Source organism: Helcococcus sp. KG196 (assembly GCF_046035495.1).
GTDB lineage: Bacteria > Bacillota > Clostridia > Tissierellales > Peptoniphilaceae > Helcococcus > Helcococcus ovis.
In genome coordinates, this window is sequence record NZ_JBFNFI010000009.1 from 1 (window position 1) to 57,671 (window position 57,671).

Annotated in this window: 60 protein-coding genes (1 of these 60 running past the window's edge); 6 read left to right on the plus strand and 54 right to left on the minus strand. The window is 26.2% G+C overall.

Annotated features, from left to right (window positions below; genetic code table 11):
- Positions 1-341: 341 nt before the first annotated feature.
- The 20 genes from ABGF45_RS04965 to ABGF45_RS05060 form a co-directional block, all read right to left on the minus strand.
- On the minus strand, positions 342-581 hold the full coding sequence (locus ABGF45_RS04965; RefSeq protein WP_134744564.1) for a hypothetical protein: 240 nt from the start codon (positions 579-581) through the stop codon (positions 342-344).
- Positions 582-686: 105 nt separating this feature from the next.
- On the minus strand, positions 687-983 hold the full coding sequence (locus ABGF45_RS04970; protein WP_134711278.1) for a hypothetical protein: 297 nt from the start codon (positions 981-983) through the stop codon (positions 687-689).
- Positions 984-985: 2 nt separating this feature from the next.
- Positions 986-1,270: a hypothetical protein gene (locus tag ABGF45_RS04975; protein ID WP_134711279.1), complete on the minus strand. Its 285-nt coding sequence runs from the start codon at positions 1,268-1,270 to the stop codon at positions 986-988.
- A gap of 492 nt (positions 1,271-1,762) precedes the next feature.
- Positions 1,763-2,125 carry a hypothetical protein gene (locus ABGF45_RS04980; protein ID WP_134711280.1) on the minus strand — a complete coding sequence of 121 codons (363 nt, stop codon included), beginning with the start codon at positions 2,123-2,125 and terminating at the stop codon, positions 1,763-1,765.
- Between the two features lie 14 nt (positions 2,126-2,139).
- The gene (locus ABGF45_RS04985; RefSeq protein WP_134711281.1) at positions 2,140-3,594 is read right to left on the minus strand and encodes an HlyD family efflux transporter periplasmic adaptor subunit; all 1,455 of its coding nucleotides are present in this window, start codon (positions 3,592-3,594) and stop codon (positions 2,140-2,142) included.
- Positions 3,591-4,058, minus strand: coding sequence for an AraC family transcriptional regulator (locus ABGF45_RS04990; RefSeq protein ID WP_134744563.1), 468 nt, complete (start codon positions 4,056-4,058; stop codon positions 3,591-3,593). Before ABGF45_RS04990 ends, ABGF45_RS04985 begins: the two co-directional genes overlap by 4 nt.
- 300 nt (positions 4,059-4,358) lie before the next feature.
- A complete protein-coding gene (locus ABGF45_RS04995) occupies positions 4,359-4,673 on the minus strand; it encodes a hypothetical protein (protein WP_134711283.1) in 315 nt (104 codons plus the stop codon).
- Positions 4,674-4,901: 228 nt separating this feature from the next.
- Positions 4,902-5,072 carry a hypothetical protein gene (locus ABGF45_RS05000; RefSeq protein WP_167554082.1) on the minus strand — a complete coding sequence of 57 codons (171 nt, stop codon included), beginning with the start codon at positions 5,070-5,072 and terminating at the stop codon, positions 4,902-4,904.
- A gap of 263 nt (positions 5,073-5,335) precedes the next feature.
- Positions 5,336-5,716: an argininosuccinate lyase gene (locus ABGF45_RS05005; protein ID WP_134711284.1), complete on the minus strand. Its 381-nt coding sequence runs from the start codon at positions 5,714-5,716 to the stop codon at positions 5,336-5,338.
- Positions 5,717-5,796: 80 nt separating this feature from the next.
- The gene (locus ABGF45_RS05010) at positions 5,797-6,045 is read right to left on the minus strand and encodes a hypothetical protein (protein WP_134744562.1); all 249 of its coding nucleotides are present in this window, start codon (positions 6,043-6,045) and stop codon (positions 5,797-5,799) included.
- 58 nt (positions 6,046-6,103) lie between these two features.
- On the minus strand, positions 6,104-6,304 hold the full coding sequence (locus tag ABGF45_RS05015; protein ID WP_134711286.1) for a hypothetical protein: 201 nt from the start codon (positions 6,302-6,304) through the stop codon (positions 6,104-6,106).
- Positions 6,288-6,410, minus strand: a complete 123-nt coding sequence (locus ABGF45_RS05020) for a hypothetical protein (RefSeq protein ID WP_280633464.1) — start codon at positions 6,408-6,410, stop codon at positions 6,288-6,290. Before ABGF45_RS05020 ends, ABGF45_RS05015 begins: the two co-directional genes overlap by 17 nt.
- A 35-nt stretch (positions 6,411-6,445) precedes the next feature.
- Positions 6,446-6,997, minus strand: a complete 552-nt coding sequence (locus ABGF45_RS05025) for a hypothetical protein (protein ID WP_134768821.1) — start codon at positions 6,995-6,997, stop codon at positions 6,446-6,448.
- A gap of 9 nt (positions 6,998-7,006) precedes the next feature.
- Positions 7,007-7,339, minus strand: a complete 333-nt coding sequence (locus tag ABGF45_RS05030) for a hypothetical protein (RefSeq protein ID WP_134711288.1) — start codon at positions 7,337-7,339, stop codon at positions 7,007-7,009.
- Between the two features lie 111 nt (positions 7,340-7,450).
- Positions 7,451-7,876, minus strand: a complete 426-nt coding sequence (locus ABGF45_RS05035; protein ID WP_134711289.1) for a hypothetical protein — start codon at positions 7,874-7,876, stop codon at positions 7,451-7,453.
- Positions 7,877-8,125: 249 nt separating this feature from the next.
- Positions 8,126-8,476 (minus strand): hypothetical protein, encoded by a 351-nt coding sequence (locus tag ABGF45_RS05040; protein ID WP_134743877.1) that lies wholly within the window; start codon positions 8,474-8,476, stop codon positions 8,126-8,128.
- Between the two features lie 118 nt (positions 8,477-8,594).
- Complete coding sequence (locus tag ABGF45_RS05045) at positions 8,595-10,823, minus strand: peptidase domain-containing ABC transporter (RefSeq protein WP_209021572.1); 2,229 nt, start codon at positions 10,821-10,823, stop codon at positions 8,595-8,597.
- A gap of 90 nt (positions 10,824-10,913) precedes the next feature.
- The gene (locus tag ABGF45_RS05050) at positions 10,914-11,216 is read right to left on the minus strand and encodes a biotin/lipoyl-binding protein (RefSeq protein WP_167554081.1); all 303 of its coding nucleotides are present in this window, start codon (positions 11,214-11,216) and stop codon (positions 10,914-10,916) included.
- Between the two features lie 353 nt (positions 11,217-11,569).
- Positions 11,570-11,947, minus strand: coding sequence for a hypothetical protein (locus ABGF45_RS05055; RefSeq protein ID WP_134743879.1), 378 nt, complete (start codon positions 11,945-11,947; stop codon positions 11,570-11,572).
- Between the two features lie 59 nt (positions 11,948-12,006).
- The gene (locus tag ABGF45_RS05060) at positions 12,007-12,348 is read right to left on the minus strand and encodes a hypothetical protein (RefSeq protein ID WP_209021573.1); all 342 of its coding nucleotides are present in this window, start codon (positions 12,346-12,348) and stop codon (positions 12,007-12,009) included.
- A 129-nt stretch (positions 12,349-12,477) separates the two neighbouring features.
- Here ABGF45_RS05060 and ABGF45_RS05065 point away from each other — a divergent pair, with 129 nt between their 5' ends.
- On the plus strand, positions 12,478-13,353 hold the full coding sequence (locus ABGF45_RS05065; RefSeq protein WP_134711293.1) for a helix-turn-helix domain-containing protein: 876 nt from the start codon (positions 12,478-12,480) through the stop codon (positions 13,351-13,353).
- Between the two features lie 67 nt (positions 13,354-13,420).
- Here the strand turns inward: ABGF45_RS05065 and ABGF45_RS05070 are convergent, their stop codons facing one another.
- The 7 genes from ABGF45_RS05070 to ABGF45_RS05100 form a co-directional block, all read right to left on the minus strand.
- Positions 13,421-14,059, minus strand: a complete 639-nt coding sequence (locus ABGF45_RS05070; protein WP_134711294.1) for a redox-sensing transcriptional repressor Rex — start codon at positions 14,057-14,059, stop codon at positions 13,421-13,423.
- 130 nt (positions 14,060-14,189) lie between these two features.
- Positions 14,190-14,987, minus strand: coding sequence for a bifunctional 2-polyprenyl-6-hydroxyphenol methylase/3-demethylubiquinol 3-O-methyltransferase UbiG (locus tag ABGF45_RS05075; protein ID WP_134711295.1), 798 nt, complete (start codon positions 14,985-14,987; stop codon positions 14,190-14,192).
- Positions 14,980-16,107: an ABC transporter substrate-binding protein gene (locus tag ABGF45_RS05080; protein ID WP_134743880.1), complete on the minus strand. Its 1,128-nt coding sequence runs from the start codon at positions 16,105-16,107 to the stop codon at positions 14,980-14,982. Before ABGF45_RS05080 ends, ABGF45_RS05075 begins: the two co-directional genes overlap by 8 nt.
- 9 nt (positions 16,108-16,116) lie before the next feature.
- The gene (locus tag ABGF45_RS05085) at positions 16,117-16,869 is read right to left on the minus strand and encodes an ABC transporter ATP-binding protein (protein WP_134711297.1); all 753 of its coding nucleotides are present in this window, start codon (positions 16,867-16,869) and stop codon (positions 16,117-16,119) included.
- Entirely contained in the window at positions 16,870-17,889 is a 1,020-nt protein-coding gene (locus ABGF45_RS05090) for an iron ABC transporter permease (RefSeq protein ID WP_134743881.1), read from the minus strand.
- A 68-nt stretch (positions 17,890-17,957) separates the two neighbouring features.
- Positions 17,958-19,772: a translational GTPase TypA gene (gene typA / locus ABGF45_RS05095; protein WP_134711299.1), complete on the minus strand. Its 1,815-nt coding sequence runs from the start codon at positions 19,770-19,772 to the stop codon at positions 17,958-17,960.
- 117 nt (positions 19,773-19,889) lie between these two features.
- Entirely contained in the window at positions 19,890-20,270 is a 381-nt protein-coding gene (locus ABGF45_RS05100) for an ATP-binding protein (protein ID WP_167554080.1), read from the minus strand.
- A gap of 134 nt (positions 20,271-20,404) precedes the next feature.
- Here ABGF45_RS05100 and rd point away from each other — a divergent pair, with 134 nt between their 5' ends.
- On the plus strand, positions 20,405-20,563 hold the full coding sequence (gene rd, locus ABGF45_RS05105; protein WP_134711301.1) for a rubredoxin: 159 nt from the start codon (positions 20,405-20,407) through the stop codon (positions 20,561-20,563).
- 103 nt (positions 20,564-20,666) lie between these two features.
- Positions 20,667-21,320, plus strand: coding sequence for a TVP38/TMEM64 family protein (locus tag ABGF45_RS05110; RefSeq protein ID WP_167554079.1), 654 nt, complete (start codon positions 20,667-20,669; stop codon positions 21,318-21,320).
- A 142-nt stretch (positions 21,321-21,462) separates the two neighbouring features.
- On the opposite strand, the gene rsgA is transcribed toward ABGF45_RS05110, so the two are convergent.
- The 15 genes from rsgA to tmk all read right to left on the minus strand — a co-directional run bounded on the left by rsgA (position 21,463) and on the right by tmk (position 38,216).
- Positions 21,463-22,176 carry a ribosome small subunit-dependent GTPase A gene (gene rsgA / locus ABGF45_RS05115; RefSeq protein ID WP_134711303.1) on the minus strand — a complete coding sequence of 238 codons (714 nt, stop codon included), beginning with the start codon at positions 22,174-22,176 and terminating at the stop codon, positions 21,463-21,465.
- A 9-nt stretch (positions 22,177-22,185) separates the two neighbouring features.
- Positions 22,186-23,787, minus strand: a complete 1,602-nt coding sequence (locus tag ABGF45_RS05120; protein ID WP_134743883.1) for an ABC transporter ATP-binding protein — start codon at positions 23,785-23,787, stop codon at positions 22,186-22,188.
- A 404-nt stretch (positions 23,788-24,191) separates the two neighbouring features.
- Entirely contained in the window at positions 24,192-24,773 is a 582-nt protein-coding gene (yihA, locus tag ABGF45_RS05125) for a ribosome biogenesis GTP-binding protein YihA/YsxC (protein WP_134711306.1), read from the minus strand.
- The gene (gene lon, locus ABGF45_RS05130; protein ID WP_134743884.1) at positions 24,760-27,108 is read right to left on the minus strand and encodes an endopeptidase La; all 2,349 of its coding nucleotides are present in this window, start codon (positions 27,106-27,108) and stop codon (positions 24,760-24,762) included. The genes yihA and lon overlap by 14 nt, the downstream gene beginning before the upstream one ends.
- Before the next feature lie 33 nt (positions 27,109-27,141).
- A complete protein-coding gene (gene clpX, locus ABGF45_RS05135; protein ID WP_134711308.1) occupies positions 27,142-28,356 on the minus strand; it encodes an ATP-dependent Clp protease ATP-binding subunit ClpX in 1,215 nt (404 codons plus the stop codon).
- A complete protein-coding gene (gene clpP / locus ABGF45_RS05140; protein WP_134711309.1) occupies positions 28,356-28,946 on the minus strand; it encodes an ATP-dependent Clp endopeptidase proteolytic subunit ClpP in 591 nt (196 codons plus the stop codon). Before clpP ends, clpX begins: the two co-directional genes overlap by 1 nt.
- A 30-nt stretch (positions 28,947-28,976) precedes the next feature.
- Positions 28,977-30,299 carry a trigger factor gene (tig, locus tag ABGF45_RS05145; RefSeq protein ID WP_134711310.1) on the minus strand — a complete coding sequence of 441 codons (1,323 nt, stop codon included), beginning with the start codon at positions 30,297-30,299 and terminating at the stop codon, positions 28,977-28,979.
- A gap of 57 nt (positions 30,300-30,356) precedes the next feature.
- A complete protein-coding gene (locus ABGF45_RS05150; RefSeq protein ID WP_134743885.1) occupies positions 30,357-32,036 on the minus strand; it encodes an ABC transporter substrate-binding protein in 1,680 nt (559 codons plus the stop codon).
- A gap of 2 nt (positions 32,037-32,038) precedes the next feature.
- Positions 32,039-32,872: a DegV family protein gene (locus ABGF45_RS05155; RefSeq protein WP_167554078.1), complete on the minus strand. Its 834-nt coding sequence runs from the start codon at positions 32,870-32,872 to the stop codon at positions 32,039-32,041.
- 16 nt (positions 32,873-32,888) lie between these two features.
- Positions 32,889-34,232, minus strand: coding sequence for a phosphoglucosamine mutase (gene glmM, locus ABGF45_RS05160; protein ID WP_134711313.1), 1,344 nt, complete (start codon positions 34,230-34,232; stop codon positions 32,889-32,891).
- A 59-nt stretch (positions 34,233-34,291) separates the two neighbouring features.
- Positions 34,292-35,095 (minus strand): 16S rRNA (cytidine(1402)-2'-O)-methyltransferase, encoded by an 804-nt coding sequence (gene rsmI, locus ABGF45_RS05165; RefSeq protein WP_134743886.1) that lies wholly within the window; start codon positions 35,093-35,095, stop codon positions 34,292-34,294.
- A gap of 34 nt (positions 35,096-35,129) precedes the next feature.
- Positions 35,130-36,491 (minus strand): hypothetical protein, encoded by a 1,362-nt coding sequence (locus tag ABGF45_RS05170; protein WP_134711315.1) that lies wholly within the window; start codon positions 36,489-36,491, stop codon positions 35,130-35,132.
- 2 nt (positions 36,492-36,493) lie between these two features.
- Complete coding sequence (locus ABGF45_RS05175; RefSeq protein WP_134711316.1) at positions 36,494-37,276, minus strand: hypothetical protein; 783 nt, start codon at positions 37,274-37,276, stop codon at positions 36,494-36,496.
- The gene (locus ABGF45_RS05180) at positions 37,276-37,602 is read right to left on the minus strand and encodes a cyclic-di-AMP receptor (RefSeq protein ID WP_134711317.1); all 327 of its coding nucleotides are present in this window, start codon (positions 37,600-37,602) and stop codon (positions 37,276-37,278) included. Before ABGF45_RS05180 ends, ABGF45_RS05175 begins: the two co-directional genes overlap by 1 nt.
- A complete protein-coding gene (tmk, locus tag ABGF45_RS05185; protein ID WP_134711318.1) occupies positions 37,599-38,216 on the minus strand; it encodes a dTMP kinase in 618 nt (205 codons plus the stop codon). The genes ABGF45_RS05180 and tmk overlap by 4 nt, the downstream gene beginning before the upstream one ends.
- Positions 38,217-38,363: 147 nt before the next feature.
- Here tmk and ABGF45_RS05190 point away from each other — a divergent pair, with 147 nt between their 5' ends.
- The gene (locus ABGF45_RS05190; protein WP_134743887.1) at positions 38,364-40,379 is read left to right on the plus strand and encodes an alpha-amylase family glycosyl hydrolase; all 2,016 of its coding nucleotides are present in this window, start codon (positions 38,364-38,366) and stop codon (positions 40,377-40,379) included.
- A gap of 193 nt (positions 40,380-40,572) precedes the next feature.
- Here ABGF45_RS05190 and glmS read toward each other — a convergent pair whose 3' ends face one another.
- Both glmS and htpG read right to left on the minus strand, forming a co-directional pair.
- Positions 40,573-42,396 carry a glutamine--fructose-6-phosphate transaminase (isomerizing) gene (gene glmS / locus ABGF45_RS05195; RefSeq protein ID WP_134711320.1) on the minus strand — a complete coding sequence of 608 codons (1,824 nt, stop codon included), beginning with the start codon at positions 42,394-42,396 and terminating at the stop codon, positions 40,573-40,575.
- A 273-nt stretch (positions 42,397-42,669) separates the two neighbouring features.
- On the minus strand, positions 42,670-44,532 hold the full coding sequence (htpG, locus tag ABGF45_RS05200) for a molecular chaperone HtpG (protein WP_209021574.1): 1,863 nt from the start codon (positions 44,530-44,532) through the stop codon (positions 42,670-42,672).
- Positions 44,533-44,658: 126 nt separating this feature from the next.
- On the opposite strand from htpG, the gene cbpB reads away from it, so the two are divergent.
- Positions 44,659-45,117 (plus strand): cyclic-di-AMP-binding protein CbpB, encoded by a 459-nt coding sequence (gene cbpB / locus ABGF45_RS05205; RefSeq protein WP_134711322.1) that lies wholly within the window; start codon positions 44,659-44,661, stop codon positions 45,115-45,117.
- A 41-nt stretch (positions 45,118-45,158) separates the two neighbouring features.
- Here cbpB and ABGF45_RS05210 read toward each other — a convergent pair whose 3' ends face one another.
- A complete protein-coding gene (locus ABGF45_RS05210) occupies positions 45,159-46,208 on the minus strand; it encodes an FAD:protein FMN transferase (protein WP_134743889.1) in 1,050 nt (349 codons plus the stop codon).
- 216 nt (positions 46,209-46,424) lie between these two features.
- Here ABGF45_RS05210 and ABGF45_RS05215 point away from each other — a divergent pair, with 216 nt between their 5' ends.
- Positions 46,425-46,988, plus strand: coding sequence for a hypothetical protein (locus ABGF45_RS05215; RefSeq protein ID WP_134743890.1), 564 nt, complete (start codon positions 46,425-46,427; stop codon positions 46,986-46,988).
- Between the two features lie 129 nt (positions 46,989-47,117).
- Here the strand turns inward: ABGF45_RS05215 and ABGF45_RS05220 are convergent, their stop codons facing one another.
- The 9 genes from ABGF45_RS05220 to ABGF45_RS05260 all read right to left on the minus strand — a co-directional run.
- Positions 47,118-48,218, minus strand: a complete 1,101-nt coding sequence (locus tag ABGF45_RS05220) for a hypothetical protein (protein WP_134743891.1) — start codon at positions 48,216-48,218, stop codon at positions 47,118-47,120.
- Between the two features lie 81 nt (positions 48,219-48,299).
- A complete protein-coding gene (gene recR / locus ABGF45_RS05225) occupies positions 48,300-48,902 on the minus strand; it encodes a recombination mediator RecR (protein ID WP_134711326.1) in 603 nt (200 codons plus the stop codon).
- 67 nt (positions 48,903-48,969) lie between these two features.
- Positions 48,970-49,305: a YbaB/EbfC family nucleoid-associated protein gene (locus ABGF45_RS05230; protein WP_134711327.1), complete on the minus strand. Its 336-nt coding sequence runs from the start codon at positions 49,303-49,305 to the stop codon at positions 48,970-48,972.
- Between the two features lie 8 nt (positions 49,306-49,313).
- Positions 49,314-50,900, minus strand: a complete 1,587-nt coding sequence (gene dnaX, locus ABGF45_RS05235) for a DNA polymerase III subunit gamma/tau (RefSeq protein WP_134743892.1) — start codon at positions 50,898-50,900, stop codon at positions 49,314-49,316.
- A 1,126-nt stretch (positions 50,901-52,026) separates the two neighbouring features.
- Complete coding sequence (locus tag ABGF45_RS05240; RefSeq protein WP_408112690.1) at positions 52,027-52,995, minus strand: GH25 family lysozyme; 969 nt, start codon at positions 52,993-52,995, stop codon at positions 52,027-52,029.
- A gap of 136 nt (positions 52,996-53,131) precedes the next feature.
- Positions 53,132-53,509, minus strand: coding sequence for a phage holin family protein (locus ABGF45_RS05245; protein ID WP_408112689.1), 378 nt, complete (start codon positions 53,507-53,509; stop codon positions 53,132-53,134).
- Between the two features lie 9 nt (positions 53,510-53,518).
- On the minus strand, positions 53,519-54,154 hold the full coding sequence (locus ABGF45_RS05250; protein ID WP_408112688.1) for a hypothetical protein: 636 nt from the start codon (positions 54,152-54,154) through the stop codon (positions 53,519-53,521).
- A complete protein-coding gene (locus tag ABGF45_RS05255) occupies positions 54,132-56,024 on the minus strand; it encodes a tail fiber domain-containing protein (protein ID WP_408112687.1) in 1,893 nt (630 codons plus the stop codon). Before ABGF45_RS05255 ends, ABGF45_RS05250 begins: the two co-directional genes overlap by 23 nt.
- Positions 56,003-57,671 carry the 3' portion of a phage tail spike protein gene (locus tag ABGF45_RS05260; RefSeq protein ID WP_408112686.1) on the minus strand. The gene runs 236 nt beyond the window's last position, so 1,669 of the gene's 1,905 nt are visible here — the last part of the coding sequence; its start codon lies beyond the right edge, outside the window; it ends in the stop codon at positions 56,003-56,005. Before ABGF45_RS05260 ends, ABGF45_RS05255 begins: the two co-directional genes overlap by 22 nt.

The following is a 57,671-nucleotide window of genomic DNA, read 5'->3' on the forward strand; positions in this document are numbered from 1 at the left end:
ACCAGTATTTTGGTTCTATTTTCCATCAATACAAATATCGGACACATCTGAAAGGTCATTATAAATTAATAATTTATTATTTTTTCTACAAAAATTTCCAATTTGTGTCTAAATCTATTGATAGTAGAATGATCTGGATGTAAATGCTAATCTAAAAGTGGTTCATAAATCAATTAATAATAGCCGAAAAATGGTCCATTTAAATTTAAATGGACCATTTTTCGAATATTATCGTGAACCATTTTTCAATTGACATTTACACCGGAGATTTTGACCTTAAAGTAAATATAGAACTTTCAGATCATATTTGCACATTTTTCTATTTTTTTTAATTTAATACTCTATAAATAACAATAGATTAAAATCTGAAACATTGAAACTGCGTCTATTACTGATTTTATTACTTTTTGAGAGTAAGCATTTTTTATTATATCTAAATTTAATTTCTTTACTAAATTTTGCAAACTCCTTAATTTAACATTATTTTCAACCACAATATAAGTATTAAAATCCATTTTAACTTGAATGTGTCCATAATTTAAATTAAAATTTAAACATGGTATATTATTTTTGCTTTTCATATTAATATTATGCCAAAAACAAGCCCCAGATATTTAAATCTAGAGCTTGTTTTATGTTTTTACTAAATTTTTGATGAGTTTTTAACTATTTTACTTATCCATTTTTTATCTAAATCCATCAAAAGCTGAACACAAAATCATTCCAAAATAACTTCTCCATCTATATTTTAGAACAAGTTTTAAAAGTTCATCTAATTCGTCTGATTTATTATTATAACATTCATTTTTAATAAAAGGATAAAGATGATAAGATGCATAATTTATATTAGTTTTGCCATTCATTAACTCTGTATATTGTTTCAATATTTCACTTTTTGTGTTTTTAGATAAATTTAACTGCTTATTGTTATAAATATTATGTAATTTATCTAAAAAAACTTTTTTCTGTTCCCTTTTGTTCATTGTTATGGTCTACCTCCAAAGTAATTTCCAGCATTAGCTATAGAATCTGCCCATTTTTTTGTAACAACATTAATAAGATGTTGATTTATAGATGTAACCTGTACCATTTTTATTTCTCCTGTTTTAGAATTTTTATAAAAAGCATAAGGCTGAGCAGTATACATATATATCCATTTCTCTTTTGATAATTTTCCCGGTGCTTCCATATACTGCATTTCCCCACCATCCAAATACTCCATTTCCTCTTGTTCTATCTCTACGTAATTTTGTGGTAATACTAATTCCATATTTTCCTCCTATTTTTATTATTTTTTAATAAAACCCTACTTTATTTTACCTATTTTATTATTTCTTATTAATAATATTTTCATATTTTTTACTTATTTTATCATCTGAAAAATAATAAAAAATATTTTTTTTGAATTTAATGTAAATATTTGTAATTAAAATTTCTAACAGTAAATAAAAAATAAATATATAGATAATATAATTAGAATTTTCTACATTTAATCCTATCATAATTAAATAAAATGAAATTTTCAGTATTATTCTAAAATAATATAATACTTTTCCTATTGTTTTAGTAGGAATCACTTTATAATTATTTACGGTCATACTATACACTAAAGATAAACAGATAAAAATAAATAAAACAAAAATTATTACACTTTTTGTTTTTAGTTTATAATATAGTAATAAAAGTACTAAAATATAGTAAATAAAGTGAACAAATATATTATTATCTTTTTTAAAGTTATATAAATTTTTCATAAATAATTTTATCTAGCTGAAAATGATAAAACTGGTAATGCGTACCACCAGCTAGTTCCTATATCCATTCCCTTACCTCTTACCAATGCACTAACAAATGCTGGAGCTATATTTCCTGCGTTTGCTATTATATATGCAGCTCCTACAGCGGCAATTATATTTCCTCCCGGAATGACAGATAATTTTGCTACTATTGCCGCCGCTCCCAATTTTACAGATATAGCTACTGCAGCTATACTTGTAGATCCTGTTACTCCTAATGCATATCCTATTTGTTTAACTGTTTCATCATTAACATATATTCCCCCATCCAAATACTCCATTTCCTCTTGTTCTATCTCTACGTAATTTTGTGGTAATACTAATTCCATATTTTCCTCCTATTTTATTCCTTAAAACTTAATTTTTCTAAAATATAATCTAAATAAGTTTCTTTATCATAAATTATTCTTGCTTCTACAGGCATTGATAAAAATAATTTTATTTTATCTTTTTTGCTTACCAATTCTTTTATTTCCAATTCTACTTTAACTTTATAGAAGCTCTTATTTCCCTCTTGTGTTTGAATACTAGTTGTCCCATTTTCTATATATTTAATTTTTCCTTTTAATGTACCATATTTATATGTATTAACTCCAATAATTGAAATATCAACATCTTGATTTATTTTTATTTTAGATATGTCAATAATATTTACATATGCATCTACATAATAATTTTCTTTTTCTAATGTGGATATTTCTAATAACGGCTGATTTGCTTGTACATTTAATCCCTCTTTTATATTATTTAGAAAATGTATTTTCCCTGATTTTTTTGCTTTTAATTCATAATTTTTATCTCTTTTTGATAATACTGATATATTTAGATTTATATCTGCATTATTTTTTTCTATTGTTTTTATTTCTGCCCCGATTTCATTTATAAGTTGAAAATATATTTGATTTGATTGTTTCGGCGAAACTTCCTGTCTGTTCAATTGTTTTATTTCTTCACTTAACCCATCTATTTCTGATGTTAAAGATTCTATTTTTGATTTTGTTGTTTGATATTCATTTTCTGATTTTGCTCTATTTTCAACTATTTTTGAATTTTCTCTATACTTTTCTTTCTTAACTTTTAATTCTTTTTCTTTTATTTTAATTAAATTTGAATTTTCTTTTTCATTGCTTTTTAATTGTAAAATTTCTGCTTCTAAATCAGATATTTCATAATTTAATTTTTCATAATCAGAAGCTAATTTATCATAATATTTTTTATTTTCTTCTAAATTTTTTATAGAATTTCCTAACTCATTTTTTTCATTTATCTTTGATGCTAATTTATGTTGCTTTTTTCCTATATCTTCATTTAAGAAGGATTTGTTTAATCCATCTCCTTTTAATCCGGAAAGATAATATTCCACCTTACCATAATACTCTTGCTCTGCTCCCATATCCTTCAATAAATTTTGTTTTGTATCTAGTGAATTTCTATATTTATTTAATAATTCCAACTTTTCTTTATTTTCTTTTAAAATTTTTTCATATTCTTTTCTTTGTGTATTTTCTTCTCCATTTGAAATTATTAATATACTCTCATCTTCTTTGACATAATCTCCCTCATTTTTAATTAATTTAATTACAGTTCCATTTACATTAGATGAGTGATAAACTATATTTTTGTCTGCAATACTTCCTTGTGCTTTTACTATATAATTTTTATTAATTTTACCAGCACCTAATATAGACATTATCACTGAAAATATCAAAAAATAAACCAAAAAAATCATAAATTTAGGTGGTTTTTTATCAAAAAATATTCTTGAATTTCTTAAATCTTCTTTATTATATAATTTCATATCATCTTTACCGGTTTAAATATATCCATTTTTATACATTTCTCATTTTCTTCTAGTGATACCATGTATATATCACCCTTAGTTATTATCTCTTCTTCGTATTCATAAATTTCTAATTTGTTAAAAGCTAATTGTAAATATTCAGGTTTTCCTTCATATCTAATATATATACAATATTCTACAGAAATCTCATCTTTTACTATAAATTGATTTTTATATTGTAAATAATCATGTGCCTGTATGTATATTTCATAACTTGATGTTATAATCCCATTTTCGCTTATATCAGTACCTTTATTTCTAATTACTACAGGTCCAAAAACTTGAGCCTTTAATGCTTTTATAGAATTTAAAAAATTATTAATTTCAATATCAAATTTTTCTATTTCAATATTATTTAATTCTTTACAAATAACTTTTTGTAATTTTAATTTTTTGTTTTCTTTTACTTCTAATTTCGGCATCATACCTCCCTATATTAATGTTTAATTTAAGTCTATCCCGAAGTTTCAGGATAGACTTATTATTTATTTCTATTTTAAAATTAATTGTTAAATTTTACTGAAATAATCTCAAAAAAATAGTAGATAAATTAAATTTTCATATTAATTTATCATTTTTCTTTTAGAGATTTTATATCCTGTAACATTATCAAAAAGAATAGAATGTATTCTATAATACTTATTTTTGATATTCCTAGTCTATATATTATCAATATTATAATAGCTAATATTGATAATACACTTAATATTTTTTTTAACATTTTAAAAAATATCCCATGTTCCTAAAGCATAAATAACTGCTGCTCCAACACCAATTGTCCCAATTTTAGCCCAAAATGGTAATAAAACAAATGCCGCTTTAGCAGTAGATCCTGTTTTAGCTACTAAAGCCCAAAAACCAATCCCAGGATTATCTTTAATTACATTTCTTATATGATTTGCAACAGTTGCCATACCTGCAACAGCAGCCAAACCTGTTAAATTTTTTAATACTTGCTCAGGAGACCATCCCCCATCCAAATATTCCATCTCTTCTTGTTCTATCTCTACATAATTTTGTGGTAATACTAATTCCATATTTTCCTCCTATTTTTGTTATTTTTTATGAAACTTACCGTTCTTTATGATTTATCATAAAATTTGTAATATCTGCCTAAAATTTAATAAAATAATATGTCGAGCCTCACCTTCCTATATTAATGTTTAATTTAAATCTATCCTGAAGTTTCAGGATAGACTTATTATTTTTATAAATTTTTTACTAAAAAACTGTTTTATTATAAAATGAAAAAATAAATATACCTCTTATTTTTTATTATCTTCTTTTGTAAAATAAAGAACTATAAAAATACTAATAAATGTTATTATTGATTTTATAATGTAAGAAAATTTATACATATCAAATAAATAAAAATTAAGAATAAATACAACTAAAAATACTAGTATTGTTCGTATCAAAATACTATATTTTTTCATACATAATTCTCCTTTATATTTTTCAACCTTAATATAATTATTATATTTTGTTCATAAATATATTAATTTTAATAAAATATTATTATTTTATTAAAATAGCTATAATTCCTAAAATTAAAGCTATTATCATAATAAAGATAATAATATTAATATTTTTCAATAATTTACTAAAATTTTTATTTTTAAATCCCGTATATAAAAAATATAAATAAGTTAATAATCCTATTATTGAAATTAAAATAGCTGCATATAGAAACAAATTATTATGCCCAAAGATATCCATCATATCTTCCATCTATTCTGTCTAATACATTTGACATTATTTGTCCTAAAGATGTTCCTATAGCTGTCATTACTAAATTTGCTATTCCTGCAACAAATCCTCCTATAGTCATACCTGCATAACCTACTATTTTAGAATAAACCATTTTAACGGCTTTATTAGCATTTTGTCTTAAAAATTTTTTTAATGCATACGAATTATAAATCCCTACACCAAATCCTGCGGCTGAAAAGATTACATCCAAAGCAGTTCCTACATTTTTTGCATTATTCCACCAATTATAGCCAACTCCTCCCCCATCCAAATACTCCATCTCTTCTTGTTCTATCTCTACATAATTTTGTGGTAATACTAATTCCATATTTTCCTCCTATTTTTATTATTTTTTCTTTAAGTTAAATATAGTGCATTTGAAAATTAATTTATTTCAAATGAAACTTTTTATTTATTTTTTAATAACTCTTTTAATAGCAAAACACTACTACTTATCGAAATACTTAAAAGCATCATAATTATTCGATTTTTATATTCAACATATTGAAAAAATTCTTTTATTTTATTTTCATCCATATTTTCTATAATATTCTTACTGTCCATTTTTGTTGAAAGTATATATGAAAAAATAAATACTACTGATACAAGTACAAAATATATAATATATACCTTTTTTATTTTTTTTAGTCTTACCATCTTGCCCCCTCATATGAATGATAATTAAAAATATTATAAATAATCTTATAATTCTACGTTATTTATTTAATAAAATATTAATTATAGCTAAAATTCCTGTTACAAATACCCCCATAATGTAAAGACTTAAATACTTTTCTAGAATTTTGTAATTCTTAGTTTTAACTGCTTTTATTGATAAATATAATAATGTTGATATTAACATCATAAAAATTACTATTAAGAGTAAAGTTATTTTATTATTAATAAATATATCCATCTGATCTTCCTTTTCTTCTTGTTATATATCTAAATAATTTTGTGATAATACTAATTCCATATTTTCTCCTATTTTTATTATTTTTTATTAACTTACTTTTATTCATGCTTTCTCATAAAATTTGTAACATCTGCCTATTTTTTATCTAATCATCTTAATAAGTTTGAAATTTTTATAAAATAATATACTAAATATTATAAAAATAAATGTCAAAAGTACATATTTTAAAATACTATTTGTTTGGACTGACAATAAATTAATAAATAAATATATTAAAAGTATGAATATAGGTAAACAAAATATCAAAAAAAATGGTATATAATGTTTTTTATTTACATATTCTTCAAATTTGTATTCTACATTTTGTATTACTTCTATATTTTTAAAAATTTCAATATTTAGTTTATCTACAAATTTCAAATTATCAAAATTTATGCAAGTTGATTTTATATTATTAAATAAATTTTCATCACTCATTCCTGTTAAAAGAATTAGTAAAAAATTAAAATAATAAAAAATTTTATTTAATATACTCCCTTCATAATATGGCAAAATTTCAATAGAAAGTTGAGTTAGATTTTCGATTATAAAATTATTTTTTGATTTTAACTTTTCAAAAAATAGAATTTTTTTATCCGATTTTATTCTTACTAAATTTGGGAAATCTTCCTTATATTCTATAGACAATTTCATATTTTCATCCTAAAAGATCCAACCATTAAGATCTCCATCTAAATAATCAAGTGCATATGCTGCTACTCCTCCAATACTTGTAAAGTTTGAAGCCCCATCAACAATAAGATTTGCTATTCTATTTGCAGAAAATGAAATTGAAAAACCCAAAACTTTTGTTGCTACTGTTTTTACAGCTCCTGCAATTTTAGGTGCAAATTTTTTTATTAAACTTTGTGCAGCTTGTTTTCCTAAAAATTTTATCCCAGCAAGTGGAGCTAATGCAGGTATTGCAAGTAAAGCAATATCAAAACCTGCCGCTGCCAACCATCTTGGTACCCCACCCCCATCTAAATATTCCATCTCTTCTTGTTCTATCTCTCTTACCTATATTTCATCCTGAATTGTATTATTTTAATAAGTAATTAAGATAGAAATATTAAAATAATCTATCCTAATTACTTATTATTATCCTTACTTGGTTTTTCTAAATAAAAGCATAAAAATTAAGCCATAAATAGAATAATTTAATATGCCACTTATTCCATAATATTTTAATATAATCAAAGTTTGTATCAAGATGAAGATAAATTTAAAATTATTTATTCTTTTATGATACATAATAAAATAAAGAGTTATTAATGCTATGCTAATTAATACTTGAATTCTTGTAGATATATTGATAGTCAAAAATAAAAAACCTATAATCAAAATAGTAATCTCAAATGCATTTAACTTTACTGATCCGCCATCAAATTCCTTATCTATATCAATAAATTTAACACCCTTTTTCTTTGTGTATAGTAACAAAACTATATATCTTGAAAAATTTAGCAAAATAACTGCTAATGTTACTAATATTGCAATATTTATTTTGAAAAAATCAATTCCACCTAACATATACAGTAACACTACGATAAAAGATAATAAATTATATACCTTAATTGTATTCTGAATTTGATTTTTTTCATAATTATAAAATTCATATAATAAAAAGATAAAGTATATTAAGTATATTATTAACAAATATGAAACCTGTTCAATACCATTGATATAATAAAAATTAAAATATATTACACTTATTATTAATATTGTAAAATTCTGAACTAAATTACTGTAGAATATTTTCTTTAAAAAATCATTCATAAACTAAAACTGAACGCCAAAATTTAAAGGATTCCAGCTCCATGAAATATCTCTACCTCCATATAAAGCAGTATAAGCTAGAGCTCTACCAAATTCGATTACTTGTGAACCTAAAATGCCCAATACAGTTCCCGCAATCCATCCAAAAACACCTCCGAATCTCTTGGATACCCATTTAACTGCTGCAATAGCAGCCGTATAAGATGTAGCCGCTAAAATGTATGATCCTGGGCTAATAGCAACTGCTGCTAATACATCCCTAGCAGTTTTTTGAGAAACATATACCCCCCCATCCAAATATTCCATCTCTTCTTGTTCTATCTCTACATAATTTTGTGGTAATACTAATTCCATATTTTCCTCCTATTTTTGTTATTTTTTATGAAACTTACCGTTCTTTATGATTTATCATAAAATTTGTAATATCTGCCTAAAATTTAATAAAATAATATGTCGAACCTCCCCTCCTTTATTATTCATATGTTATTTCATCTTTTTCAGTTATGATTGAATTTCCCATATTTTCAGATTTTCCTATAAAATTATTTTGAATATTAACCATATCATGATATTCTCTTCCTTGAGAATAAAGTTCTTCATGTGTACCAAGTTCTTTTATCTGTCCACTTTTTATTAAACATATCCTATCACAATTCACTATTGTTGATATTCTATGTGCTATTATAATTACTGTCTTATTTTTTATCTTATTAAAGATTAAATCTTGTATAATCTTTTCACTAAATGAGTCTAAATTAGATGTTGCCTCATCAAATATATAAATATCTGAATCTGATAAAAGAGCTCTAGCTATTGCTAATCTTTGTTTTTCACCTCCTGATAGATTTCCACCTTTTTCTTCAATATATGACATATATTTATTTTGCAATCTGTCTATAGTATTATGTATCCCTACCATCTTACAAACCGAAATAATTTCCTCATATGATGCATTTTGATTACCTATTTTTAGATTTTCTATAATAGTTCCTGAAAATAGTTCTATTTCTTGTGGTATATATGCTATTTTATTTCTTAAAAAATAACTATCTATATCTGATAAATCGTATTCTCCAATTGATATTTTTCCTGCATTTGGCTCTATAAATTTTAATAACAGTTTAACTATTGTTGATTTACCGGCTCCACTATCTCCTACAAATGCAAATTTTTCTCCTTGTTTTATATTTAGATTAAAATTGTTTAATAAATTTGGTCTTGAACCATATGCAAATGATAAATCGTCAAAATTTATATCTTTCTTTAAATCTATATTTTTTATTTTATGTTCTATATTTTCATCTTCTCTTTTTAAATCCATTAATTCATTTAACCTATTAATAGCTATTGAAGACTCTTGAAATGTAAGTTGTAATCCTACCAAATTTTGAATGGGTTCTGTAAAATATTGACTTATACTTTGAAATACTAATAAATCTCCAATGCTCATTTTTCCATCAATTATAAATAATGCTCCTACTGCCATAAATATTATCCCACCTAGTGTATTTATAAGTGATGAGATAGATCCTTGTATATTTGATAAAACTCCTTCTTCATAAGCTATCTTTAATGTATTTACAAATTTATATTCTAATTTTTCAAGTTGATTTTCTTCATCATTTAATGCCTTTACTGTATTTACATTTTGTAAAGATTCTATTAATTGAGAATTTAATACTGCTCCTGCTTCCATTTGTTTTTTATTTATTTCTTTATATGGCTTTTTAAAAATATAAATTAATATTATATTAATTAAAACCATCACAAATAAAATTAAAAATAACTTCAAATTTATATTAATAAGTACGATTGTACTTATTAAAGATAAACCAATGTCTAAAATTAAAGATATTGATACAGAAGTAAAAATATCCTTGATAGTCATAGCATCTTGAAATCTGGTAATTATATCTCCTGTTTTTCTTGATGAAAAAAATATATATGGCAAATGTATAATATGATTGTAATATCCCATAAGTACTGGTATATCTACTTTTCTTGATAAAAATAGTAATATATGTTTTCTAAATGCAGATAACATTGTTTGTAAAATAGAAACTAATCCAAATACAAATAAGAATACAAATAATGTATTTTTTAATTTATAAGGTATTACTTCATCCATAAGTATTTTTGAAAATATACTGGATAATATACCGAATATACTTAAAAGTAGTGATGTAAATATTATAGTTATAAATAGCTTTTTCTGGGGTAATATCAGTTGCTTAAATATATTAAACATAGAGCCTGATTTGTCTTTTTTTACCTCAAAGTCTGATTTTGGAATCATAAAGATTGCAATTCCTAAAAATATTTTATCTAATTCTTCGTTGTTTATTTTTTTTAGTCCAATTGCTGGATCATCAATTAAAAATTTGTTATTTCTTAAAATTTTATGTAATACAATAAAATGATTTTCTCCACTTAATGTTTTAACTTGCAAAATAGCGGGTAGTGTTACTTTTTTATTTAAATCTGATAATTTAAATCTTACTGCTTTAACACTAAAATTAAGTTTTTCTAATCCATAAACTACACCTTTTACAGTAGTTCCATATATATCAGTACCGATTATTTCTCTAATTTTCATTATGCTTAATTCAAGACCGTAAGTTTTTATTATCGTTGAAACCACGGCTGCAGCACAATCAGATTGGTCATGTTGTAGTGTAGAATGGTATTTTTTTAATATCATATATACCTCTTGCAATCATTTTCTTTTTGTTATTAATAATTATATAATAATAAAAAAATATTTGTAAGGGACAAATTTGTCCCTTGTATTCTAATTATGTTTTTTATCTAAGGATAGTCTAAATTTTTCAAGTAATTCCTTCTTAGGCTTGTTATCTTGTAGGATTTTCCCGAATTCTTTTCTTTGGATATTTTCTTCTCCATTAGATACAAGAAAAATTACATCTCCTTTTTTTACATGTGTTCCTTCATTAACCATAATTTCTTTTATAGTTCCATTAACATTTAAAGAAATATATGATATTTTCTTATCTGCTATTTGTCCATTGGCTTTGACAATATAATTTTTCTTTATCTTACTTGATGCAAAAACAGATAATATCGATGTAAACAAAAAAAATATATAAGATTTGTATTTTTAATAAGTTTATTTCATTAGTAAATTTAGAAATCTCTGTTACAAGTATCTGTAAATTAAAGTTACAAGTTAGAAATATCTAACCTGTAACTTTATATTACTATTAAATTCACTAATAAAAATATTATTTATTAAATAAATCGAAAGTACTTATAAGTGTAGCTCCAAAAATAGATCCAAAAACCACTTGCATTGTTTCATTAAGATCTATTAGTAGAGAAATAACAATTAATAAAATAATAACGGACACGTTAATAATAATTTTATTCTTCTTAAATAGTTTTAATATAATATAACTAATTATTAAAGATATTAAGCCAATAATTAAGTTAAAATACCTTAACCCATCCATCATGTTTACCATCCCTTTTATCTAATTCTGTTGCTATATTACTTGCTAGTCCCGAAACTCCACCACTCACAATAGTTTTTAACCAAGTAGCAGCTAGTGAGTTTCCAATTTTTATTCCCACAACTCCTAACGCCTTAACAATTCCTGCTGCCAGTGCATTTCTCATTCCCATAGATCCAAGAACTACTTTCAATCCTCCTGATGCAACCGCCCCACCACTAGCGGCTAAAAATGCATAAACAGCTGCTGCTATAGTACCAGTTACTGACCATGTTGGAACACTAAGTCCTCCATCCAAATACATCATCTCTTCTTGTTCAATCTCCACATAATTTTGTGGTAATACTAATTCCATATTCTCCTCCTTGGTTAGTATTGTTCTTTATGATATTTATCATAAAATTTGTGACATTCTTACAAGTATGTTATTATTTCAGAATCATTTTCAACTATACTTTCTTTATGGGTTTCATTGATTTTATAATTCTGAATTCTAACCATTTTAAAATAATTTTTATGTATAGCCATTAATTCATTTAACCTATTAATAGCTATGGAAGATTCTTGAAATGTAAGTTGTAACCCAACTAAATTTTGTACAGGCTCTGTAAAATATTGACTTATACTTTGAAATACTAATAAATCACCAATGCTCATTTTTCCATCAATTATAAATAATGCTCCTATTGCCTTAAATATTTCATCTAAATCCTTAAATGTAATCTTTTTAATATCATATATACCTCTTGCAATCATTTTCTTTTTATTATTAATAATTATATAATAATAAAAAAATATTTATAAGGGACAAATTTGTCCATTTCGTTTTTATTAAAAATATGTTATAATAAACGAGTATATAGTGAGATAATATAAGGAGATTATATGTACAATAATTTTGGAAAAAAACTAAAAAATATACGAAAAAATCTTTCTTTAAGTCAAAAAGAGGTTTCCGAAAGAGCTTTTATAAATATAAAGACTCTGAGACGTATAGAAAATGGTAACAATAAAATTTTCTTAGATCATTTAGTCGCACTGTCAAATGTATATAAGTTAAACTTGATAAATATATTTAGTAAACATTTAACTTTTTATAGTGAAGAAGTAGAAGAGGCTATAAATTCAATAGAAGATAAATTAAGTGATATGAACTTTACCTCTTTAAATAAAGAAATACAAATTTTAGAAAAAAATTTAGATAAAACTCCCTACATATCTCAATATTTTTATCTAATTAAAGGTATATATTATTTAAGAAATATACCTAGAGATTTTGACAATGCTTACAAATTTTTTATTAAATCATTAAAAATAAATAATCCGGATTATAATATAGAAAATTATGATAAATATAAATACAATGTTTTAGAATTTAGATGCCTAAAAGAATTAGCAATATTGAAAAATTATACAGATGGGTATGCTAAATATACTGAAATAATTGATTTTTGTAATAAAAACATTTTAATAATATCCAGTACATATATTTCTATAAAAATAAATTATATAATAATACAAATGAGAAAAGCTAAATATCAAGAATGCTTAAAAATGATAAATAATTTATTTAATATAGATACATCTAATTTATCAAACTACTATCCTTATCTATACTTTTTAAAATATCAAATTTACGAAAAGTTGAATGAACAAGAAAAAGCAAACGAAAATTTAAATAATTCTCTTGAATTATGTGATAAATTAAATAAACTAAATACTAAAAAAAATATATTAAATATTATAAACAATAAAAAATAAAGTTCACGTAGGCACATCCACAGCTTCTTTAGAAGCGAGAACCATTGCCGTCAGTGAACTTTATTTCTTATTTTTCTATATATTGTTCTGGATTACCCATATAATAAATCAATGTATATAGCGATTCACTCAAGTGGATATTTTCTACCGGAATGTTATCATCAACTTTTACATTTGTTGGAGCAAAATTCCAAACACCTTTTACATTTTTTCCAACTAGCATATCTGAAACCTTTTGAGCTTCTTCTTTAGGAACTGTTAAAACAACTATATCTACTTGATTTTTTGTAAGGAAATCTTCAAATTTATCTATGGACTGAACTTTAACCTTTCCATCCAATGCTTCATAGTCCTCTAAGTCAAAGACTCCCAATACATTAAATTTCTTCGTATCAAATCCTCTATATCTGTATATAGCTTGTCCTATATGTCCAAATCCAACTATCGCAACATTATATTCTTGATTTAATCCAATAATCTTAATTATTGAATTTTTCAAATCTGTAACTCTGTATCCGTAACCTTGCTGTCCAAATCCACCAAAATGATTTAAGTCTTGTCTTATTTGAGATGCTGTAAATCCTGTGATTTCACTTAATTGTCTTGAAGAAATTTTTTCGACTCCTTCTTTTTCAAGATTTGTTAAGTATCTAAAATATTTTGGCAAACGTCTTACAACAGCAGGAGATATTTTGTTTTTATTCATCTATTTATCCTCCTATTGTTTATATTATTATTATATATTGTTTAACATTTTTTTGTCAATCATATTTTAATCATATTTGATAACTATCTCTTTTATTTTTAATATACCGACTAACATTAATATACCTTTTTTATTTATAGGCAAAAATCATAGACCTTTTGGAAGATTTATTAATTTGATATAATCCGTTTTCATCTTTTAATTTTGATATAATATCCAATATTTTAGAAATATCATTATCAGTATAATTTACACCATAGATCCAATTAGCATATCTTTCAATAAATAAATTTTCTTTTATCTTAATAATTTGTTCAGAATCAAGAGTTTCAAAACATACTTTCCTTGTATCCTCTAATAGTAAATTGAAAAAATAAATACTCGAGTTTCCACCATGACCTTTTATCTTTATATTAAGTTTTTTTGAAACATAGTCAAGCAATGAATCTCTACTTTCAAGCCAAGAACCTATGAATATTCCCTCTTTAGCTAAAGATAAAATCTTATCATAGTTTTCAAAATACGATATGACAGGGCTGTTTGATATAAAAACATAATCATACTGTTTTTTTATTTCAAAATCCTGAAGAGCAACATTATGAATTATTATTTTATCAGAATCATATCCTGAAGAATTTAGATATTCTTTTGATTTTTTTATCATATTTATGGATGGCTCTAATCCTTCTACAATAGCTCCTTGATCAAGTAAAAGCTTTAAGTACTTTCCACTTCCACAGCCAATATCTATTACAGTTTTATTTTTTATATCAGCATGACTTAAAAAATAATCAATATAATCATCTTTTTCCGATAAAACATTCTTTGAAAATTCTTCCGCTCTTTTATTCCACATTATATTTGATGTATCAATATCTTGTCTTTGAGTACTTAATTTTTCTATACATAAATCTCTCAAACTATTCATTAATCTTAAACTCCTTAAAACTTTCCGGATGCACCTTTATCATGCTTTCATAAACTTCTTTTCCAACAAATGTCTTATAAATACTATTGGATTTTTCCTTCAAATTTACATCTTTGTAATTTTCAGGATACATAAGCTTTCCTATGTAATACATATTAACTAAAGCTGTATCAAAGTTCATACCATATGTAAAATAAGGCATTATAGCATACACCTTATTATTTTTAAAGGCTTTTAATGAATTATAAAAATTAGGATCTCTCTTTATATCTTCATACAATGGCTTTTTACCACTCATATCTAAAATAATTTGATCCGGATTAATTTCTAATAATTTTTCTTTATCAATTATTATAGATCTTTTCTTAGTATATTTTTCCATTACATTTTTAACCTTAATAACATTTAATAAGTCTAAATTTGTTTTAGTAGATAAAATCCCTTGTGGTCCCCTAAAGCTTGTAGCACCAAAATAAGTTTCAGGACTCAACTCTTTATTTATATCTTTTGATCTTGATTTTAAATCTTTTTCAACTTCTTTTATTTTACTAATTATCTCTTCAGCCCTTTTTTCTTTTTTCATAGTTTTACCTATAATTTCAAAAGTTTTATAAGCATCGTCAGTAAAAATATTTCCACTCATTATTGTACTAATAGCAACTACAGGTATTTTTGATTTTTCTTGCAATTTATCAAAATCTTCTTTAGAACTTTCATATGCTGCAAAAATTACGTCGGCTTTAGTATAAGCTAATTTTTCATAATTAGGAGAAATCTTAGGTCCTCCATTTCCAACCGTTTCAACATTTCTTATATTTTCATATGCATGATGAATAGATTGTCCTTCAACAGCACGTACTGATTTATCAGCCTTTTCTATTCCTACCAATTCATCAGGGCCAGCCACATAAGTGTAATATTTTAAGGTTCCATGTCCAAGAGTTATAACCTTTTTTGGTACTTTTTCAAATTTTACTTGTCTACCTTTAATATCCTTTATAACATATGATTCAGAAACAGATTTATCTTTTTTTTGTCCTTGTTCCTTGTGTTTAATATTAGGAGAACAAGATACTAACAAAAAAACAAATGATAATAAAAACAATAGTGATTTTTTCATTTTTCCTCCTTAATCAATTATTATTACTTTTCTATTGTTATATTCTATAATATCTACATCTAGTCCATATATACTTTTAATATTTTCTGCTGAAATTATATTATTTCCTCCATACATAAATACTTCTCCATTTTTTAACATTATGTATTTATCAGAAAATTGAAGCGATAAATTTATATCATGAATACTTATTATTACAGAAATTCCCTTTTCAAGACAATATTCTTTAATTAAAGTCATAACTTCAACCTGATTTTTTATATCAAGATTGCTTGTAGGTTCATCCAATAAAATAATTTTAGGTTCTTGAGCCAATGCCCTAGCAATGACGACTTTTTGAAATTCTCCACCACTAAGAGAATTTGTATCCCTTAATGCATACTTTTCCAAATTTAACCTAGATATTAAATTTTCTACTTTTTCATAATCAATATCCCTTGCTTTTCCGTCTATGTAAGGAACTCTACCAATTAAAATAGTATCGAAAACTGTATTTTTAGTTGGTTTATTATACTGACTTACATATGAAATATTCTTCGCCAATTCTTGATTCCTTATTTTATCAATGTTTTTACCATTTAGATAAATACAGCCCTTTTGAGGTTTCAATAGCTTATTTATATTTTTCAATATAGTTGATTTTCCCGCACCATTTATTCCTAATAGTGAAATAAAATCTCCCTTTTTTATATCAAGGCATATATTTTTCAAAATATAATCAGAATATTTAAAAGATAAATTATCTATTTTTAATAAATCCATTTAATTCTCCTTGAATAATATATAAATAAAAAATGGTGCACCAAACAAAGATGTTATTGCTCCTATAGGTAATATATGTGGTTTAACGGCTACTCTTCCTATACAATCACTCACTAAAACTATAATCGACCCTAAAAGCATACTTGCCGGAATTAAAAATCTTTTATCTTCTCCTATTATCCTTTTAGAAATTTGAGGTGCCAACAATCCCACAAATCCAATCATTCCAACATAAGCAACTCCTATACCGGTGTTAAGAGAAGCTACAATTATAGATAAATTTCTCATAGTTTTAATATTTATTCCTAAAGAATGTGCTGTACTCTCTCCCATATCCATCGCATTATATTTCCATCTCAATTTATATATAATTAATGCAGATACAACTAATACAATCGCTACAAACTTTACTTCATTTATATTTATTCTACCAAGATCTCCAAAAGTCCAAGATACAGCAGAAGCTATTTCTTCATCAGTTGAAAAAAATTGTATCAAAATAGTCAATGCCGAAAATAAAAAGTTCAAAGCAATACCTGCTAATAAAACAGTAGCATTACTTGATTTTTTCATGGATGAAAACATTATAATTATAAAAGTACAGATAACCGCGGCAATAAAAGATGATAATCCGGTTAAAAACATACTGCTCTCAATCCCTATTTTTGCAAACAAAATCAAAGATATATTTGCCCCCAAAACTGAAGCATTTGAAATCCCTAATGTTGATGGTGAAGCCAAAGGATTGTTTAATACTGATTGTATTATCAATCCTGATAAAGCAATTGTCATACCAATAAATATTCCGCCTAAAATTCTGGGAAGTCTTATGTTAAAGATAATATGATTAAACTCATTTGAGCTTTTGCCCATCAAAGTTAAAATACTATCCATAATAGTCATATCAGAAGAACCAATATTTATAGAAACTATAGATAAAAAAACTAAAGATAAAATCAAAAAGATTATAAAAAATAATTTTTTTTCCAATACTTTTTTATATGATTTTACTACATTCATTTTAACTATAAGCCTTTCTCATTAAAATTAGGTTACCCTAAATAAAATTATAACATAATATAAAAAATTTAACTATTTTTCTTAGATTTATATCTCATTTCTGAATTTAATATTTTTTTTCTTATTCTCAAACTCTTTGGTGTAACTTCTACCAATTCATCATTTTCAATAAATTCTAGCATTTCCTCTAAACTTAATTTCTTTGATGGTGGCAAGTTTGGAGCATCATCTGATGCAGACGATCTGATATTTGTCTTTGCTTTCCTCTTAGCTACGTTAACTTCAATATCTAATCCCTTTGGATTTTCTCCAACAACCATTCCTTCATATACTTCATCTCCAGGTTCGATAAATATATTTCCTCTCTTCCAAGCCGAATCAAGAGCATAACCCGTTGCTTTACCAGTTTCATAAGCAATCAATGAACCAAATTGTCTTGAAGGGATATCCCCTTTATATGGTTCATAAGAATCAAATTCAGTATTTATAATTCCTGTACCCTTTGTATCAGAAATGAATTCCTGTCTATATCCTATCATACCTCTAGCAGGCATCTTAAATGTAAGTCTGACATATCCTGCTGATGTATTTTCCATGGTTGTCATTTCAGCTTTTCTAACACCTAGTTTATTTATAATTGTACCAACATATTGTTCTTCAACATCAATTGTTACAATTTCCATTGGCTCCATTTTTTTACCATTTTCTTCATGGAACAAAACTTCCGGTTTAGATACCTGGAATTCATATCCTTCTCTTCTCATATTTTCAATTAAAACGGATAAATGTAATTCCCCTCTACCACTTACCTTAAAAGCATCTGTTGATTCTGTATCCTCTACTTTTAAGCTAACATCTGTTTCTTTTTCCTTCATAAGTCTTGCCCTTAAATGTCTTGATGTTACAAAATCTCCCTCTAAACCGGCAAATGGAGAATTATTTACTAAAAATCTCATAGCCAATGTAGGCTCTGAAATTTTAACAAATTCAATTGGATCCATATCTTCATTTTGACATAATGTATCCCCAATATGGATACCTTCAACCCCTGAAATAGCAACGATTGAACCAGCTTTGGCACTTTGTACTTCAACTCTATTTAATCCTTCAAATTCATAAATTGTAGTAATCTTAATTCTCATTTTTTTTGATGAATCATTATAATTCAATATAAATGCAGGATCTCCAACTTTAATTTCACCTTGTTCAACTTTACCTATACCAATTCTTCCTAAATATTCACTGTAGTCTGTAGTAGAAATTAAAACTTCAAAAGGTCTATCCAATTCACCTTTTGGTTCAGGAATATGTTCAACAATAGTATCTAATAAATCAGTTAAATCATCTTTTTGGACACCTGCCTCTAAGCTAGCCCACCCGTTTTTACCTGATGCATAAATAATTGGTGCTTCTAAATATTCTTCTGGAGCTTCTAAGCTTATAAATAAATCTAAAATTTCATCAATTACCTCTTCAGGTCTTGCCTTATCTCTATCTATTTTATTCAAACAAATTAAAGCTGGCAACTTTAATTCGATTGCTTTCTTTATTACAAATTTTGTTTGAGGCATAACTCCTTCAAAAGCATCTACTAATAGTAATACTCCATCCGCCATCTTTAATACACGTTCTACTTCTCCACCAAAATCAGCATGTCCCGGCGTATCAATAATATTAATTTTGTAGTCATTATAATTTATGGCTGTATTTTTTGAAAGAATTGTGATTCCTCTCTCTTTTTCCAGGTCATTGTTATCCATAACCCTTTCTGAAACTTCTTGATTTTCTCTAAAAATTCCACTTTGTTTTAACATAGAATCAACTAAAGTCGTCTTTCCATGATCAACATGTGCTATAATTGCTATATTTCTTATCTTTTTCATCTGTACCCTCCCTGGGTCACTTCTTAATTAACTCGTATTTTTCACAAAATAGATTTTATCACAAAATTGAACATAATTAAATAAAAAAACTCCATCTTATCCAAAAAGATAATGGAGCTATAATTTTATAAAACACTTTACTTTATTTTTTTCAAACTTAATATCATCAACTAAAGATTCAACTAATATCAATCCTCTACCATGACATTTGCATTCACTATTTTCATAAGTTTTTCTATCTGTAATACCCTTTCCTTCATCTCTAACAGAAAAATAAATTGTTTTATCATTAATCATAAATTCTAATTCTATACATTTTTTTTCATCATACTTATTTCCGTGTTCATGGCAATTTATTAAAAGCTCATTTAATATAAGCCTTATATCAAAAAGCAAATCTTCATTTAAAATAGGAGTGACATCTTTCAATATTTTATCAACCAGTTTATTTATATTCTTTATTCCACCGCAAAATTCTTTATAAAAAAAATATTCCATCTGCCCTCCTTTATACATTGCACTATAATGTTACCCAAACTAAGTAAATTTTAATCATATTTATGAATAGTTTAAATTTTTAATAATATAATATATAATTGTAGATATAATATACAATTTAAGGGGGAAGTTTTATGACAAAGTGGGAATGTACAGCGTGTGGTTATATCTATGATCCGGAGGTGGGTGACCCAGATAGTGGTATAGAACCGGGTACATCTTTTGATGAAATTCCTGAAGATTGGACATGTCCAATATGTGGAGTTGATAAAAGCTTATTTGAAGAATTATAAAATAGATTATACATAAGAGGCAATCTTGCCTCTTTTTAATTTAAAAAATAGTAATATATTTGAATTTAAATTGATTTAAATGTACTATTATTTTGGAGGAAGAATGACTCAAGATAATTACAAACAAAAATTAGAAAAAATTAAAGAAGAACATTTAGATAATAAAATTAACAAAAAAAGAAAAATATTAAAATTTTTTGGATTAATAATTGCTCTAGTTATTATCGTTTTAACTATATTAGCATTTAGAGAAGGTTATTTTGTTGATAGAGAAAAATTTGCAAATCTACTTTCAAAATTTGGAATTTTTGCTCCATTATTTTTTATAGTGTTACAAGCGTTTTTCACAGTTTTTCCTGTAAATCCATCGGGTATAACTAATTTATCAGTTGTTATAGCATATGGTCCATTAATCGGCTTTATGCTGAATTATGTTGCAATAATGATAGGTTCAGTTATAAACTTTTATTTAGGTAGAAAATATGGTAAAAAATTCATCGGGTTACTATTTACCGAAAAAGCTATAAACAAACAAATTGATTGGCTAAATAAAGGCAATAAAATAGAGAAAATGTTTATAATAGTGCTTATCGTACCATTTATGCCTGATGATATTTCTTGCATGATATGTGGTATGACCGATTTTAAGTTTCATAGATTTTTTATAATAACAGCATTCTTAAAATTCTGGGCAATAGGAATTATTTTATATATTATGCAATATGGATATGAGGCTTTATATAGATTAATATTTTAAATTTGTTGAAAATAAAAATATAAAAATAAAAAAGAATTCCCTAATTTCATATATTTTGGGAATTCTTTTTAAAAAACCTTAAAAGGAATTCCATTGCTTCACATATAATACTAGACTTATAAAATCTAATAAGTTTTTAATATTATATCTTTTTTCTCTCTTTTTTTGCAAATTTCTTTTTTTCAAACTTTTTAAATCGAAGTTCCTTATCTTTATTTATAAGATATCTATCATATAACTCTCTTGATAAATCTCCATTTTCAATTGCTTTTTTTACAGCACATCCAGGTTCTGTATCATGTTTGCAATCATTAAATTTACAAAAATTACTCAATTTGCTTATCTCTTCAAATAAAATATCTTCATCTACTTCTCTTCTTGTGGAAATTGTCTTAAACCCTGGTGTATCTATCAAATACGAATTAGTTTCCGGCAAATAATAAAGAGAGCTTGATGTGGTTGTGTGTTTTCCTTTTCCATCACTTCTAACATCTTGTATTACTGCATTTTCTATCGATAGCAAATAATTAGTTAAGGTTGATTTGCCAGCCCCTGATGCTCCTACTAATATGGCTGTTTTATTTTCCTTAAAAAACATTTTTACGTTTATCATTGAATTTTTATTATATATTGAATAATAGATAACTTCTATATTCGGATAAACATCTTTAATCGTTTCAAAAATTTTTTTAGTATTTTCATCAAAATCACTTTTAGAAATTAAAACTATTATATCTTTATCACTTTTAGCTAACTTAAAATAAGTCCTACTTTTATTTATAATACGATAGATATTCCGATTTAAGGATAAAAAATTTCTGTTAATATATTCTTCTACTCCATAGCTTATACTCATTGTTTTCTCCTACATTTTTATAATATCATCTATCATATTTTTTATTTCTTCCCTTAATAAATGAGTAACCATAATTACTGTTAAATCATTATTTGAAAATATCATTTTTTCAATTTCAACTGCTGCTTCATTATGGAGTGATGATGTAGATTCGTCAAGTAAAATAATATCTTTATTTCTCAATAATCCTCTTGCAATTACTATTCTTTGCTTTTGTCCTCCTGAAATGTTTTTTCCATTCATTTTTATGATTGTATTTATACCATCTGGCAAAGTTTTAATCCAAGGTTCCAAACCTACATCTTTTATGACTTTATTTAATCTATCTATACTTATATTTTCTGATAAAAGAATATTTTCTTTTATACTAGCATTAAATATGTGAGGATTTTGATTCAAATATATAATTTTATTTCTTATTGAATCTTTGTTTATTTCCTTAATATTTTTATTATCCCACATTATATCTCCATCATAATTTTCCAATTTTCCTATTAAAATATTTAATAATGTAGTTTTACCTTTACCGGAATCTCCTATTATCACATATTTTTTCCCTTTTTCAAAGTTATAACTGAAATTATTTAATATTTTTGTATTATTACCATACCTAAAATTTATATTTTTAAAATCAATTGAATTATTTAATGATGAATTAATTTTTAATAATTCAATACTTTTACTTTCAATTATATTATCAAATTTCTTAAATATTGGATTTACAGCTTTCATTTCCAGTAAATTTGCAGATAATCCAGTTAAACCTGAAAATATAAGCGCTGAAAAATATTGAATACCACTTATTGCGCCTATTGGTAATAATCCATAAAAAAACAAATATGCTGTTTGAGAAAATAATATTACTTGACTTACTAAACTTGTTCCATTTACAACACTTGACATTTTTCCTGATATATCTGCATAAATATACCTTTGTCTAGCTAATTTTCGTGATGATCTTTCTACTCTATTAATCATATAATCTTCTAAGTTCAAAAATTTTAAATCTTCATATCCGTTAAAAATATCGGTTAAATCATTTGTTAAATTCTCATTTTCAATACTTACTTTTTCCATTTCAGATTGTACTTTTTTCTTAAATAACTTTGGTGCATTTATAACAAATATCGCTAAAATAATCATTGTAAATAATATAGAAAAATTAAAGTATACTGTTGCAATTACACTAAAAATAATTGAAATAACTTGTCCAATTACATAATTCAAAACATCAAAACCATAATCATTTATCATTGAAATATCATTTGTTAACCATGAAATATATGCTCCTGTGTCTTTTTTTACATATTCCTTGTAATCTGTATTTAATAATTTTTTTGTTATATCTTTCCTTATCTCTATATTAGTTTCTTGGACCCATTTTTGATAATATATTTTTTTTAAGTATATCTCAAATATCCAAATTGTTATGTCTGCTATCATTAATATAAGCCAAAACCTAAACTCATTAATATTTTTCCCAGATATATTAGTAATAAGTTTAGCTGTTGAAAATCCCCAAAATACTACACAAAATTGTTCTAATATATTTAATAATATTATAACTGAGGTTAACTTCCACTTTTTCCTTAAATAATATAAAAAATTCATTTTTTCTCCTTCACATAAAAAAATCAGAAAGAAAAATCTTTCTGATTTAAAATAATTATCAATTAAAATTATAAAATATGCTCGCTTCCTCAAGATTATATAAATTAAATAACTCTTAATCTCATAAGCCTAACATTAGGTGAGTATAGTTTCCCAATCTTTATCTAAAACTTCAAAAGTCGTTTTCAAACCAAATATTTCTTTTTCTTTTATTAATAACTTATCTAATTTAATCATTTTAACTCCTTTCTCCGTTTTTATTATAAAGTATAAACTTTTCTTTCACTATTACAAGTAATTATATCATAAAAAAATTCTTTTGTATATCTATTACCTTATTAGAAAACATATATAAATAATTTTATAATTATATTAAACATATTTTATGTTTATCATCAATAATTTTATATTATCTCTTCAATAAATTTATATATATAATCTCTATTTTCCTTAGTTTCTGAAGAATAGTAAATTATTTTCTTTCTATCATCTATACCAAGTTTAGTAGCCACAGTTTTTATATGTTGTTGCAATCTAGATTTACCTATTTTATCAAGTTTTGTGGCAATCACATATCCTGAAAATCCCATTTCAATTATCCAATTATACATCATCACATCATTTTCTGTAGGTTCATGTCTTATATCAACAAGTAAAATAACTTCTCTAAGATTTTCCCTAACACTTAAATATGTTTCAATTGTTTCTGCCCATTTATCTTTTTCAGATTTTGATACAGCAGCATACCCATACCCCGGCAAATCAACTAATCTAAATTTTCCGTCAATATTATAAAAATTTACTGTTCTTGTTTTTCCAGGTTTAGAGCTTGTCCTTGCCAAATTTTTTCTATTTACTAGAGAATTAATCAAAGATGATTTCCCAACATTTGATCTACCTGCTAATGCTATTTCCGGAAGATTATTTGATGGATATTGTTCAGGTTTAACTGCTATTTTTTCAAGCTCAGGGTTAATTATTTTCATTTTTTTCCTCATTTACTAATGCTAACTTTATTACTTCTTCCACTGAACTTACAGGATAAAAATTCATATCATTTCTAATTTCTTCAGGGATATCCTCTAAATCTTTTTCATTTAGTTTAGGAATTATTATATTGTTTATTCCATATCTTCGTGCTGCAAGAGATTTTTCTTTTAATCCACCAATAGGTAAAACTCTACCTCTAATGGTTACTTCTCCAGTCATTGCAATATCTTGTCTTACTTTTCGATTTGTAAGTGCAGAAATTATCCCGGTTGAAATTGTAATACCTGCTGATGGTCCATCCTTTGGTGTTGCTCCTTCAGGAACGTGTAAATGAATATCTAATTTTTCAAATGATTCTTCTGAAATATTAAGTTTTTCTTGATTTGAACGAATATATGAAAGTGCAGCCATTGCTGATTCTTTCATAACATCACCCAAAGATCCAGTCAGTTGAATTTTACCTTTTCCTTTCATGGTGTTTATTTCTATTTGAAGTAATTCTCCACCTACCGGGGTCCATGCAAGACCTGTAACAATCCCAACTTCCGGAGTTCTTACTATATCATCATCTAAAATTCTTTCTTTACCTAAAAATTCTCTATAATTTTTAACAGATACTCTTACTACTTTAGCCCCTTCTACAATTTTCATAGCTGCTTTTCTAGCTAATTTAGCAATTTGTCTTTCTAAATTTCTAACTCCTGACTCTCTTGTATAATTTTTTATAATTAATTCAAGAACACTGTCTGAAACTTGCAATTGAGATGATTTTAAGCCATTTTCTTTAGTTTGTTTTGGAAGTAAGAATTTTTTTGCAATAATTAACTTATCATATTCTGCATATCCTGATAACTCTATTATTTCCATACGATCTAATAAAGGTCTTGGAATTGTAGATGTTGTATTTGCAGTAGTTACAAACATTACCCTTGATAAGTCCACAGGAATTTCAATATATCTATCTAAAAATTCTGTATTTTGATTTGGGTCTAAAACTTCTAGCAAGGCTGAAGCTGGATCCGCTTTATAGCTTGATGCTACCTTGTCAATCTCATCAAGTAAGAATACTGGGTTTAACGTCTTAGCTCTTTGTAAACTTGTAATTATTCTCCCCGGCATTGCACCAATATAAGTTTTCCTGTGACCTCTAATTTCACTTTCATCTGTAAGACCTCCAAGTCTCATAGAGATATATTCTCTATTCATACTTTCTGCTACAGATTTAACTATTGATGTTTTACCAACTCCCGGAGGCCCTACAAGACATAAAATTGAACCTTTAACATCTTCTTTTAATTTTCTAACTGCTAAAAACTCAAGTATTCTTTCTTTTACATCTTTTAAGCTATGGTGATCTTTATCTAATATTTTTCTTGATTTTTCAATGTTAATCTCATCATCTGAAAATTTTCCAAATGGAATATCTAATACATTATCCAAATATCCTCTAATAACATTTACTTCCGGTGATGCATTTGGAATATATTCTAATCTAGATAACTCTTTTAATAAATAATTTTTATTTTCTTCACTAATAGGTAAACTATTTATTTTTTCTTCATATTCTTCAACAAAATTTAATGAGTTACCATCACCTTCTAATTCAGACTTTATTATTTGTAACTGTTCTCTTAAAAAGTATTCTTTTTGGCCTTTATTGATTTGTTCTTTTACTTTATCTTCTATAATTTGTTTATATCTTAGTACATCTATATCATTAGCCATATGCTGAATAACTTTTTCAAGTCTTGTTGTTACATCATATTCTTCTAAAAATTTTTGAACGTCAGCAATATTAGGATTTATATATGTTATTAATGTATCCACAAATTTTGATGGATTTACAATTTCTTCCAAACTATATATAGCTTCTTGAGGAATATTTTTCTTAAACTCCATAAAATTTTTCAAATATTCTAAAGACAATTTTTTTGATGCAGCATATTTTATGCTATCTTTTTCTCCTTCATATTCTACTTTTTCTAATTCAACTTCAAAATATCCGCTTTGATTATCAATATATTTTAAAATTTTAGCTCTATACAATCCATCCACTAAAACTCTATAATTACCATCCGGTAATTTTATACTTTGTCTGATTTTAGATATAACCCCATAAGTATAAAAATTATCTATATCAGCTTCTTCTGCCACTGCATCAATCTGTGCAGTTAAAAATATGTAAGCATCTTTTTGTTCTGCAATTTCAATAGCTTTTTTAGAAAAATCTCTTCCGGCATCAAAACTAATTGACATTGATGGATATATCCATATACCTCTAAGTGGAAGCATAGGCATTTTTAATTTAGTTTTTTTATAAATACTATTCATTTATACTCCTTAATAAAAAAGGCTAAGAAGCCCCTATACTAGTTGTGGAGATTTATTATCCCTTATTGTTTCAACACTAACTATGCACTTAGATATATCTTTTTTACTTGGTATATCAAACATAATGTCTAACAATTTATCTTCTAGTATGGCTCTTAGTCCTCTTGCACCTGTATTTCTTTTTATAGCCAATTTTGCAATCTCTTCAATGGATCCATCTTCAAAAATTAAATCAACTCCATCTAACTTAAATAGTTCTTGATATTGTTTTATTAAAGCGTTTTTAGGCTCCGTAAGTATTTTAACTAGAGCTTCTTCGTTTAAATCTTCAAGTGTAACAATTATTGGAATACGCCCTATAAATTCAGGTATTAATCCGTATTTCATTAAATCCTGAGGTAAAATATTTTTTAGCTTTTCACCTAAATTTTCTATATGTTTACCACCTAATTCTGCTCCAAATCCTATTGATTTCTTTTCAGTTCTATTTTCTATAAGCTTTTCAATACCTTCAAACGCTCCACCAACTATAAATAAAATATTACTCGTATCTACTTGGATATACTCTTGGTTAGGGTGTTTTCTACCCCCTTTTGGCGGTACATTTGCTATCGTCCCTTCAATTAATTTCAATAAAGCTTGTTGTACCCCTTCTCCACTAACATCTCTAGTAATTGAAACATTTTCAGATTTTCTAGTAATTTTATCTATCTCATCTATATAAATTATACCTTTTTGTGCTTTTTCAACATCGTAATTTGCTGCTTGAACTAATTTTAATATTACATTTTCAACATCTTCCCCAACATATCCGGCTTCAGTTAAACTTGTAGCATCAGCTATTGCAAATGGCACATCCAAAACTTTAGCCAATGTTTGAGCTAATAAAGTTTTACCTGATCCCGTTGGTCCCACAAGACAAATATTTGATTTTTGAATCTCAGTATCTGTTTCCTTAGCATATTTAATTCTTTTATAGTGATTATAAACTGAAACAGCCAACGTTTTTTTAGCTTTATCTTGTTTTATAACATATTCATCAAGATATTGCTTGATTTCTTGTGGTATGGGAAGATTTGAAAAATCCATATCATCAACTACTTCTTTTTCTTCAGTTAAAATTTCCTTACACAAATCTACACATTCATTACATATAAATACATTATTTGGTCCGGAAATTAATCTAACATCACTTGATGATTTACCGCAAAATGAGCAATAAGATTCATGTTCCATAAATTCAGACATTAAATCTCCTTATGACTTTCAATCACTTTGTCTATTAGACCATATTCTAACGCTTCTTGAGCTGTCATATATTTATCTCTTTCAGTATCTAATTTAATTTGTTCAATATTTTGACCTGATTGATCTGAAAGTATTTTATTTAATCTTTCTCTGATTTTTAATATTTGTTCTGCAACTATACTAATTTCTGTTGCTTGACCTTGTGCCCCACCTAACGGTTGGTGTATTAAAATATTTGAGTTTGGTAAAGAAAATCTCTTACCTTTTGCTCCACTTGTCAACAATACAGCTCCCATACTTGCAGCTTGTCCGATACAAATAGTCGACACATCAGGTTTAATGTAATTCATTGTGTCATAAATAGCTAATCCTGCTGTTACAGATCCCCCTGGAGAATTAATATACAATTGTATATCTTTATCAGGATCTTCAAATTCTAATAACAATAATTGTGCTACTATAATATCTGCCATTTGATCATTTATTTCTCCTGATACAAAAATTATTCTTTCTCTTAATAATCTAGAATATATATCGTATGCTCTTTCACCTCTATTGGTCGTTTCTATAACTGTTGGCACTAATGGCATATATTTCCTCCTTTATTTCAGAATATAATATTATTTTTCTTCTGATTCTTCTTTTTCTTCTTTTTTGTCAACAAATACTACATTTTGTTTGAATTCATCAACAGCTTTTCTTCTTTGTAAAATTACTTTAATTCTTTCAGGTGATACTTGTTGTTTCATTTTTTCAATAAATTCAGCATCATCTTCTTTTTTATATTGTTTTGCAACATCTTTATATTCATTTTCTACTTCATCGTCAGAAACAGCATATTCTTTTTCTTCTACAAGTTTTTCTAAAATCAAGTCTATTTTCACTTTATTTTCAGCTCTTTCTCTCAATTGTTCTCTAATTTGTTCTTCACTTGATCCTGTTAATTGGAAATATGTCTTCATATCAATTCCCATATGGCTTATTTGATGAGTATATTCATGATATTCTTGTTCTAATTGATCTTCAATCATTTGATTAGGCACGCTAATTTCTGTACGTCTTATTACTTCTTCGATTACTTGATTTTCTAATTCAATTTCATTATTTTTTTCTAAATTTTCTTTTAATTCTTTTCTAATTGATTCTTTGTATTCATCAACTGTATCAAATTCTGAAACATCCATTACAAAATCATCATCTAATTCCGGAAATACTTCTTCTTTTACTTCATTAACTTTTACCTTAAATAGTACTTCTTGTCCTTTTAAATCTTCTGCTTGATATTCTTCCGGGAATGTTAAATTCAATTCTACTTCTTCGCCTAATTTTTTACCAATTAAACCTTCTTCAAATCCTGGGATGAATGATTTTGAGCCGATTTTTAAATCGTATCCTTCAGCCTTACCGCCTTCAAATGCTACTCCATCCTTAAAGCCTTCAAAATCAATATTTACCACGTCACCTATTTGAATTTCTCTTTCAACAGGTTTTATAACCCCATTTTTTTGAATTTCATCTTGAATTCTAGCTTCTACTAATTCTTCTTTTACTTCTGTATCTTGTTTTGTAACTTCTAATTTTGTATAGTCTGCTAATTCAAATTCAGGATATGTTTCTACTTCAAATTTTAATTCTATATCTTTACCTTCTTCAATTTTGCCAAAGTCTACATGTGGTCTTGAAACAGGTGTAATTTTTAATTCTTCAATTGCATTTTGATATGCATCAGGTAAAATTAAATCCAACGCATCATTATAAAATACTTCTTTACCATAATTCATCTCAATAATTCTTCTTGGTGCTTTTCCTTTTCTAAACCCAGGTATATTAAATCTAGATTTATTTTTTTGATATGCTTCTTGTAATTTTTCTTTAAAAACATCAAATTTTACTGTTTCTACAAAAACAGCCTTATTATTTTCTTTTGATACTAACTTACTCATTTTATTCCTCCTAAAAATTAATATTTTTCAGCCTTATTATTATAGCATAAAAAATTATTAATCTGTAAATTCTATATTTTTTAAATTTTCTATATCTGATAATCCAATAAACTCATTTATGTAGATACCCTTTACTCTTTTATTTATTATAGACGTAATATTTTCTGTTGATAAAACTATATATGGTGTTGTTTTATCGAAATTTTTCTTCCATTGATAAGTTAATTTATTTAACTCTTCACTATAAACATCTTCTCTAATTTTTTCTAAAATATAATAAAAAGAAGTATCTAACAATGTATTTATATTTTCGTATTTACCCTCTTTATTTTTATTATCATATTGATATGAAGGTATCTCAGTCATTCTTCCTTGTGAAATATAAATATCGTAATCTTCATCTTCATCATTTAAATGTTTATACATTTCTTGAGGTGACAATGATTTTAACTTTACCTTTATACCCTCATTTTCAATTTCATTAACAATATATTCTTTAATATCATTAGCGAAACTATCTTCTTCCATATATGCTAATTTGACTGTTATATATTCACCATTTTTATCAATAAAATATTTACCTTGACGTTTATATTTTTTAGATAATTCCTCTGATAAATTATTTTTTCTATCTAATTTGTAATTATCACTATTAAACCATGAATTTTTATATACCGGTATTTCCGGAAAATCATAAACATCTTTTCCATATTTTTCTTCAAATATTTTTTTTACTTCTATAGAATCTCTAAGTGCCCTTCTATAATTTTCATTTTTAAAAATATTACTTTTTTGATTAAACCCAATAAAATTAAAAATGACCGACTGAAAATCTATATGATTAGAATATTGTCTAGTTCTTTCATTATAATCTCTATAGAAATTTTTTCCTTTTGGGTATTTATACAAAATATCTAATTCTCCAGATTGAAATTTATGCATTGCATCACGATAATCCCAAAAAGAAATTTCTATTTTTTTTATTTTAATATCTTTGTTTTTTTTATTATCTTTCAATATCAATTTTATATTTTCATCTACAATATTTTCTACCTTATATCTTCCCGCCCCGTTTAACAAATCAACATACTTAACCTTAGATAAATCATTGTATCTAAAATCTGTTTTCTTTATATTAACTATAGGAAACATTAAAGAATAAATATTTGAAAAACTTGCATCATTAAAATGAAATTTAATAAAATAATCGCCTAATACCTCTATACCATGTAATTTATCTGTTACTTTTAATTTATAGTCGAAATATCCCTTTAAATTATTAACATAATTAACATATTTTCCAGAATATGAAGGATCAGCTAAAACTAAATATGTATTGTATACATTTTTAGCAGTTAATAATTCTCCATTTGAAAACTTATAATCCTTTTTTAATTTAACAGAAATAGTTTTTCCTAAATCTTCATACCAATATTCTTCAGCTATTTCAAGTTTTGCTTTATCATTTTTGTCCTTGTATAAAAGCGAAGGATGAATTAATCTAGATAATAGTGACACCGTTCCATCACCATCATCAAAAACATTTAACGGTTTCTCTCTTAACGGAACTCCAACTTTTAAGACATCCTTATCTAATTTTTTTCTTGGATTTACAATATAATTTTTGTAACTGTCAATTTTAACTTCAGTTTTTTTCTTAGGAAGAATAATTAATATAAAGAAAAAAATAGCTATAATAAAAAGTAATATTATTTCTATTTTCTTTTTATCTTTCATAGTTAAAACGCCAAAATTATTCCGTTTTCATTTGCATAAACAGTAGATAATGCTGTCCCTTCTAATATTTCTATTGACTTAAAATCATAAAATTCTTCAGCCATTTCTTTAATTTTTTTAGCTCTTTCTTCATTCCTTATATGTGTAATATACAAAATTTTATCACTATAAATATTCGTTAATTCACCAATAGCACTTATCATTTTATTTAAGGCTGATTTTATTCCTCTTGGCTTATATTTAACTTCTATAGCCCCATCAACCCCGACACATACCGGATAAATCTTCAAAGCTGAAGCAATCATTCCGGCGACTTTCGACATTCTTCCATTTTTAATTAAATTATCTAAGTTTTCTAATACAAATATTGTATTTAATTTTTCGATTTTCGCTGTAACATTTTCTACAACTTCTTCAAATTTTTTATTTAACTCTAATTGTTCTTGTATAGCTCTAATAACTTGAGTTTCACCACATGCCGCAGATTTAGAATCAAATACATGAATTTTAACATTTGGATTTTCGTCTTCCAACATTGATTTTGCAATTATTGCACTATTATATGTTGCAGATAATTTTGAAGAAATAGTTACATAATATATTTCGTCATATCCTTTTCCTGCTTCATAAAAATATTCTGGAGTAGGTGCTGCCGTTTTAACAACTTCTTTAGAATTATTCATTAATTGAATAAGTTCATCTATATCAGCACTATCATCTGCAACAATACTTTTATCTTCTATATCTATAAAAAATGGAACTCTTTTAACGTTTTCTTGTTTTTCAATTTTTTCATTTATCTCTGCACAATAATCAGAAACTATTAATTTTTTCATCAAACCTCCCATAATCTTATTTTAAGTAACCTTTTTCTTTTATAACTTTAACAACTTTCTCTACATTTTCTTTACAAATTTCATCTGTTTCAGCTTCAATCATAACTCTTATAAGTGGTTCCGTACCTGAAGGTCTAACCAAAATTCTACCAGAATCTTTTAATGTTTCTTCTACTTCTTTTATAGATTTTTGAACATCTTCATCATTTAAAACAATATTTTTATCTGTGATTCTTAAATTTTCTAAAAGTTGAGGATATATTTTTAACTCTTTTGCCAACAATGATAATGATGATTTTGATTTAACCATAATTTCTATCAATTTCAATGATGTTAATATACCATCACCCGTTGTAGCATATTTTGATAATATAATGTGTCCAGATTGTTCTCCTCCGACACTATATCCGTTTTGTCTTATTTCTTCCGAAACGTATTTATCACCTACCGGTGTTTGAATATATTCTATATTTTGTGATTCTAAAGTTTTATATAACCCTAAATTTGACATAACAGTTGTAACAACAATATTTTTATTTAATTCACCAATATCTCTTAAATATTTACCAAATATATACATTATATGATCACCGGAAATAATGTTTCCATTTTCATCTACAGCTAAACATCTATCTGCATCACCATCGTATGCAATACCTAAATCATATTTACCTTCAACAACTTTTTCCGCTAAATTTTCGATATGTGTGGATCCTGCATCTTTATTAATATTGTATCCATCAGGTCTGTCATTAATCATATCAACATCAGCCCCTAAAATATCAAAAACATTTTTTGATATTTGATATGCAGCTCCATTAGATGCGTCAACTAATACCTTAATTCCCTTAAATGATTTAGTAACCACTGTTGCTAAATATGCAATATATCTATTTCTTCCAACAAGATAATCTACTGTTCTTCCGATATTTTCACCTTTAGCTAAGGGAATTGTATCCTCTTCAGAATCTATATATTTTTCTATTTCTTCTAAAATATCTCCTTCTAATTTATATCCATCTCCTCCTATTAACTTTATACCATTATCATAATATGGATTATGACTTGCCGATATCATAATCCCGCAATCAAAATCTTCTGTTCTTGTTATATAGGAAACACTTGGAGTAGTTGTTACATGAAGTAAATATGCGTCACTTCCACTTGAAGTAATACCTGCTGCAAGTGCTGATTCAAACATATAACTTGATCTTCTTGTATCCTTTCCGATAACTATTTTAGAATCTTTATTTTGTTTTTTAAAATAGTCACCTAAAAATCTACCTATTTTAAAAGCGTGATTCACATTTAAGTCTATATTAGCCTCTCCTCTAAATCCATCTGTTCCAAAATATTTCATATCTCTTCTCCTAATCTTTATTTATTTTAATTATAACATAACAAACCAAAATGTTTGAATTATGTAGTAATAGACAATTCATATACTCTATTTTTATTTAAATTATATTTTTGAGTGATTATCTTTACTGCCGATTTCTTTGTTTTACCTTTTTGATATAACTCATTTAACTTTTTAAGTATAAACTCATCACTGATTTCTTCAATAGTATCATCAGTATCAATTATTACCACAAATTCACCTTTTTCAGTTATTGAAATATTTTCATAGTCTTTAATTAAAAATATCTTAACTTCCTCATATATTTTTGAAATTTCTCTTACAATAGCAATCTTTCTATTAGGAATAAACTCAGATAATTCTTTTATTGTATCATTTATCCTATGTGGTGTTTCATAAAAAATCAAAGTATGTTTTTTTTCTAATAAATTTTTTATAAATTTTGTTTTTTCAGACTTTTTGCTAGGCACAAATCCTAAAAATTCAAAATCTATGCTATTAAACCCACTCATTACAAGAGCGGTGGTAAATGCACTTGCACCCGGTAAAACTGTATATTTTAATTGTTTTTCAATTAATGCATTTATTAAAATATTGCCCGGATCTGATATTCCCGGCATACCAGCATCTGAAACTACGGCAATATCATTATCTATAGCTAAATTTATTAATTCGTCTATCCTTTCTTTTTCATTAAACTTGTGATAAGATATTAGTTTTTTATGTATATCATAATAATCTAATAATTTTTTTGTCGTTCTTGTATCTTCACATGCTATATATTCTACTTCTCTTAGTATTCTAAGAGATCTAAGTGTTATATCTTCAAGATTTCCTATCGGCGTAGGAATAAAATATATCATTTCATCTCCTAATAAAAAAGAGCTTTACGCTCTTTTATTTTTTATTTTTCTTATTTAAAACAATATTACCAATTATTAAAATTATAAATGCAACAAATGCTACTATCATAAGTCCAACGTCGTATAAAGAGTACTTATATTTCGAATAGTCATTATTTAATTTTATACCAAAATAATTGGCTAACGTATCTTCAAAAACATTTTCTGGAAAATCCAATTTTATTAATTGTTTAATACTTGGTGTATCATCATATTGGTACCAGCTTGATTTACCATTTGGTCCAGTTAAATTTACTAAATATTGGTTTTCATATCCAGTTCTATTTATTTTATATCCCTTTGCATAATTCAAATTTTTAATTTCTACTTCTTCAAGATTAAATAATACTTGATCTTCATTAAATATTCTCTTGAAATTTCCTTGTCTAAACGTTTGAGAATTAATACTAAAAAAATTTTTCAATTTTTGTACTATTTTACCATCTTGAGTAAATTTATATAAATCTGGAAGCCCGGATGAATTTTTTTCCCTTAATGGAATAAGTAAATTTCCTATCTCATCTTCAAAAACCTTAAATTTTTGACCTTTTAAATCTATTTCTTTCGATTTAAGATTTTTATATTCCCTTCTATTTACAAAGTCATATACCAATTCTCTATTTATACCATTTTCATCTCTAAATTTAAATATATCAACCTTAGGTTTTTTCCATTTAAATGTATATAACAAATTAGTATTTTTATTATACACAACAATTATATTTATTCTTTGATTATTAGGATTAACTACTAAGTTACCATCAACCTTTGTATTATCATCTCCGGTTTCTAATACAAACTCTAATCTTTGTGCATTATCAAATACTTCAATATTATATTCAGTTCTATCTTTAGTAACAGGTTCTAATAATTTACCATTTTTTAATTTGATAGATTTTAAATATGGAGTATTAATGTACTCTTTCGCTAAATCTTGACCAGTTAAATTATTGTTTTTTATAAATGAATCCATCTCATCATTTGTCATTTCTTTGCCATCATCTGTAACAACAAAATATACAGTATCATTTTTACTTAAATCTATTCCATTAGCTGATACAACATTAACTTCTATATTTAATTTATAGATACCTATTTTATCTGGTGTAAATTTAGATACTATAGATATATTATTTTCAAATACTTTATCTTCTTGATTTCCAATATTTATAACATCTTCTGCCGCACCTGAAATTATGATACTACCATTTACCGGTTCTTCAAACTCATAAGTTCTACCAAATGAAATTTCTTCATTTACTTTATATGTGGCATTTGCATTTACAATATTTTTTGGAAAAATTATAAAAAGCATAAAAAGCACTGATAAAAAAATTATTCTTTTACTAAATTTCATAATTACCTAACTTTTTTATATTTTTCTATTAAATCTAAAATAATTTTCTCTACTATCAATTGAAAATTAATATTTACCTTCAATAAAGATTTAAACTCTTCATTTTTTCTAATCATCTCTTCCAATGACAAATTTGAAATCTTTGACATTTTTTTTATTATAGCATTATATCTTAAATTTTTAGTGTTATTTACCTTAAAAATTGCATCACTGTAAATTTGAGTCATAATTTTTAAAACTTCATTCCTATTTTCAGATAAATCCTTAATTAAATTTTTTTCTTTATTTATTATATAATAATTTCCCTCAAAAGCCTTATTCAATAAATATATTAAATTTTTAAATGTTTCAGATTCAAAATCTATATCTTTTTTATCAAAAATATTAATAATTTGACTTCTTGAAATTATAGTGTTTAATAGTTTATACCTATTATCAATAGTCATAAATACTATAGAATATCCCGGCAATTCTTCCAATGTTTTTAACAAGGCATTTTGTGCCTCAACCTTCATCAATCCGGCATCTTCTATAATAAATATATTATAATCATATTTTATCGGACTCTCATAAACCAATTTGCTTAAATTTCTTATATTATCTATTGAAATATTATTGTTTTCCGGTTTTACTATATTAACTAAATTTTCAACATCTTTTCTATTAAAAATAGTTTGTGTAAACAACAAACATTGTTTTTTAGCATCCTCTAAAGAACCTTCAACTATATAAACATTAAATATACTATTATTTTTAATTTGCTTATCTAAAATTTCGTTTAACATTATAGTTTAATAAATTTATCTACATCTAAAATAAATACTGTTGCTCCACCAACTTCAATTTCAACCGGAAATGATTGGAACATTGGACCTTGTAAATTAGAATTTATTATACTTGTAGTTGTTTTTCTTTTTTTACAATTTGCCTCTATAATATCTAAACAATCTTGTACTCTATTTTCTTCCACACCCATCAATAATGTAGTATTTCCTTCTTTTAAGAATCCTCCTGTAGTCGCTAATTTCGTAACTGAAAATTCTTTTTCTACTAAATCATCCATAAGTAAATTTACGTCATTATCTTGAACTATTGATATTAAAAGTTTCATTTTGCCTCCAATATTTTTATTAATTTTTCTAAAGTTTCTTTCTCTACTTCTTCTACACTCTTAGACGCATCAATTATTATAGTATTTTTATCTAATAATTTTTTATATCCCTGATATACTTTTTCGTGAAATGAATTACCTTCTTCCTCAAGTCTATCCGCTTTTACAGAAATCTTTTTTCGATTTAAAACTGTAATAGGATCTACATCTAAGAAAAATGTATAATCCGGTTTTAATGCTCCAGTTGCAAAATCATTTATAGACTTTACTCCTTCAACTCCTAAATCACGTGCATATCCTTGATAAGCTAAAGATGAAAGTACAAATCTATCAGAAATAACTAATTTACCTTCAGATATTCCTTTTTTTATAACTTCTTCAACATTTTGAGCTCTTTGAGCTGCAAATAATAAAGCTTCTGTTTTATCATCCATATCTTCATTATTATTATTTAACAAAATATTTCTAATTTGTTCTCCTATTTTAGTCCCTCCCGGCTCTCTTGTAAAAATATAATCAACTTTATTATCATCAAGATACTTTTTAACTTTTTCTAAAATGGTTGATTTCCCAGAACCATCAGAACCTTCAAAAACAATAAATTTTCCTTTCATCTCGCCCCCTTACTATTTTAATTATATAACTTATTGAAATAAATTTCTATAATTTAGAAACAAATATTTTTTGAAAAACAAATTTTTAAATAAATATTCCTTGCTACTAAGCTAATCTATTGTATAATAGAATAAAAGGAGGAAAAAATGCCAAAAAAAGATGATAATTTATTAATATTTAATATTGATCCAAATTTAAGAAAATATAAAAATGACATTATATTAAGGATAGAAAAATATAAAAATAAAAAGAAGAAATTATTAAACGGAAAGAGAAAATTATCCAAAATAGCTAATTTTCATAAATATTTCGGTTTCCAAAAGTCTAAAACAGGTTGGTTTTATAGAGAATGGGCACCCGCAGCAGATGAAGTTTATTTAACCGGCGATTTTAATAATTGGAATCCTACTTCTCATCCACTAAAAAGAATAAATGAAGATACTTGGGAAATTTTTGTTAAGGGTATTAGAAGCATTCCTCATAATTCCAGAATTAAAATTATTATTGTTAAAAATGGTAAACTAAACTACAAAGTGCCTATGTTTATAACTAAGGTAAATCAAGAAAAATATGAAGATAATCATATAGATTTTTATGGCATTATGAACAATCCTTCTAGAAAATATAAATTTAAAAACGAATTTATTATTCCTAGAAAATTTAAACCATTTATATATGAAGTACATATTGGCATAGCACAAGAAAAAAATGGTATAGGAAGCTATAAAGAATTTATTGATATTTTACCTAGAATTAAAAATCTAGGGTATAATACAATTCAAATAATGGCTGTTGCTTCCCATTCATATTATGGTTCATTTGGATATCATGTAACTAATTTCTTTGCTGCTTCACATTGGTTTGGAGATATTGAGGACTTGAAATTATTAATTGATGAAGCACACAAATTAGAAATTGCTGTTTTAATGGATATAGTTCATAGTCATGCTTCTAAAAATATTAATGAAGGTATAAATTATTATGATACAACTGAGTATCAATTATTCTATTCAGGAAAAAGGGGTGAACACAGTCTTTGGGACTCAAGAATTTTCGATTACAGCAAAATTAATGTATTAAAATTTTTACTATCCAATTTGAAATATTATCTTGAAGAATATAATTTCGACGGATTTAGATTTGATGGTGTTACATCCATGATGTACCTTGATCATTGTATAGGAAGAAACTTCAATTCTTACGATGATTATTTCTCATTAAACACAGATTTAGATGCAACTACTTATCTAACTCTTGCTAATGAACTTATTAAAGAAATGAATTCATCCTATATAACTATAGCAGAAGATGTAAGTGGAATGCCTGGGTTATGCCTTCCTATTAAAGATGGAGGACTAGGTTTTGATTATAGATTTAATATGGGTGTATCTAATTTTTGGAAACAATCACTATATCAAGATGATCACAACTGGAATATGTTTAAAATGTGGCATGAATTAACATCTTCCAGACCAGAAGAAAAATCAATATCTTATGCCGAAAGTCACGACGAATCCATTGTTGGAAATAAAACTATAATGTTTAAATTAGCAGATGCTGAAATTTATAAAAATATGAATTTGCATAATCAAAGTTTTTTAATACACAGAGCTATTTCTCTTCATAAATTAATTACAAGTATAACATTAAATACTGCGTCTGACGGATATTTAAACTTTATTGGTAATGAATTCGGTCATCCAGAATGGTTAGATTTCCCTTCAGAAAGAAATAATTGGTCATATAAATACGCTAAAAGACAATGGCATTTAGTAGATGATAAAAACTTAAAATATCAATGGTTAAACGAATTTAATAAAGAAAGTATTAACTTTTCTAAAACTCATAATCTACTTTCATATCGACCAAGATTAATAATGATTGAAAATGAATTTAAGCTGGTTATATTTAAGAGAAATAATCTCTACTTTATTTACAATTTTCATCCAACCAGATCTTATGAAGGATTGACAATTCCTATAGAAGAAAAAAGTAGATTTAAAGTTATATTTAGTAGTGATGATATAAAATTTGGTGGAATGAACAGAATTTCTAAAGAATATATATATGAGAGTTTTGAAATTTTTGGTTCTGATTTTGATTATCAACTAAAAATTTATTCCCCAAGTCGAACTATGATGATATTAAAAAAATTAGATTAATATAAAAAGGTACTGTTGCAAAATATCATTTTATGTGTCCAGATTATAGGTAGTAGTTTTTTTACTATAGAAATTAAATTTTAATAATTATAAAATCAGCCCTAGATATTGAGATCTATGGCTGATTTTATATTTTTATTAAATTTTTGTAATTTAAAAGCTATATTTTATTTTGCAACAGCCAATTTTACTTTTATTCAACTGTAACTGATTTAGCTAAATTACGAGGCTTATCAACATCGTTTCCTTTTAACAAAGCTGTATAGTATGCAATAATTTGTAATGGTACAACACTTACAAGTGGTGCTACTAAATCTGATATTTTTGGTATTTCAATAAATATCTTGCTATTTTTCTTTAACTCACTATTATCAAACCCAATAGTATATACCTCAGCACCTCTTGCAGAAATTTCCTGTATATTAGAAATCATTTTATCAATTAAGTTATCCTGTGTCGATAAAACAAAAACTTTAGTTCCATTTTCAATTAATGCGATTGTACCATGTTTTAACTCTCCGGCAGGAAATGATTCTGAATGGATATATGATATTTCCTTAAGTTTTAATGATGCTTCTTTTGAAGTTATATAATCTACACCTCTTCCGATAAAATATACCGACTCATCATTTATAATCTTATTTGCGATATTTTTATATGATTCATTATTACTTAATAATTTTTCTATTACTTTTGAAGCTTTAAGTAATTCATCTAAAACTTCATTTTTTTGTTTTTCTGATATTTTACCAATTTTATAAGCCCAATCTAGAGTAAATAAATAGAAATTTGTAACTTGAGAAATATATGCTTTTGTTGATGCAACTGAAATTTCCGGTCCTGCATGGCAATATAAAACTTTATCCGCTTCTCTAGCAATTGTTGAGCCCACAACATTTGTTATAGCATAAATTTTAGCACCCAGTTTTTTAGATAATCTTATAGCATTTAATGTATCTGCTGTTTCTCCAGATTGACTAACTACTATAACTAATGATTTATCATTTATAAATGGTTTACTATAGGCAAATTCTGATGCAATTTCATCTCTAACAGGTATTTCAACAAATTTCTCTATCAAATATTTTCCGACTTGTCCTGCATGTAAAGCAGTACCACATGATGTTATATAAATATTGTCAAATTGTTCAAATTCTTCTTTTGTGAATGTGTGTTCTCCAAGTTTAATATTATATTCTTTAACCAACCTGTTTAATGTATTTGATACAATACTTTCCTGTTCGGAAATTTCTTTCATCATATAATGATCAAATCCTTCTTTTGAGGCATCTTCCAAATTCCAATCTATTTTGGATATTTCTTTATTTAATTCATTTAAATCAAAATCATAAATGACAGGTTTTTCTTCATTTTTTAAATAAACAATTTCTTTATCATCCAAATATATCACATCTTGAGTATACTCAACAATAGATGCAGCATCAGAAGCAACCATATTATTCTTGTCAGATACGCCTAGAAGAAGTGGCGATTTATTTCTCACTGCAACTAATTCATCACTATTATCCTCACAAACTACACAAATAGCATAAGCTCCTTCTAAAATTTTTACAGTTTGAGCTACTGCCTCAACCAAATCCCCCTCATAATATTTATCCACAAGATGAGCTATTACTTCTGTATCAGTTTCAGATTTAAATTCATAACCTTCTAAAACTAATTTTTCCTTTAATTTTTCGTAATTCTCAATTATACCGTTATGAACAACTGATATAGTACCATTTTTATTCAAATGAGGATGAGCATTGATTTCTGATGGTATACCATGAGTAGCCCATCTTGTATGACCTATCCCTACATTTCCCTCTAATGGATTATTTTTTAAATAATTTACTAAATTGCTTAACTTCCCAACTTTTTTAAATGTTTTAAGAGTAGCATTTTCTATAACTGAAATACCCGCCGAATCATATCCTCTATACTCCAGTTTCTCCAATCCTCTTAAAACAACTTCTGTAGCATTTTTATTTCCACAGTATCCTACAATCCCGCACATAGTGCACCTCCTAATATTAAATTATATTAAGACTCACTTTACTCTATTTGTCATTCAGATTACTCTAAATATTTGTAGAGTACTTAGGCTGTGATACCTTCGGAGCATCCGCCGAAATTCGATAACTCCGTCCCTCGTCATCCATAAATGGATCTGGCGCTTTAATAATTTTTGTCTTCGTTGAATTATAGCATAATTATAATCACAAGTAAATTACAAATAAAAAAACGTTAACAAAATAACCTTTTTGGTTAATTGTTAACGTCAATTTTTTTATTTAATTAAACTATTTACATCTTGAGTAAATTTAACTATATCATCAACTTTTAAACCAGATATTAATCTAGCCTGATTGTAAAGAACATTTGTAATTAATGAAATTTTTTCAGTATCATTCACAGATAAAGATTCCATCAATTTTTTATATAAAATATGATTTGGATTAATTTCTAATACCTTTTGTGCTTTAATCCCCATTGGATTTTGTTGCATTGAAAGAGTTTTTTCCATTTCAATTGAAATATCCCCTTTAGATGTTAAAAATGATGCATCATCTACCAGTCTCTTACTTGCCTTAATATCAACTATTTCATCACCTAAAACTTCTTTCATCTTATTAAATAATTCTTTTTGATTTACATCTTCCTTTTTATCTTCTTTTTCAGAATTATCTTCCAATTCAATTTCCTCATCAAAAGCAGACTTAAATTTAATATCCCTATAACTTTCCATAACCTTAATTACAAATTCATCGATATGTTCGTCAAGATAGATTACTTCTATATCTTTTTTCTTTAACATTTGTAAAGCGGGCATGCTATCAATATTTTCATATGATTCCCCAGTTGCATAGTATATAAATTCTTGATCTTCTTTCTTATTATCAAGATATTTTTCTAAAGTTACCATTTCTTTTGATTTTGAAGTCTTAAATAATAATAAGTCTTCAATTTCTTTCTTTTTAGCTCCCTGACTTTCATAAATGCCTGCTTTTAAGCTCAATCCAAATTCTTCAAAGAATTTTCCATATCTTTGCTTATCAGAATTTAGTATAGATTTTAATTCAGATAAAACTTTCTTTTCTAAATTTTTAGAAATACTTACCATTCTTCTATCATTTTGTAAAATTTCTCTGGAAATATTTAATGATAAATCTTCACTATCCACAATCCCTTTTACAAATGACAAATACGAAGGTAATAAGTCTTCATTTTTTTCCATTATCATTACACCGTTTGAATAAAGCTCAAGTCCACCTGTAAAATTACTTGTATAATATTCAAAAGGTTTTTGAGAAGGAATATATAATATTGATTTATAGTTTATTATACCTTCCGCACTCAAATGTATCCAAGCTAATGGATCATCAAATCCATATCTTTGTGCATGATAAAAATTCTTATATTCTTCATCTGTAACATCATTTTTATTTTTTTTCCAAATAGGAATCATAGAATTTAATACTTCTTCTTCGGTATAATTTTCTGTATTTCCATCTTCTCCCGGTTTTGATTTTTCAACATTCATCTTAATTGGATATTTAATATAATTTGAATATTTTTTTACTAAATATCTAATAAATCCTTGATTTAAATATTCTTCAAAGTTATCATCTTCAGTATTTTCTTTCATATACAATTTAATTTCTGTACCAATTTCATCTTTTGAAGTTTCTATTATTTCATATCCTTCAGCTCCTTCACTAATCCAGGATAAAGCTTCTCCACCTTCAGATTTTGTTTTAACTTCAATCTTATCAGCAACCATAAATGAAGAATAAAAACCAACACCGAATTGACCTATTATTGATATTTCATCATCTTTATTTAATGTTTTGAAATCTAAAGAACCACTTTTAGCAATTGTTCCCAAATTATTTTCTAAATCTTCTTTGGTCATTCCAATTCCATTATCTGATATTGTTATCGTTCTATTATTTTTATCTAATTCTATAAAAATTTCCAAATCCTTTTTATCTAATGATTTTCCGGATTTAATAGAATTAAAATATCTCTTATCAATAGCATCCGAAGCATTTGAAATAAGTTCCCTTAAAAAAATTTCCTTATTTGTATAAATTGAATGAATCATTAAATCTAAAATTCTTTTTGACTCCGTTTCAAATTGTTTTTTCATAATTCCTCCTTATTTAATACATATATATATATATATATTTTAGTATATAATTGTATTTTTTTAAAATTTAGTTATATTTTTTGAATACTTCCACCTTATATATTATAATTATAATGAGGTGACAAAATGATTAATAAAGATATCGAACATTTTATACAAACTAGTGAAGCTAGTATAATGATACCAAAAAAAGATACTTCCATGGTTTTTGAAGATAATGCTCTGACACATGCAATGTTAATATTAAAACAATCTAATTATACTCAAATACCAGTTTTAGATTATGACTCAAAATTTAAGGGACTAATCTCTTTGCATCATATATATAGAATTTTAGGTGAAGAACTATTTAACGATTTTGATAAACTAAGTAATTATAAAGTCAAAGATTTTATAGATAATCACTACGCAATAATAAATGAAAATTATCAATTAGAAGATGTAATGAATCTTTTAATTAACTATAACTTCATAAATGTAGTTTCAGATGATAATAAATATATAGGAATGATTACTAGAAGTGCTATACTCAAAAATATGAATTTTTTAATACATAACACAGATAAAATAATCAAAAAATTGTAAATCAAAAGGATAATGCATTAATTTTTGCATTATCCTCTTTTTTAATTTTCTTTATTGATTATTTTATTCATATTTTCAGTATTTGTCGCTTCTTTATCATCAACCCATACAATACCAATCTCCACATCTTTATAATTTTCCAATATTTTCTTAGCTTCTTCTTTAGTAGATAAATATAAAGCTGTTGAAAGCATATCTGCCAACCCTGAATCATCTGTAACTACCGATACAGCTCTATAAATTGTTTCAGGTTGAAGTGTTTTAGGATTAATTATATGATGATATCTTTTACCATTATGCATAAAAAATCTTTGGTAATCACCACTTGTAACTATTGATTTAGAACCATTTATATTTAATATCTTAATACTTTTTTTGTTGTTCTCATCAGGATTTTGAAGACCTATCTTCCATTCCTTTCTTCCATCTCCTGGAAGACCTATCGTTCTAACATTACCACCAGCATTTATGGATGCATTTTTTACACCCTTAGATTCCAATTTTTTCGCTACAAGCTCTGTAGCATAGCCTTTAGCTACCGCTCCAAAATCAATACTTGTATTAGAATTTTTTATAAATACCGTCATATTTTTTTCATCTAATACTACTTCATTTATATCTGAATATTTATTTGCTTTTATTAAATCTTCTTTTTTAGGTATAATAGTCTTTCTATCATCTTCTTTACCAACATTTTCTTCTCTAATATCATGCCAAATTGTAAGTACATTTCCCATAGCTATATTTACTTTACCTAAAGTTTTATCATAATTTTCTTTTGAAAATTTAATTAAATTAAATAAATCTTTATCCACTTTTAACGGCTTTTTCCCTGCGTTTTCATTCAATGTCTTTACATTTATTATACCTTCATAACTACGATAATTATCATATAATTTATGAAGTCTCTTATATTCCGATTCTACAAATTTGGCATTTTTATCAAATTCTTTTTTATTATCTGCGTATTCCAAATACTGAACTTGAGTATCAAATGTATCATAAAAAATCGTATTAAATTTTTGCTTTTCTTGCTTCGTGCAGCCGCCCAAAACCATTAATAAAAGTAATATACTTAAAATTTTTCTCAAAATTTCCCCCTTTTTAAATTTAAAACTATATTTTTATATTATACTACTAAATCTTAAAATTTAAATAAAAAATACCATCATAAAATAATATAGTAGATATTTAAATCAATTAAATATGTGATTTATTAACTAAATAAATGAACTTTTTTACTTAACCTACAAATAACTAAGAATATATAGTATAATTGACGTAACAAAGCAATTTAGGAGGTAAGCATGTTTTTACTGGTACTATACCAAAACGATTTTGAACATAAGTTTGGACTTTTTGAAACTATAGAGCAAGGAAGAAAATTTCTAAATTTAATTCCCGGCTATAAAATAAAATCGAAAGACGGATTTGAATATGAAACAATAGATTTTTCAGCTTTAAAAGACTATGAAGAAATAAAATTCAACAATCACATCATTCCCTTCACCAAATTTTCTTTTTCTGGTGATGAATTAATAAATATTGACTGGTATGAACTTCCAAACCTCTCTAACAAAGGATTTGGGATGATTTCAGGTGCTACCAAAGTTGATGCATACGTTATTAGCAACGAAAAAGTAAAAGATTATATAAACAAAAGAGAAAAAAAATACATACATGTCAAAAACCTTCTAGAAAAAAAAGGATTTAATGTTGATAGGAGTTTTGCCGGTTCAGAAGATGGTGAAGCAATTTTGTATAAAGAAAACAATTCGAATGAATGGCATTTCTTATGCCATATGGATCCTGATTTTGTTGAAAGAAATATCAGTGATAAAGAATTTTTAGAATATATTATAGAAGAGTAGTCGAAAAATATCCCACTTTTTTTCTCTTGCTTTTTATTGTACACTTTCAATGCTACTACGGATAAATATTATGATTAACAAATAAAAAACTAGGATGAATATCACCCTAGTATTTTCAATTCCTATAAATTATTTAGATGTTTTAATTGAACTTACTAATGTCTTAATTAAACCTTCTACAGTTATTGTTGTAGAAGCTAATAGGTCAGCATCTGTTGCTTTACCTTTTTCTAATTTTAGAGCAACTAATTGATCTGCTGTTTTTCCTTCAGCAAATTTTTCTAAACCTTGAACTTGTTCAAACCATTCTTTTTTTATTTTTGATGCTTTTTTCATATCATATTTATCACCTAAAGCTTTTTTAGTTGTTCCCTGTTGTTTTAAATCTGTCATTATCGAGCCATCTTTATTAAATGATATTGTGTTTTGTGCATTATCTATAACTGTTTTCACTACTACACTTTTATTATCTGTAGCTGTCAACACAACAATTGTTTCAAATTGCACAGAAGCACCTTTATAACCTTTAGCTTCCTTTGTAGCTTGACCTAAAATAGTTGTTACTCCTAATCCTAAGTTTTTTGCCCCTTTAACTTCTACTGCATTATCCCATGCTGCTTTAACAGCTTTTTGAAATTCTCCAATATCCATAGTTACTGATGAAACTAAGTCGGCTTGTGTAGGAACACTTAAATGATTATCATCTTTTTTGGTAGTTTCAATGCCTAAAACTTGTTCTGCTGTTTTTCCTAAAATGTATTTTTGAAATGCATTTGCTTGTTCAAACCATTCTTTTTTTATTTTTGACGCTTTTTTCATTCCATATTTATCTTGTACTTCCTGTTTAGTCATAAATTGTACTTCTGACGGTTTTTTAGCAAATGTACCATCATCCCTTAACAAAAATTTACTTTGAGCGACATCTATATATGCTTCAACTATTTTACCCTCTTTATCAAAAGCTAATCCTGCAATTGTAACATTTGATACAGCATCGCCTTTACCATCTTTTAATGGTTTTGCCGATAACCCGACTGACGATCCTAACCCTATTTTTACTATTTCAGCTTTAGCTTTAGCTGGTGTCCTTTCAAAAGAAACTTTATCCTCTTTCTTTTCTTCTATTTTTGTTTCTTTCTTATTGTTATCTTTGGGTACTTTCTTTTCACCACAAGCTACCAAAGTTAATACTAAAACTAAAGATAACATTAAGCTCATTATTTTTTTCATTTTCCCCCCTTAGAATGAAATTTGTGATATTTTTATCATATCTTATCATATATATCAAAAAATATAGTTGTCAATTATTGATTATTTTATTGTTTTTCTATCTTCTAGAGCTTTAGATAAAGTTATTTCATCAAAATATTCTAAATTACCACCAACAGGAATACCACTTGCAATTCTTGTAATTTTTATATTTTTATCTTTTATTAATTCTTTAATAAATAGCATTGTAGTTTCTCCTTCAACAGTTGGAGAAATCGCAAAAATTATTTCCTTAATTCTGCCGCTATTTACATAATTAATTAAATTATCTATATTGATATTTTCCGTATCTATTAAATAATTAGGATTAATAAGTCCATTTAATACATAATATTTTCCTGTATATGTATTAGTTTTTTCAATAGTTAAAAGATTTGTAACATCTTCAACTACACAAATTACACTATCATCTCTTCTATTATCGGAACAGATGTCACACACCTCATTTTCTGTAATATTCCCACATATTTCGCACTTTTTTATATTATTTTTTACATTTTCTAAAGACTTAATAATTGATTCAATACTTTCTTTTTCCATATTTACAATGTGAAGTGCCATTCTTTGAGCAGATTTTCTACCAATTGACGGCAATTTTCTTAAATTTTCAATTAAATCTTCTACCGGTCCCGGATATTCAAACATATTTCCCTCTTAAACTTATATATTAAAAAATGGTGCTACAAAGTAATTGCAACACCTTTATAATCTATTAAAACATACCTGGTAATGATATACCACCAGTTAACTTACCCATTTTTTCTTCTGAGAACTTTTCAACTTGTGATATTGCATCATTTACTGCAGTAAGAATCATATCTTGTAAAATTTCTACATCTTCTGGATCTACTGCATCCGGACTAATTTTAATGGATAAAATTTGTTTTTTCCCATTTGCTTCTACTTCCACAACTCCACCGCCAGCTGTTGCTGTAAATACTTGCTCTTCAATTTCTGTTTGAGCTTGCTCCATCTTTTTTTGCATTTGTTGTACTTGTTTCATCATTTGGCTCATGTTTCCTCCGCCGAATCCACCTCTTCTTGACATATATCCTCCTATTTTTTATCTTTTATAATTAATTCACCTTCTGAAAATAAGCTTTTTAACCTATTAATTTTTTCATCACTATTTGTACTATTGTGATTTTTAAATTCTAAAAATTCAATTTCATAAGTTCTATTTAATTTTTTAGACAATTCTTCACATGCTTTTTTAAAGAAAAAGTTCATACTTAATCTCATAGGCATATGCTCTTTATCTATATAAAAAATTATTTTACCTATTTTATGTTCTGTATTTTTCAATCCTTCAAAAATCATATTTGCTGTTTGATATTTTTCATTGATTATATTTCTAAAAATCTTTACAGCATCAATATCATCAGTGTTTGAAACTTCTGGTTCATCTTTATAAATATCATCAGTTAAAAAATCATCTCTTGATTCAACTGATATACTAACTTTATTTTCCGAATCACTATCTATAATTGTACCATTATCTTGTCTATCTTCAAAATTTTTATAGCCATTTTTTTCAATAAAATCTAACCTTTCCTCAAGATTCTTAACCTTAGCTTCTAATTGTTTTCTAGGTAAATAATCTATTAATCTAATACTTCCTACTCTGAAAAGTAAGTTAGCACTATCAGATTTTTTCATCATTTCTTCATAATCCAATAAAATCTCTACTGAATTTATTATTTGATCTAATGATATTGAAGATATCAATCCATCATATATATCTTCTTTAACTCCAACTTTTATATAAATTAAATCCTTAAAAAATGTAATTATTTCTTTTATAAAATTATGAGAATCTTTTCCCTTGTCCAATTCTTCATCAATTATAGATATCAAACTCTTAATATCTTTGCTAAAAATTGATTTTGCATATCTAAACTTAACATCATCACTAAATATTCCTAATAAATCAGTAACTTGATTTGTCGAGATATTTTTATTTCCTATAGATATAACTTGATCTAAAATAGAAAGAGCATCTCTCATTGCTCCGGATGCAACACCTGCTATTATCTCAATAGCTCTTTTTTCCATTTCAATATTTTCACTATTTAATATAAATTTTATTTGCTTAGTAATATCATTTTCTGATAAAGACTTAAATTCATATCTCTGAGTTCTAGATAAAATTGTATCTGGAATCTTATCAATTTCTGTAGTTGCAAGTATAAATATTAAATGCTTAGGTGGTTCCTCCATAATTTTTAACAAAGCATTAAAAGCATCATTTGTAATCATATGTGCTTCATCAATTATATAAACCTTATATTTTAGTGATGTTGGTGGATAAATAACCTGATCTCTAAGTTGTCTAATATCATCAATCCTACGATTTGATGCAGCATCCATCTCAATAACATCCATATTTTCTTCCGTTAATATTGACCTACAATTAGCACATTCATTACATGGATTACCATTTACAGGATTTAAGCAATTTACAGCTTTCGCAAATATTTTTGCTGTGGAAGTTTTACCGGTACCTCTAGTACCAGAAAAAACATAAGCATGCGAAATCTTATTATTTTTTATTTGATTTTTAAGTATCGTAGTAATACTATCTTGTCCAAAAACTTCATCGAAGTTTTTAGGTCTATACTTTCTATATAGTGCTTGTTTCATATTTCACCTCAAAAATATTATAACATAACACCATGATAATAAATGAAAAAAGATTTTTTAGAAAATCCGAAAGCGAAATTATAAATAAAGCTATTACTGATATAGAAAATTTACAATCAGATTTAAATAAAGAAAAATAAAATTATAAAAAATTCCACTTACACAATAACTCAACTCCTTTAGGAATTAAGATTAATAATATAAGCGGATTTTATCTTATTAATATAAATCTTGCTCGTAAAAATACATTACTAAAAAATTTCATCTCTATTTTTGACTATTTTACGGATGAAATCTCTATTTTTAACTATTTTACGGATGAAATGTTCAATTTCATTAATTTCATCTGCTTTTATCGAAGTAATTCACCTTCCTACTTAAAATTTACGGACAAAAATGGCAAATAAAGGCTTTTTGTCTGCTATTTTCTTCAAAATATTCAAAATTTTACGGACAAAATCTGGAAAATTTTGAAATCCGTCTGCTTTTAATTATAAAAAAAATGTAACAATATTGGCATTAACATTTTATCACATTTCTGCCATAATTTTATAAGTAGGAATTACAAATTTATATCCAATAAAAATATCGACTACATCTATAACTAATTATTCGAAGAAAAAAAACTAGTTACACCGCATAAACACTTTAAGTATGGATTAATAATCCATAGGTTTTAAAATCTAGCTTAGATTTTTATATCTAACTCAAAAAATCAGATATAAGAGTTGGTCATGAACTCACTGCTTTTTGGCAGTGAGTTTTTCTTTGTAGCTAACCCACAAAGTAACCCCCTTGAAAAATAGCTATTTCAAGGGGGTTAATAATTAATTTACTTGGTATGGTATAAAGTTAATAATGACTACATTACTGTCATACAGCTATTATTGTATGTTTAAAGTATGCTACTAATCTCAATCTAACTCTTTTTTCTTTGTTCTATTAATTTTTCTAATTCTTGAATCTCTTCTAGAGTTGCATTTAATATATTTCTTTGCACCTGATTTATTTCTAATATGATTTATTTTATCTTTATTTTTTTATTCCATTTTATTATATAATATTTAATTTAATTTTAAAATAAAAAAAAGAGCCTATATCAATTAAGATACAAGCCCTATTTTTATTAAAATCTTATCTCTTCAATTTGTCCATCTTTATTAACTTTCAACAATGCTTCTTCTAACATTTTTCCGTTGTCATCAAATTTATACCATTTCTTGTCAATTTGTCTAAATTCATTTGATATCATATTTCCATTTTTCGAGTCTAAATAATACCACTTATCTTTATACTTAACCCAACCGGTTTTCATGTAACCTTTTTCATTAAAATAGTACCATTTATTATTTATTTTTTCCCAAGCATTTTTTGTATATGAGCCATCAGCGTGTTTATACCACCAACCTATCTCATCTTTTAACCATTCTGATTTTTGTATTTTTTTAGAGTTATGGTACCCATTTTTAAATCTATTTGGATAATCTCTATAATCAATATTTAGATCAATATTCCCATTATATCCTTTTACTCTTCCTTCTGATGTGTATTGCCACATTCCCGCATCACCATAGCCATTATATCCTCTATAATCAGCGACCCACACAGCATAATCTAACTGACTCATATCCATGTTATTATTTAGCCATGAAGTGCTTGCATAAATACCAGCTGGATATCCTGCTTTTTCAATCTCATCACAAAATGCTTTAGCTACATTTGTTAAAGACTGCCTGTTTAAATATTGGTGTCCAATACCTCTCCCATCATCTCCGCTGTGTTCGCTGTCAAACCATATAGGATATTTAATATCAAGATTATATTTTTTTATAATATCCAAACAGAATCTAGCTTCTTTTCTTGCTATTGATTCTGTCATAGCCGTAGAAAAATAATAAATACCTAAATTGGTTTTTCTTCTTAGATTACTGATGTGTGCAGATAATAAATTATCTTCGTTACATTCTGTACCTGTACCCCAACCAGTAAATCCAGCTCTTAAAATTACACCATCTATATTTTTTGCAAATATATCATAATTAAAATTATCTTCACTATTCCAAGTCGATATATCTGCTACTTTTCTTTCTACCATTCTTCCTCCTTTTTTTTTTATAAAAATAGGAACTAGAATATTTTACTCCCAGTTCCTATATATTTTTTAAATATTTAATTAAAAATTAGGCATATATTTATATGCTTAATCAAAAAAACTATGCTTAAAATCCATTTTATTGCTTATTATTTTCTATCTCTTTTATAAAATTATTAAATAATGTAATATTTACTCCCATTTTTTGTAAATTTTCTAAAATTGATTTTAATTCCATTAGTAAATATCCTAGGTATAATACATATACTAAAGTTGCTCCAACTCCATTAGGAATAATTACGGAAAGTGGAATAAAGAAAATCATTACAATAATGCTTATAAGCTTTCTTAGAATCCCGTTAATTCCTTTTTTGCTTTCAAATTTTATATCTGGGTTAATTTTTGCTGCAATTGTTCCTGAAATAAAATCAATTATCATAGCTATTGCTATTAATGTTAATATGAAGATTACTTTATTGTCTTCTGTAACTATTAATTGTCTTAAATATTCAAACATGTTTACCTCCTATTTAACTTTTGGGATTAATATCCATTTGTCATACTCTTCTGGAATTTTTCCATTTGATATTTTTTCTGTAGCTTTATATAATTTGTTATAATAAATCACATAGTCGTTAACTTGATAAGTTTCTTCTGCGTACCAATTTTTTGCAGTTTTTATATTTTTTACATATTCTTCGTTTTCCCCTTTTTTAATGATTTCTGGAATAACTTTTTCTCTCCAAAATTCATCGTTGATACCCGGTATATTTTCGTAATCAGATTTATGGTCTTTGTTTGCATAATAAATTTTATCGTTTTTCTTTACTATGTCATCAGTTGAATATATCTTATCGATGATCCACTCATCTATTACATTCAAATATGTTTTGTCATCTGTTCCATTTTTTATTTTGTCTAAAATTAATTCGTTTAATAGCTTATTCTTGTCCTCTAAATTTTCAACATCTATCCCTTGTTTTTTTAATTCTTCGATGTTTGAAATTTGTTTTTGTAATTCTTCCTTTTTATAATCTAAATTTGCAATTTTATCTTCAATTTTTGCAACTTCTTCTTTAGCTTTTGATAATTTTTCAAATTCAGCTTCTTTTATTTTTTCATTAAATAAAATTTCATTTTTAAGTTCTTTTATTTTTTTCATTTTGAATTTTCTCCTTTAACTCTTTTATTTCTTCTTGTAATTCTTTAATTCCTTTAAGAGAAATGCTGATTAATCTCAACAAATCAAGCTTGAGTATATCTCCATCTTTATATACTAGACTTTCATCTATTTTTTGTATATCTTGTGCAATTAGTCCTATATTTGTATGCACTTGATGAAATGGTCCATCTATCCAATCATACTCTTTGAACTCGAGACTATCTATAATATTCATAGCTTTATGCTTTGTTTTCTTGATATTCTTTTTAAGTTTTTTATCTGAGGTGTTATTTTTAACAGACGGCCATAATGAATAGTCTTTACCATCGTAAGTGTAGTATATGTCAGTTTCTTTTAATAAAAGCCCTAACCCTTTTGAATTTTTATAGTTAGATATTTTTGTTCCTGTAGAAATATCTTCAATCCTTAAGGTGTTGATTCCTTTAGTCTTAACATATCCATCAAAAAAACCTACATAACGATTAGTACCGCCGCCAAATCCAGATACAAAAAGCCCTTGATCTGTTTCTTTTGGAAAATAATTTATTCCGACAGATTTTTGCCCCAAAACAAAAGGGAATTCTGATTTATTAATTGTTATTATTCTTTTATATTCAACAACAGAATCACCCCAAATTAATGTGTAAGTCTTACTTTCGCTTACGGGAAGATTGGTTGCGTATAATATATCTTTAGTAATTGTGTGCGATGAGGCGGGTTCAATTTTCCACATGGGTCGATTTCCCGTTAGTGCCGTATCGTATTCTATAGTGCCTTTAATTTTCACATCAGAACCTGAAACGTCAATCTCACCGCCCCTATATCTATACGCTGAGAAATTCAAAAGTTTTGGCTTTTTGTACGGCAAAACATTAATTTTAACGCTGTTCTTTACGGTATATCCTCTAGTATCAGTTGTGGTAACAGTTGCGTTATATAATCCTGTTTTAGTCGATATAAATTTTGCTGTAGTCCCCTTTTTTTTCATCCCTTGAAATTCGATATAGGTGTCTTTTATGCTTGCTCCATCGTATGCTTTAGGAGAAGATTTAATTATTAATTCGTGTTGATTGTTTAATATTTGATTAGATTTAATTAATTTAAATCCATACCCTTTTCTGTCGAATGAAATATCAATTTTGGGTTGTCTAGCTTCAAGGTTAAGTTGTTTCTCGAATTTATGTTTATTTATGAGAGTGTTACCGTCACTTGTGTAGACTTCTAATTCAATATATATCCACGCATATGTTCTATTATATGATGAATTTTTTATTTCAGATAAATTATTATTAAAGTTAATACTGTTACCACTTGAGTAGGCTCCTTTTAAGTTATTATCAAAATAACTTCTATAAGTTTTTTTGTTTCGTTTGTAGTCCCACCAAGCGTATAGTACTTTCACGATAACCGAACTATCATATTTTTTAAACGTGATGGTTTTGTCTCCATTTAACTTATCCCATCCACTTGCAAGGCTAACATCATATATTCCTCTATTTATTTTATCAAGCGATACATTTTGGTTAATACTAATATTCCCCGATTCCCATACGTAAGCGCTTACTTTGAATAAAACGTTTTTATTTCCATCTTGATTGTGGGGTATTGTTATCGTTCCATACTTTATAACAGTTCCTTTTCTAACGTTTGGGTGTGAACTTGTAGAATATACATTATCTCCTTCGATACTTACAGATATATTCTTATATTCTGCCCAACCATTACCTCCCGAAGCGTTTATGCCGTATACCTTATATGATATTGTGCTTGAATTATTAATAGTTGATTGACTTGTTATACTCCAATCAATCGCAAGTCCATAAGAATAATCTCCAACTGTATTACTTCTTATGGTTCCACTTCTTGCCATACCGATCCCCCTGTCCATACAAATATTGTAAAAATATCTCCATATTTAACTATTGTGTGATTTCCTGCACCTAAATTATTTTTTACAAATATACTTTTTGCGTATACATTTTCGTCTTTTATCTTAACTACATCTACTCCGTCTACAACCATTGCCATTCCGTCGCTACTCATTCTCATACTATTAGTATCGTTACCAATCCATTCAGTGTATGAATTCCCATTACTGTCGACCCCGTTTTGAATAATAGCTCTAATTTTTTGTAATTCTTCTTCATTTCCGCTTAATAGTTGTCTTAATTGCTCGAATTCAATAGTAAAAGAATCTTTTTCTTGAGTTAATTTGGAAATCGAGTTGTTTAATTCTTCTTTGTTTTGATCTATATAAGTTTTATTTTCTTCAATGCTTCCAACCATATTAGTGATTGACACATTTGAAGATAAATCAAGAGACTGTCCTACGTCTGACGCTAGTTTGTTTGCTGTGATGGAGTGAGTTCCTATAGACTCTCCTGCTATTCCGTTGCCGTCTATGGCTGTCTGCCACTTCCAAGCTCCATCAGTGCCTTTTTCGTTTGAAATTAAAACTTTTCCAGCCCCTAAATAAACTACCTTTGTTGGATTCTCATTTATTGGTTTGTCAAAAGAGTAAATACCCGCTGGTAAGTTGTATTCATTGTTAGCGTCAAGATTGTAAGTGTATCCGTCTTCGTTGAAGTAGTCTAAATTTATATCCTTTAACCTTGATTCTAAAAGACTTTCTATTTGTTCAAATTGTTTTTGTTTTTCTTCCTTTTCAACTCTAATCCTGTCTACCTGTGATACCGTTACTTTATCTCCAAATTCAAAACTTTTTATTTTTTCATTAAGTAAATTTGTTTTAATCTTGAAAATTCTAGTTTTGTATCTGATATCTAAATCGGGTCTTATTATTGCAACTATCTCTCCAAGTTCAATTCTATCTGTATCAAAAGATGAAGCCTTTAATTGTAGTTTAGGTCTTGAGTTTTCTAACGCGTATTCGTAAGTTGCTTGTAATAACTTTTCTTTATCTTCAATATTTGAAAATTCAATATGTGTAATTTTAGGACTACCATCAGGGTAACCAAACATATTTGTCATTTCTTTTATTTCTACATAGTTTTGATTTTTAGGTTTTTCAACAGGTTTTCCGTTTGATATTAACCATTCAACTTCTTCAAATGTGATTTTTCTACCATATCCACCAGTTGAATTGCCGTCCTCATCTTTTTTCTCTTCCCCTTTACCTAATCCAATAAAAGCTGTAAAAATATTAGAATGATTTTCCTCTGCTACCACAGATACTAGTTTATCTCCGTACTCGTACCATTTTCCATAGTCTTTACTTATATGATCTTCAAAATAGATTTTTTTAATTAACTTACCACCACTAAAAGACAAATTGACTCTATATTCACACTTGGCTTCTTTTAATAGTTTATAAAAAGCTTCAAGAGAAGATATCCTATATAAATTTAAATTAATACTTGATTTCGCTGTTGAAAAGACATGCCAATCAGTTTTATCAAAGATTACATCAGCTATATTTTTAACCGTCTTATCTTTGAATCTCTTATCATCAATCACTCTGCCTTTTAAGTCGTCAAATAGAATGTGTATACCCTTT

Excerpts from the sequence above, each read along its gene's own strand:
- cbpB (WP_134711322.1), top strand. The coding sequence starts at position 44,659 with ATGATTAATAAAGATATCGAACATTTTATACAAACTAGTGAAGCTAGT.
- ABGF45_RS05220 (WP_134743891.1), bottom strand. The coding sequence starts at position 48,218 with ATGAAAAAAATAATGAGCTTAATGTTATCTTTAGTTTTAGTATTAACT.
- ABGF45_RS04970 (WP_134711278.1), bottom strand. The coding sequence starts at position 983 with ATGAACAAAAGGGAACAGAAAAAAGTTTTTTTAGATAAATTACATAAT.
- ABGF45_RS05090 (WP_134743881.1), bottom strand. The coding sequence starts at position 17,889 with ATGAATGTAGTAAAATCATATAAAAAAGTATTGGAAAAAAAATTATTT.
- ABGF45_RS05040 (WP_134743877.1), bottom strand. The coding sequence starts at position 8,476 with ATGGAATTAGTATTACCACAAAATTATGTAGAGATAGAACAAGAAGAG.
- ABGF45_RS05085 (WP_134711297.1), bottom strand. The coding sequence starts at position 16,869 with ATGGATTTATTAAAAATAGATAATTTATCTTTTAAATATTCTGATTAT.
- ABGF45_RS05065 (WP_134711293.1), top strand. The coding sequence starts at position 12,478 with ATGTACAATAATTTTGGAAAAAAACTAAAAAATATACGAAAAAATCTT.
- ABGF45_RS05215 (WP_134743890.1), top strand. The coding sequence starts at position 46,425 with ATGTTTTTACTGGTACTATACCAAAACGATTTTGAACATAAGTTTGGA.
- ABGF45_RS05230 (WP_134711327.1), bottom strand. The coding sequence starts at position 49,305 with ATGTCAAGAAGAGGTGGATTCGGCGGAGGAAACATGAGCCAAATGATG.
- clpP (WP_134711309.1), bottom strand. The coding sequence starts at position 28,946 with ATGCCATTAGTGCCAACAGTTATAGAAACGACCAATAGAGGTGAAAGA.
- glmS (WP_134711320.1), bottom strand. The coding sequence starts at position 42,396 with ATGTGCGGGATTGTAGGATACTGTGGAAATAAAAATGCTACAGAAGTT.
- ABGF45_RS05045 (WP_209021572.1), bottom strand. The coding sequence starts at position 10,823 with ATGATATTAAAAAAATACCATTCTACACTACAACATGACCAATCTGAT.
- glmM (WP_134711313.1), bottom strand. The coding sequence starts at position 34,232 with ATGAAATATTTTGGAACAGATGGATTTAGAGGAGAGGCTAATATAGAC.
- ABGF45_RS05070 (WP_134711294.1), bottom strand. The coding sequence starts at position 14,059 with ATGAATAAAAACAAAATATCTCCTGCTGTTGTAAGACGTTTGCCAAAA.
- ABGF45_RS05155 (WP_167554078.1), bottom strand. The coding sequence starts at position 32,872 with ATGAAAAAATTAATAGTTTCTGATTATTGTGCAGAGATAAATGAAAAA.
- ABGF45_RS04965 (WP_134744564.1), bottom strand. The coding sequence starts at position 581 with ATGAAAAGCAAAAATAATATACCATGTTTAAATTTTAATTTAAATTAT.
- dnaX (WP_134743892.1), bottom strand. The coding sequence starts at position 50,900 with ATGAAACAAGCACTATATAGAAAGTATAGACCTAAAAACTTCGATGAA.
- lon (WP_134743884.1), bottom strand. The coding sequence starts at position 27,108 with ATGAATAGTATTTATAAAAAAACTAAATTAAAAATGCCTATGCTTCCA.
- ABGF45_RS05075 (WP_134711295.1), bottom strand. The coding sequence starts at position 14,987 with ATGAATAGTTTGAGAGATTTATGTATAGAAAAATTAAGTACTCAAAGA.
- ABGF45_RS05020 (WP_280633464.1), bottom strand. The coding sequence starts at position 6,410 with ATGAATAAAAGTAAGTTAATAAAAAATAATAAAAATAGGAGAAAATAT.
- ABGF45_RS04985 (WP_134711281.1), bottom strand. The coding sequence starts at position 3,594 with ATGAAATTATATAATAAAGAAGATTTAAGAAATTCAAGAATATTTTTT.
- yihA (WP_134711306.1), bottom strand. The coding sequence starts at position 24,773 with ATGAAAATAATTAACCCTGAGCTTGAAAAAATAGCAGTTAAACCTGAA.
- ABGF45_RS05005 (WP_134711284.1), bottom strand. The coding sequence starts at position 5,716 with ATGGAATTAGTATTACCACAAAATTATGTAGAGATAGAACAAGAAGAG.
- ABGF45_RS05080 (WP_134743880.1), bottom strand. The coding sequence starts at position 16,107 with ATGAAAAAATCACTATTGTTTTTATTATCATTTGTTTTTTTGTTAGTA.
- ABGF45_RS05110 (WP_167554079.1), top strand. The coding sequence starts at position 20,667 with ATGACTCAAGATAATTACAAACAAAAATTAGAAAAAATTAAAGAAGAA.
- ABGF45_RS05000 (WP_167554082.1), bottom strand. The coding sequence starts at position 5,072 with ATGAAAAAATATAGTATTTTGATACGAACAATACTAGTATTTTTAGTT.
- ABGF45_RS05245 (WP_408112689.1), bottom strand. The coding sequence starts at position 53,509 with ATGTTTGAATATTTAAGACAATTAATAGTTACAGAAGACAATAAAGTA.
- clpX (WP_134711308.1), bottom strand. The coding sequence starts at position 28,356 with ATGTCTGAATTTATGGAACATGAATCTTATTGCTCATTTTGCGGTAAA.
- ABGF45_RS05120 (WP_134743883.1), bottom strand. The coding sequence starts at position 23,787 with ATGAATTTTTTATATTATTTAAGGAAAAAGTGGAAGTTAACCTCAGTT.
- tig (WP_134711310.1), bottom strand. The coding sequence starts at position 30,299 with ATGAGTAAGTTAGTATCAAAAGAAAATAATAAGGCTGTTTTTGTAGAA.
- ABGF45_RS05015 (WP_134711286.1), bottom strand. The coding sequence starts at position 6,304 with ATGGATATATTTATTAATAATAAAATAACTTTACTCTTAATAGTAATT.
- ABGF45_RS04995 (WP_134711283.1), bottom strand. The coding sequence starts at position 4,673 with ATGGAATTAGTATTACCACAAAATTATGTAGAGATAGAACAAGAAGAG.
- ABGF45_RS05170 (WP_134711315.1), bottom strand. The coding sequence starts at position 36,491 with ATGAAATTTAGTAAAAGAATAATTTTTTTATCAGTGCTTTTTATGCTT.
- tmk (WP_134711318.1), bottom strand. The coding sequence starts at position 38,216 with ATGAAAGGAAAATTTATTGTTTTTGAAGGTTCTGATGGTTCTGGGAAA.
- ABGF45_RS05150 (WP_134743885.1), bottom strand. The coding sequence starts at position 32,036 with ATGAAAGATAAAAAGAAAATAGAAATAATATTACTTTTTATTATAGCT.
- ABGF45_RS05190 (WP_134743887.1), top strand. The coding sequence starts at position 38,364 with ATGCCAAAAAAAGATGATAATTTATTAATATTTAATATTGATCCAAAT.
- rsgA (WP_134711303.1), bottom strand. The coding sequence starts at position 22,176 with ATGAGTATAAGCTATGGAGTAGAAGAATATATTAACAGAAATTTTTTA.
- ABGF45_RS05025 (WP_134768821.1), bottom strand. The coding sequence starts at position 6,997 with ATGAAATTGTCTATAGAATATAAGGAAGATTTCCCAAATTTAGTAAGA.
- ABGF45_RS05180 (WP_134711317.1), bottom strand. The coding sequence starts at position 37,602 with ATGAAACTTTTAATATCAATAGTTCAAGATAATGACGTAAATTTACTT.
- ABGF45_RS05100 (WP_167554080.1), bottom strand. The coding sequence starts at position 20,270 with ATGGAATATTTTTTTTATAAAGAATTTTGCGGTGGAATAAAGAATATA.
- ABGF45_RS04975 (WP_134711279.1), bottom strand. The coding sequence starts at position 1,270 with ATGGAATTAGTATTACCACAAAATTACGTAGAGATAGAACAAGAGGAA.
- rd (WP_134711301.1), top strand. The coding sequence starts at position 20,405 with ATGACAAAGTGGGAATGTACAGCGTGTGGTTATATCTATGATCCGGAG.
- ABGF45_RS05175 (WP_134711316.1), bottom strand. The coding sequence starts at position 37,276 with ATGTTAAACGAAATTTTAGATAAGCAAATTAAAAATAATAGTATATTT.
- ABGF45_RS05010 (WP_134744562.1), bottom strand. The coding sequence starts at position 6,045 with ATGGTAAGACTAAAAAAAATAAAAAAGGTATATATTATATATTTTGTA.
- ABGF45_RS05035 (WP_134711289.1), bottom strand. The coding sequence starts at position 7,876 with ATGTTAGGTGGAATTGATTTTTTCAAAATAAATATTGCAATATTAGTA.
- ABGF45_RS05030 (WP_134711288.1), bottom strand. The coding sequence starts at position 7,339 with ATGGAATATTTAGATGGGGGTGGGGTACCAAGATGGTTGGCAGCGGCA.
- ABGF45_RS04980 (WP_134711280.1), bottom strand. The coding sequence starts at position 2,125 with ATGGAATTAGTATTACCACAAAATTACGTAGAGATAGAACAAGAGGAA.
- ABGF45_RS05250 (WP_408112688.1), bottom strand. The coding sequence starts at position 54,154 with ATGAAAAAAATAAAAGAACTTAAAAATGAAATTTTATTTAATGAAAAA.
- ABGF45_RS04990 (WP_134744563.1), bottom strand. The coding sequence starts at position 4,058 with ATGCCGAAATTAGAAGTAAAAGAAAACAAAAAATTAAAATTACAAAAA.
- typA (WP_134711299.1), bottom strand. The coding sequence starts at position 19,772 with ATGAAAAAGATAAGAAATATAGCAATTATAGCACATGTTGATCATGGA.
- ABGF45_RS05060 (WP_209021573.1), bottom strand. The coding sequence starts at position 12,348 with ATGATTGCAAGAGGTATATATGATATTAAAAAGATTACATTTAAGGAT.
- rsmI (WP_134743886.1), bottom strand. The coding sequence starts at position 35,095 with ATGATATATTTTATTCCTACGCCGATAGGAAATCTTGAAGATATAACA.
- htpG (WP_209021574.1), bottom strand. The coding sequence starts at position 44,532 with ATGAAAAAACAATTTGAAACGGAGTCAAAAAGAATTTTAGATTTAATG.
- ABGF45_RS05255 (WP_408112687.1), bottom strand. The coding sequence starts at position 56,024 with ATGGCAAGAAGTGGAACCATAAGAAGTAATACAGTTGGAGATTATTCT.
- ABGF45_RS05055 (WP_134743879.1), bottom strand. The coding sequence starts at position 11,947 with ATGGAATTAGTATTACCACAAAATTATGTGGAGATTGAACAAGAAGAG.
- ABGF45_RS05240 (WP_408112690.1), bottom strand. The coding sequence starts at position 52,995 with ATGGTAGAAAGAAAAGTAGCAGATATATCGACTTGGAATAGTGAAGAT.
- recR (WP_134711326.1), bottom strand. The coding sequence starts at position 48,902 with ATGTTTGAATATCCGGGACCGGTAGAAGATTTAATTGAAAATTTAAGA.